The organism is Mesorhizobium sp. M0601 (assembly GCF_040320845.1).
Lineage (GTDB): Bacteria > Pseudomonadota > Alphaproteobacteria > Rhizobiales > Rhizobiaceae > Mesorhizobium.
In genome coordinates this window covers 167427-222925 of record NZ_JAMYQK010000003.1, presented here as the reverse complement: position 1 = coordinate 222925, position 55499 = coordinate 167427, and the positions used below count along the sequence as shown (strand labels likewise).

55 protein-coding genes, 1 other RNA gene and 1 pseudogene (2 of these 57 cut by a window edge) are annotated in these 55499 nt (G+C 62.9%); 39 read left to right on the top strand and 18 right to left on the bottom strand.

Features of this window, described 5'->3' with window-relative positions:
• The 5 genes from NKI41_RS05205 to NKI41_RS05185 form a co-directional block, all read left to right on the top strand.
• Positions 1-998 carry the 3' portion of a Gfo/Idh/MocA family protein gene (locus NKI41_RS05205; protein WP_352681765.1) on the top strand. The gene continues 37 nt to the left of window position 1, outside the view, so 998 of the gene's 1035 nt are visible here — the last part of the coding sequence; the start codon falls outside the window, past its left edge; the stop codon is at positions 996-998.
• Positions 998-1903 carry a sugar phosphate isomerase/epimerase family protein gene (locus NKI41_RS05200; RefSeq protein ID WP_352505670.1) on the top strand — a complete coding sequence of 302 codons (906 nt, stop codon included), beginning with the start codon at positions 998-1000 and terminating at the stop codon, positions 1901-1903. Before NKI41_RS05205 ends, NKI41_RS05200 begins: the two co-directional genes overlap by 1 nt.
• A 165-nt stretch (positions 1904-2068) precedes the next feature.
• The gene (locus NKI41_RS05195; RefSeq protein ID WP_023676725.1) at positions 2069-3082 is read left to right on the top strand and encodes a substrate-binding domain-containing protein; all 1014 of its coding nucleotides are present in this window, start codon (positions 2069-2071) and stop codon (positions 3080-3082) included.
• Between the two features lie 86 nt (positions 3083-3168).
• Positions 3169-3966, top strand: a complete 798-nt coding sequence (locus NKI41_RS05190; RefSeq protein WP_352505623.1) for an ATP-binding cassette domain-containing protein — start codon at positions 3169-3171, stop codon at positions 3964-3966.
• On the top strand, positions 3963-5012 hold the full coding sequence (locus tag NKI41_RS05185; RefSeq protein WP_352505624.1) for an ABC transporter permease: 1050 nt from the start codon (positions 3963-3965) through the stop codon (positions 5010-5012). The genes NKI41_RS05190 and NKI41_RS05185 overlap by 4 nt, the downstream gene beginning before the upstream one ends.
• Positions 5013-5024: 12 nt before the next feature.
• On the opposite strand, the gene NKI41_RS05180 is transcribed toward NKI41_RS05185, so the two are convergent.
• On the bottom strand, positions 5025-7748 hold the full coding sequence (locus tag NKI41_RS05180; RefSeq protein ID WP_352681763.1) for an ATP-dependent helicase: 2724 nt from the start codon (positions 7746-7748) through the stop codon (positions 5025-5027).
• Between the two features lie 252 nt (positions 7749-8000).
• On the opposite strand from NKI41_RS05180, the gene NKI41_RS05175 reads away from it, so the two are divergent.
• Entirely contained in the window at positions 8001-10313 is a 2313-nt protein-coding gene (locus tag NKI41_RS05175; protein ID WP_352681762.1) for a glucose/quinate/shikimate family membrane-bound PQQ-dependent dehydrogenase, read from the top strand.
• A 10-nt stretch (positions 10314-10323) separates the two neighbouring features.
• Here NKI41_RS05175 and NKI41_RS05170 read toward each other — a convergent pair whose 3' ends face one another.
• Positions 10324-10755, bottom strand: coding sequence for a hypothetical protein (locus NKI41_RS05170; protein ID WP_023676720.1), 432 nt, complete (start codon positions 10753-10755; stop codon positions 10324-10326).
• Positions 10756-10764: 9 nt separating this feature from the next.
• Positions 10765-10914, bottom strand: coding sequence for a hypothetical protein (locus NKI41_RS05165; RefSeq protein WP_023676719.1), 150 nt, complete (start codon positions 10912-10914; stop codon positions 10765-10767).
• A 272-nt stretch (positions 10915-11186) separates the two neighbouring features.
• Here NKI41_RS05165 and NKI41_RS05160 point away from each other — a divergent pair, with 272 nt between their 5' ends.
• On the top strand, positions 11187-12086 hold the full coding sequence (locus tag NKI41_RS05160) for a dienelactone hydrolase family protein (protein WP_352681760.1): 900 nt from the start codon (positions 11187-11189) through the stop codon (positions 12084-12086).
• Here the strand turns inward: NKI41_RS05160 and NKI41_RS05155 are convergent, their stop codons facing one another.
• Positions 12087-12989, bottom strand: a complete 903-nt coding sequence (locus tag NKI41_RS05155; protein WP_352681758.1) for an EamA family transporter — start codon at positions 12987-12989, stop codon at positions 12087-12089. It lies immediately after the preceding gene.
• Between the two features lie 90 nt (positions 12990-13079).
• Here NKI41_RS05155 and NKI41_RS05150 point away from each other — a divergent pair, with 90 nt between their 5' ends.
• Positions 13080-13559: an Lrp/AsnC family transcriptional regulator gene (locus NKI41_RS05150; protein WP_352681877.1), complete on the top strand. Its 480-nt coding sequence runs from the start codon at positions 13080-13082 to the stop codon at positions 13557-13559.
• A gap of 72 nt (positions 13560-13631) precedes the next feature.
• On the opposite strand, the gene NKI41_RS05145 is transcribed toward NKI41_RS05150, so the two are convergent.
• Entirely contained in the window at positions 13632-13829 is a 198-nt protein-coding gene (locus tag NKI41_RS05145; protein ID WP_023676715.1) for a hypothetical protein, read from the bottom strand.
• 147 nt (positions 13830-13976) lie between these two features.
• Positions 13977-14462, bottom strand: coding sequence for a thioesterase family protein (locus NKI41_RS05140; protein WP_352471602.1), 486 nt, complete (start codon positions 14460-14462; stop codon positions 13977-13979).
• A gap of 119 nt (positions 14463-14581) precedes the next feature.
• Here NKI41_RS05140 and NKI41_RS05135 point away from each other — a divergent pair, with 119 nt between their 5' ends.
• Positions 14582-15997 (top strand): FAD-binding oxidoreductase, encoded by a 1416-nt coding sequence (locus NKI41_RS05135; protein ID WP_352681757.1) that lies wholly within the window; start codon positions 14582-14584, stop codon positions 15995-15997.
• A gap of 94 nt (positions 15998-16091) precedes the next feature.
• Complete coding sequence (locus tag NKI41_RS05130) at positions 16092-20147, top strand: AsmA family protein (RefSeq protein WP_352681756.1); 4056 nt, start codon at positions 16092-16094, stop codon at positions 20145-20147.
• Positions 20148-20158: 11 nt separating this feature from the next.
• Here NKI41_RS05130 and NKI41_RS05125 read toward each other — a convergent pair.
• A pseudogene (locus NKI41_RS05125) lies at positions 20159-20464 on the bottom strand (MarR family winged helix-turn-helix transcriptional regulator); the annotation flags it as partial.
• 86 nt (positions 20465-20550) lie between these two features.
• On the opposite strand from NKI41_RS05125, the gene NKI41_RS05120 reads away from it, so the two are divergent.
• Positions 20551-20793, top strand: a complete 243-nt coding sequence (locus NKI41_RS05120) for a hypothetical protein (protein WP_352681754.1) — start codon at positions 20551-20553, stop codon at positions 20791-20793.
• Positions 20794-20837: 44 nt separating this feature from the next.
• Here the strand turns inward: NKI41_RS05120 and NKI41_RS05115 are convergent, their stop codons facing one another.
• From NKI41_RS05115 to NKI41_RS05100, 4 genes are all read right to left on the bottom strand, one after another.
• A complete protein-coding gene (locus NKI41_RS05115) occupies positions 20838-21059 on the bottom strand; it encodes a ribbon-helix-helix domain-containing protein (RefSeq protein WP_352681753.1) in 222 nt (73 codons plus the stop codon).
• A gap of 20 nt (positions 21060-21079) precedes the next feature.
• A complete protein-coding gene (locus NKI41_RS05110) occupies positions 21080-21283 on the bottom strand; it encodes a DUF4169 family protein (protein ID WP_352681752.1) in 204 nt (67 codons plus the stop codon).
• An 18-nt stretch (positions 21284-21301) separates the two neighbouring features.
• Positions 21302-21838: an SspB family protein gene (locus NKI41_RS05105; RefSeq protein ID WP_023676707.1), complete on the bottom strand. Its 537-nt coding sequence runs from the start codon at positions 21836-21838 to the stop codon at positions 21302-21304.
• A gap of 134 nt (positions 21839-21972) precedes the next feature.
• Positions 21973-22662 (bottom strand): TetR/AcrR family transcriptional regulator, encoded by a 690-nt coding sequence (locus NKI41_RS05100; RefSeq protein ID WP_352681751.1) that lies wholly within the window; start codon positions 22660-22662, stop codon positions 21973-21975.
• 168 nt (positions 22663-22830) lie between these two features.
• Here NKI41_RS05100 and NKI41_RS05095 point away from each other — a divergent pair, with 168 nt between their 5' ends.
• Together NKI41_RS05095 and NKI41_RS05090 are read left to right on the top strand one after the other, a co-directional pair.
• Positions 22831-24036: a multidrug effflux MFS transporter gene (locus NKI41_RS05095; RefSeq protein ID WP_352681749.1), complete on the top strand. Its 1206-nt coding sequence runs from the start codon at positions 22831-22833 to the stop codon at positions 24034-24036.
• Positions 24037-24137: 101 nt separating this feature from the next.
• The gene (locus tag NKI41_RS05090) at positions 24138-25073 is read left to right on the top strand and encodes a LysR family transcriptional regulator (protein ID WP_352681748.1); all 936 of its coding nucleotides are present in this window, start codon (positions 24138-24140) and stop codon (positions 25071-25073) included.
• Here the strand turns inward: NKI41_RS05090 and NKI41_RS05085 are convergent.
• On the bottom strand, positions 25027-25767 hold the full coding sequence (locus tag NKI41_RS05085; protein WP_352681747.1) for an SDR family oxidoreductase: 741 nt from the start codon (positions 25765-25767) through the stop codon (positions 25027-25029). The two genes, NKI41_RS05090 and NKI41_RS05085, sit on opposite strands and share 47 nt — an antisense overlap.
• Positions 25768-26172: 405 nt before the next feature.
• On the opposite strand from NKI41_RS05085, the gene NKI41_RS05080 reads away from it, so the two are divergent.
• Complete coding sequence (locus NKI41_RS05080; RefSeq protein ID WP_352681746.1) at positions 26173-27963, top strand: acetolactate synthase 3 large subunit; 1791 nt, start codon at positions 26173-26175, stop codon at positions 27961-27963.
• A 98-nt stretch (positions 27964-28061) separates the two neighbouring features.
• On the opposite strand, the gene ssrA is transcribed toward NKI41_RS05080, so the two are convergent.
• Positions 28062-28417, bottom strand: a transfer-messenger RNA (tmRNA) gene (ssrA, locus tag NKI41_RS05075).
• Positions 28418-28578: 161 nt separating this feature from the next.
• Between ssrA and NKI41_RS05070 the strand changes: the two genes are divergently transcribed.
• The 6 genes from NKI41_RS05070 to NKI41_RS05045 all read left to right on the top strand — a co-directional run bounded on the left by NKI41_RS05070 (position 28579) and on the right by NKI41_RS05045 (position 33128).
• The gene (locus NKI41_RS05070) at positions 28579-28890 is read left to right on the top strand and encodes a DUF2853 family protein (protein ID WP_023676702.1); all 312 of its coding nucleotides are present in this window, start codon (positions 28579-28581) and stop codon (positions 28888-28890) included.
• 113 nt (positions 28891-29003) lie between these two features.
• Positions 29004-29798 (top strand): thymidylate synthase, encoded by a 795-nt coding sequence (locus NKI41_RS05065; RefSeq protein ID WP_023676701.1) that lies wholly within the window; start codon positions 29004-29006, stop codon positions 29796-29798.
• Positions 29799-30084: 286 nt separating this feature from the next.
• Positions 30085-30876 carry a molybdate ABC transporter substrate-binding protein gene (modA, locus tag NKI41_RS05060; protein ID WP_352539560.1) on the top strand — a complete coding sequence of 264 codons (792 nt, stop codon included), beginning with the start codon at positions 30085-30087 and terminating at the stop codon, positions 30874-30876.
• 15 nt (positions 30877-30891) lie between these two features.
• Positions 30892-31596: a molybdate ABC transporter permease subunit gene (gene modB / locus NKI41_RS05055; protein ID WP_352539561.1), complete on the top strand. Its 705-nt coding sequence runs from the start codon at positions 30892-30894 to the stop codon at positions 31594-31596.
• On the top strand, positions 31593-32705 hold the full coding sequence (modC, locus tag NKI41_RS05050; protein ID WP_352681744.1) for a molybdenum ABC transporter ATP-binding protein: 1113 nt from the start codon (positions 31593-31595) through the stop codon (positions 32703-32705). Before modB ends, modC begins: the two co-directional genes overlap by 4 nt.
• Positions 32706-32786: 81 nt before the next feature.
• Positions 32787-33128, top strand: coding sequence for a winged helix-turn-helix domain-containing protein (locus NKI41_RS05045; RefSeq protein ID WP_023676697.1), 342 nt, complete (start codon positions 32787-32789; stop codon positions 33126-33128).
• Between the two features lie 32 nt (positions 33129-33160).
• Here NKI41_RS05045 and cobF read toward each other — a convergent pair whose 3' ends face one another.
• On the bottom strand, positions 33161-33934 hold the full coding sequence (gene cobF, locus NKI41_RS05040; RefSeq protein WP_352501022.1) for a precorrin-6A synthase (deacetylating): 774 nt from the start codon (positions 33932-33934) through the stop codon (positions 33161-33163).
• 141 nt (positions 33935-34075) lie between these two features.
• On the opposite strand from cobF, the gene NKI41_RS05035 reads away from it, so the two are divergent.
• The 5 genes from NKI41_RS05035 to NKI41_RS05015 all read left to right on the top strand — a co-directional run bounded on the left by NKI41_RS05035 (position 34076) and on the right by NKI41_RS05015 (position 39484).
• On the top strand, positions 34076-35086 hold the full coding sequence (locus NKI41_RS05035; RefSeq protein WP_352681743.1) for a DUF4424 domain-containing protein: 1011 nt from the start codon (positions 34076-34078) through the stop codon (positions 35084-35086).
• On the top strand, positions 35086-35604 hold the full coding sequence (locus NKI41_RS05030; protein WP_352681742.1) for a dihydrofolate reductase: 519 nt from the start codon (positions 35086-35088) through the stop codon (positions 35602-35604). The genes NKI41_RS05035 and NKI41_RS05030 overlap by 1 nt, the downstream gene beginning before the upstream one ends.
• 161 nt (positions 35605-35765) lie before the next feature.
• Positions 35766-36860 carry an FtsH protease activity modulator HflK gene (gene hflK / locus NKI41_RS05025; RefSeq protein ID WP_352471619.1) on the top strand — a complete coding sequence of 365 codons (1095 nt, stop codon included), beginning with the start codon at positions 35766-35768 and terminating at the stop codon, positions 36858-36860.
• Positions 36860-37822, top strand: coding sequence for a protease modulator HflC (gene hflC, locus NKI41_RS05020; protein WP_352471620.1), 963 nt, complete (start codon positions 36860-36862; stop codon positions 37820-37822). Before hflK ends, hflC begins: the two co-directional genes overlap by 1 nt.
• Before the next feature lie 144 nt (positions 37823-37966).
• Positions 37967-39484 carry a DegQ family serine endoprotease gene (locus tag NKI41_RS05015; RefSeq protein WP_352539566.1) on the top strand — a complete coding sequence of 506 codons (1518 nt, stop codon included), beginning with the start codon at positions 37967-37969 and terminating at the stop codon, positions 39482-39484.
• A 47-nt stretch (positions 39485-39531) separates the two neighbouring features.
• Here NKI41_RS05015 and NKI41_RS05010 read toward each other — a convergent pair whose 3' ends face one another.
• A complete protein-coding gene (locus NKI41_RS05010) occupies positions 39532-40104 on the bottom strand; it encodes a GNAT family N-acetyltransferase (protein WP_352681741.1) in 573 nt (190 codons plus the stop codon).
• Positions 40101-40988 carry a phosphoserine phosphatase SerB gene (serB, locus tag NKI41_RS05005; protein WP_352681740.1) on the bottom strand — a complete coding sequence of 296 codons (888 nt, stop codon included), beginning with the start codon at positions 40986-40988 and terminating at the stop codon, positions 40101-40103. The genes NKI41_RS05010 and serB overlap by 4 nt, the downstream gene beginning before the upstream one ends.
• Here serB and miaA point away from each other — a divergent pair.
• The 3 genes from miaA (at position 40978) to NKI41_RS04990 (ending at position 43363) form a co-directional block, all read left to right on the top strand.
• Positions 40978-41946 carry a tRNA (adenosine(37)-N6)-dimethylallyltransferase MiaA gene (gene miaA, locus NKI41_RS05000; protein ID WP_352681875.1) on the top strand — a complete coding sequence of 323 codons (969 nt, stop codon included), beginning with the start codon at positions 40978-40980 and terminating at the stop codon, positions 41944-41946. The two genes, serB and miaA, sit on opposite strands and share 11 nt — an antisense overlap.
• 104 nt (positions 41947-42050) lie before the next feature.
• On the top strand, positions 42051-42845 hold the full coding sequence (locus tag NKI41_RS04995; RefSeq protein WP_352501016.1) for a GGDEF domain-containing protein: 795 nt from the start codon (positions 42051-42053) through the stop codon (positions 42843-42845).
• Between the two features lie 131 nt (positions 42846-42976).
• On the top strand, positions 42977-43363 hold the full coding sequence (locus tag NKI41_RS04990; protein WP_352681739.1) for an ester cyclase: 387 nt from the start codon (positions 42977-42979) through the stop codon (positions 43361-43363).
• A 36-nt stretch (positions 43364-43399) separates the two neighbouring features.
• On the opposite strand, the gene NKI41_RS04985 is transcribed toward NKI41_RS04990, so the two are convergent.
• On the bottom strand, positions 43400-45226 hold the full coding sequence (locus NKI41_RS04985) for an ATP-binding protein (RefSeq protein WP_352681737.1): 1827 nt from the start codon (positions 45224-45226) through the stop codon (positions 43400-43402).
• A 151-nt stretch (positions 45227-45377) separates the two neighbouring features.
• Between NKI41_RS04985 and NKI41_RS04980 the strand changes: the two genes are divergently transcribed.
• The 7 genes from NKI41_RS04980 (at position 45378) to NKI41_RS04950 (ending at position 51619) form a co-directional block, all read left to right on the top strand.
• The gene (locus NKI41_RS04980) at positions 45378-45944 is read left to right on the top strand and encodes a helix-turn-helix domain-containing protein (RefSeq protein WP_352681735.1); all 567 of its coding nucleotides are present in this window, start codon (positions 45378-45380) and stop codon (positions 45942-45944) included.
• 1 nt (position 45945) lies between these two features.
• On the top strand, positions 45946-46257 hold the full coding sequence (locus NKI41_RS04975; protein ID WP_352471626.1) for a hypothetical protein: 312 nt from the start codon (positions 45946-45948) through the stop codon (positions 46255-46257).
• Between the two features lie 22 nt (positions 46258-46279).
• Positions 46280-46807: a GNAT family N-acetyltransferase gene (locus NKI41_RS04970; RefSeq protein WP_352471627.1), complete on the top strand. Its 528-nt coding sequence runs from the start codon at positions 46280-46282 to the stop codon at positions 46805-46807.
• A 219-nt stretch (positions 46808-47026) separates the two neighbouring features.
• On the top strand, positions 47027-48187 hold the full coding sequence (locus NKI41_RS04965; RefSeq protein ID WP_352681734.1) for a PcfJ domain-containing protein: 1161 nt from the start codon (positions 47027-47029) through the stop codon (positions 48185-48187).
• Positions 48188-48539: 352 nt separating this feature from the next.
• Positions 48540-50291, top strand: coding sequence for an acetolactate synthase 3 large subunit (locus NKI41_RS04960; protein ID WP_352471629.1), 1752 nt, complete (start codon positions 48540-48542; stop codon positions 50289-50291).
• 66 nt (positions 50292-50357) lie between these two features.
• Positions 50358-50930 carry an acetolactate synthase small subunit gene (gene ilvN, locus NKI41_RS04955; RefSeq protein ID WP_023676680.1) on the top strand — a complete coding sequence of 191 codons (573 nt, stop codon included), beginning with the start codon at positions 50358-50360 and terminating at the stop codon, positions 50928-50930.
• Between the two features lie 2 nt (positions 50931-50932).
• Positions 50933-51619, top strand: coding sequence for an SEL1-like repeat protein (locus NKI41_RS04950; protein WP_352681733.1), 687 nt, complete (start codon positions 50933-50935; stop codon positions 51617-51619).
• Here the strand turns inward: NKI41_RS04950 and NKI41_RS04945 are convergent.
• A complete protein-coding gene (locus NKI41_RS04945; protein WP_352681732.1) occupies positions 51616-52020 on the bottom strand; it encodes a metalloregulator ArsR/SmtB family transcription factor in 405 nt (134 codons plus the stop codon). The two genes, NKI41_RS04950 and NKI41_RS04945, sit on opposite strands and share 4 nt — an antisense overlap.
• 186 nt (positions 52021-52206) lie before the next feature.
• On the opposite strand from NKI41_RS04945, the gene NKI41_RS04940 reads away from it, so the two are divergent.
• From NKI41_RS04940 to NKI41_RS04925, 4 genes are all read left to right on the top strand, one after another.
• Positions 52207-53163 (top strand): acyl-CoA desaturase, encoded by a 957-nt coding sequence (locus tag NKI41_RS04940; RefSeq protein WP_352681731.1) that lies wholly within the window; start codon positions 52207-52209, stop codon positions 53161-53163.
• Between the two features lie 131 nt (positions 53164-53294).
• A complete protein-coding gene (locus tag NKI41_RS04935; RefSeq protein ID WP_352681730.1) occupies positions 53295-53891 on the top strand; it encodes a LysE family translocator in 597 nt (198 codons plus the stop codon).
• Between the two features lie 168 nt (positions 53892-54059).
• Positions 54060-55307 (top strand): efflux RND transporter periplasmic adaptor subunit, encoded by a 1248-nt coding sequence (locus NKI41_RS04930; RefSeq protein ID WP_352681729.1) that lies wholly within the window; start codon positions 54060-54062, stop codon positions 55305-55307.
• Positions 55304-55499, top strand: the beginning of a protein-coding gene (locus NKI41_RS04925; RefSeq protein ID WP_352681728.1) for an efflux RND transporter permease subunit. The gene runs 2963 nt beyond the window's last position; the window shows 196 of its 3159 coding nt (coding positions 1-196); the start codon lies at positions 55304-55306; its stop codon lies off the right edge, out of view. Before NKI41_RS04930 ends, NKI41_RS04925 begins: the two co-directional genes overlap by 4 nt.

Below are 55499 nucleotides of genomic sequence, written 5' to 3'. Positions count from 1 at the left end.
GCAAGGCCTGGCTCGATGCGGCCAAGCAGATCGACGGGCTCGCCATTGTCGGCCTGGTCGATATCGACGCCGAAAGGGCGCGGGCAAGGGCGCGCGAATACGAGCTTTCCGGCGCCGTCATCGGAACCGACCTCGACGCCGTGCTCGACCAGACCAGGCCCGACGCGATATTCGACGTCGTGGTTCCCGCCGCCCGCCGCGAGGTCGCGCTTTCCGCCTTTGCCCACCATTGCCATCTCTTGACCGAAAAGCCGCTCGCCGACAGCCCGGACAATGCGCGTGCCATTGTCGAGGCGGCCCGCAGCGCCGGCCGCATCCATGCCGTCGTGCAGAACCGCCGCTATGTCGCCAACGTCAGGCGCATCCGGCGCTTTCTCGATTCCGGCGCCATTGGTGCGCCAACCAGCATCCACGCCGATTTCTTCGTTGCGCCGCATTTCGGCGGTTTTCGCGAAGAGATGCGCCATGTGCTGCTGCTCGATATGGCGATCCACACATTCGATGCGGCCCGCTACATGGTGGCCGGCGAACCGGCCGGCGTCTATTGCCAGGAGTGGGAGCCGGCCAACTCCTGGTATCGGCAAGGGTCGTCGGCAACCGCAAGCTTCAACCTCGGCGGCGGCAAGCTGTTCACCTATGCCGGCAGCTGGTGCGCGGCCGGCTTCCGTACAAGCTGGGACAGTACATGGCGGATCGTCGCCGAGCGCGGCAGCATTGTCTGGGACGGCGCGGACGGATTGAAGGCGGAAGTCGTGCGGCCGGTCCGTGAAGGCCTGTTCGACCGCACCGAACCGATAGCCGTGCCGCCGCTCGACCCGGCAGATCGCGTCGGCGGCCATCTCGGCATCATCCAGGATTTCGTCCGCGCCGTCGAAACCGGCACCGAGCCGGAGACGCGCGGCGCCGACAACATCAAGAGCCTGGCCATGGTTTTCGCTGCGATCGAGAGCGCCGAAACCGGGCGCCGGGTCGCTATCGCTCAACAGGAGGGGTCATGATGCCAAACCCGCTGCTCGACATCAGGATCGGCACCATGGTGCGTGCGAACCTCGACGACCCGGCCGCCTATGTCAGGCAGATCCTGCCGCTCGGCTTCGAGAGCATCCAGCCGTTCTTCTGGCAGACGCTGGGCGGCAAGGACATTCCGCGGCTGGCGGGCGAGATCCGCGAGGCGATCGGCGATGCCGATGTCATCGTCTCGTCGATCGGCGTGTTCGGCAATCCGCTGGAGAGCGGCGAGATCGATCGCGGCGTGCTCGAGGCGTGGGAAACGATCATCGACAACGCGCATCGGTTCGGCACCAACATGGTCAGCGGCTTCACCGGCCGCATCCGCGGCAAGCCGCTGCCCGACAGCCTGCCGCGCTTCCGCGAGGTCTGGGGGCCGCTCGCCAAGCGGGCCGCCGACAAGGGCGTGCGCATCGCCTTCGAGAACTGCGCCATGGACGGCAACTGGGCCAGCGGCGACTGGAACATCGCCCACAATCCGGACGCCTGGGAGCTGATATTCAACGAATTGCCAAACGACAATCTCGGCCTGGAGTGGGAGCCCTGCCACCAGCTGGTCTATCTGATCGATCCGATCCCGCAGATCCGCAAATGGGCGCAGCGTATCTTCCACGTCCACGGCAAGGACGCGACGGTGCGCTGGGACGTGATCCGCGAACATGGCGTGTTCGGCCGCCTGCCGTTCGTGCAGATGCGCACCCCTGGCTTCGGCGACAGCGACTGGACGCGGGTGATCAGCGAGCTGCGGCTGGCCGGCTACAAGGGCGCCATCGACATCGAGGGCTGGCACGACCCGGTCTATCGCGGCGATCTCGAGATCACCGGCCAGGCGCGGGCACTGGATTATCTCCAACAATGCCGGGGAGGCGCGAGCTACCTGCCGAACCCGGTGTGAGGCTAATGCATGTCGCGCAAAAGTGCCCAGCGGTTTTGCGATAACGACATGCATAAAAACAGGACAAGCCGGCGGGAGGTGCCGGCCAGCGAAAGATTGCGGCGCAATGCCGAAGCGATCGTCAAAACCCCTCGGCTAGCGAGGGAACAAAGGGAGGATAAGTGCATGAGCATTACGATGAGAAGGACAGTTCTGCGCTCGACCGTCGCGGCGGCCGCGATGGCGCTCGCCGCCGCACTCTCGACCTTGCCGGCGCAGGCGCTCGATGCCCAGTGGTGTAAGGATGTCCATATCCGTTTCTTCGTCGGCGGCGCCGAGGGCGATGCCTTCGGCACGATCGTCTATAATGGCGCGAAGCAGGCGGCGGCCGATCTCGGGCCGAAGGTCGACTACATCTTTTCCCAGTGGGATGTCGAGAAGATGGTGCAGCAATTGCGCGAGGCTGTCGCGGTCAAGCCCCAAGGCATCGCCATGATGGGCCACCCGGGCGACGCCGCGATCATGCCGCTGGCCGAACAGGCGCACAAGGACGGCATCAAGATGATGTACCAGAACGTGCCGGTGCCGACGGTCACGGCGGCGTTCGGCGGCGGCTATGTCGGTGCCCAGCAGGAGCAGCAGGGCCGCGCGCTTGGTGCCGAGGCGGTCAAGCTGGCCGGGCTCAAGGCCGGCGACAAGGCAATCATGATCGGCCCGTTCGAGAACGAGAGCCGCGGCGCGCGCGAACGCGGCACTGTCGCTGCCCTCAAGGAAGCGGGCGTCGAGGTCATACAGCTCTCCTCGCCGCCAAGCGGCGAATGGGCTTCCGACCCCAATCTGGCCCTTCCGGTGATCACCGCGGCACTGCTCAACAATCCCGACGTCAAGGCGGTTGGCTATCCCGGCGGACAGATGCTGGGCAACGTCCCGACTTACATGCAGGCGGCGGGCAGGAAGCCGGGCGATATCTTCAACTTCGGCTTCGACACCAGCCCGCAGATCGTCGAGGGCTTCAAGGGCGGCTGGGTGCAGCTGACGGCCGACCAGCAGCCGTTCCTGCAGGGCTATCTGCCGATCCTCAGCCTCTGCCAGCAGGTTGTGCTGGGTCTCGCACCGATGAATGTCGATACCGGCGCCGGCTTCGTCACGCCGCAGAATTACGAGATCGTCGCCGAGCTCGCCAAGCAGGCGCTGCGCTGACCTCCCAAGCCGTCGGCCGGGATCGCGCCCGGCCGGCGGGACCGCCGGCGAAAAGGCCGGCACGCGACAATCAAGCGAGGATCGCCATGGCCGAACGCATCATCGAACTGCGCGACATCACCAAGTCCTACGGCCAGGTCTATGCGCTGGGCGGGGTCAATCTCAGCGTCGATCGCGGCGAGGTGGTCGGCCTGATCGGCGACAATGGCGCCGGCAAGTCGACGCTGATCAAGATCCTGTCCGGCGTGGTCAAACCGACCAGCGGCGAGATTCTCGTCCGCGGCAAGCCGGTGACCGGATGGAGCCCTGCGCGCTCGCGCGACGCCGGTATCGAAACGGTGTTCCAGGACCGGGCGCTCGCCGTGCAGCAGACGATCGTACGCAATATCTTCATGGGCCGCGAACTCACCGGCTGGCTTGGCTGGCTGAAGGTCAACAAGGAGATCGCGGAGGCGAGCCGGCTGATGCGCGAGATCGGCTTCACCTCGAAAGTGTTCACGCCACAGTCGATCGTCGGCCAGCTCTCGGGCGGCGAACGGCAGGGCGTGGCGATCGCGCGGGCCATCTATAAGAAGGCGGAGCTGATAGTCCTCGACGAACCGACGACCGCGCTATCGCTGACCGAGACCGCCAAGGTCTTCCACTTCGTGCGCCAGGTGCGGGCGAGCGGTCGCTCGATCCTGTTCATCGGCCACAACATCCACCACGTCTTCGATATCGCCGATCGCTTCGTGGTGCTGGACCGCGGCAAGGTCGCGCTCACCGCCGACCGCAGCGAGGTCAAATCGGCCGAGGATCTGATCAATTTCATGGAAGACGTCGCCCACCCCAGCGGATTGCCGGGGTTGCACGACGCGGGCGATGCAGGGAGGGCGGCACGATGAGCAAGACCATGGAACCCGATCTGCAGAGCCCCCTCGGCGGCACGCATAATGAGGCCGCCGGGAAAGAGTGGAGACACCCGTCCGACAATTGGCTGCGCGGGTTCATCCTCGACAACCGCGCCGCGCTCGGCACGCTTGCCGTGTTCATCGTCATGATGGCGGTGTTCATGATCGCCAACCCGATCGTGTTCACCACCTGGAATCTCTACAGTTCCGTGCTGACCACGCTGCCGGTGGCGTTGTTCGTGGTGGTGCCGCTGGTCTTCGTCGTCACTTGCGGCGAGATCGACCTGTCGTTTCCGGCGACAATGGGCTTTGCCTCATGGGTCTTCGCGCTGGTCGTGCAGGCCGGCTACGACCCGTTCCTCGGCATCGCCGCCGCAATCGTCACCGGCATGCTGCTCGGCTTCCTGGTCGGCTCGCTGGTCGTCTATGGCGGGCTGTCGTCGCTGATCGCCACGCTCGGCATGAATTTCCTGCTGCGCGGCCTGATCCAGATCATCAACGAGGGCAGGTCGACGGCGCTGACCGGCCTTGCCGACAGCTGGGCCTACAAGATCTTCTCCAGCCAGCTTTACGGCATTCCGGTGCAGATCTTCTGGGCCATCGGCTTCGTCGTGCTGTCGGCGCTGCTTTACAACCGCCATCGCTTCGGCGCGCAGGTCAAGGTGGTCGGCGACAATCCCGACAGCGCCCAGCAGATGGGTATCGACGTCAAGCGCGTGCGGGTGAAAGTGTTCGTCTTCGTCGGTATCGGCGCGGCGATCGCCGGCACGTTCTCGGTGATGATCAACTTCACCTGGTGGCCGACGGCGGGCGACGGATACCTGCTGCCGGTGCTGGCATCGGTGTTCGTCGGCGGCACCCCGACCTGGGGCGGCATCGGCACTGTTGTCGGCGGCGCGATCGGCGCGGTCACGGTCTCGTTCATCCAGACCGGCGTCGTCGCGGCAGGCCTGAGCGGCTTCTATGTCCAGTTCTTCAACGGCCTGATCATCATCCTGTCGCTGCTCGGCCATAAGTGGAACCAGGCGCGGTATCGCTAGCGCCCGGCGGCCTCACACCCCGGTGACAAACCCGTCCAGCACGCGTTTCTGGCCGGCTTTGTCGAAGTCGATGGTCAGCTTGTTGCCTTCGATGGCCGAGATGTTGCCGTTGCCGAATTTCTGGTGGAAGACGCGGTCGCCGACGCTGAAGGGGGACGGCGTGTCGGCGACGGATTTGGCGACCAGCTCGCCGTCGATGGTGCGCCCCTTGACCGAGGTGCGACCGGCGCCGTAGCCGGAGTCGGTTTCGCCATAGCCGATGCGCTCGACCTGGTGGCCGGAGCGCGTGCCCCAATTGCGGTCGGTCGCCTCGGTGCGGTTGGCTTGAGCGCGCTGCCAGCCCGGCGTCGCATAGGTGCTGGAGAAAGCGCCGGATTTTTCAGCACCGTTATTGCCGCCAATGTTGTCGAAGCGCGATGCCCCATAAGGGTTCTGCCTGCCTGCACTTTGGCCTCCACGACCGGAGGCGAACGAGCCGCCGCCATAGGCATTGCCGTAGCCGCCGTAGGAGTTGCCGCTCTCGGAAACTTCGACATGGGCTTCCGGCAGCTCGTCGAGGAAGCGCGACGGGATGGTCGATTGCCAGAGGCCGTGGATGCGGCGGTTGGAGACGAACCAGATGTGCAGGTTCTTCTTGGCGCGGGTCAGGCCGACATAGGCGAGGCGGCGTTCCTCCTCCAGCCCTGAGCGGCCGCCCTCGTCGAGGGAACGTTGGTGCGGGAACAGCCCTTCTTCCCAGCCGGGCAGGAACACGGTTTCGAATTCGAGGCCCTTGGCCGAATGCAGCGTCATGATGTTGACGGCGTCGAGCTCGGCGTTCTGCTCGGCGTCCATCACCAGCGCGACATGTTCGAGGAAAGAGCGCAGCGATTCATACTCCTCCATGGAGCGGATCAGTTCTTTTAAGTTCTCGAGCCGACCGGGCGCTTCGACCGAGCGGTCGTTCTTCCACATGTCGGTGTAGCCGCTCTCCTCCAGAATGGTCTCGGCGAGCTCGGTGTGCGGCGTGGTTTCGAGAGCCTTTTGCCAGCGTTCGAAATTGGCCGATACCTCGCGCAGTGCGGCGCGCGGCTTCGGCTTCAGCTCGTCGCTTTCGGCGAGTTTTGCCGCCGCCTCCAGCATCGGAATGCGCAGCGCCCGTGCGGTGTCGTGGATCTGGCGGATGGTGGCCTCGCCAAGGCCGCGCTTCGGCACGTTGACGATGCGCTCGAAGGCGAGGTCGTCGGCGCCTTGCGCGACGACGCGAAAGAAAGCCAGCGCATCGCGGATTTCGAGGCGCTCGTAGAAGCGCGGGCCGCCGATGACGCGGTAGTTGAGGCCGAGCGTGACGAAGCGGTCCTCGAATTCGCGCATCTGGAAGGACGCGCGGACGAGGATCGCCATGTCGTTGAGATTGTGCTTCTGGCGCTGATAGGCCTCGATGGTCTCGCCGACGGCGCGGGCCTCCTCCTCGGAATCCCAGGCGGCGTGGACATGCACCTTCTCGTCGTCCTCGGCGATCTTTTCGGTGAACAGCGTCTTGCCGAAACGGCCCTCATTGTGGGCGATGAGGTGGGAGGCGGTGCCGAGGATGTGCGCGGTCGAGCGATAGTTGCGCTCCAGCCGGATGATGGTGGCGCCGGGGAAATCCTTGTCGAAGCGCAGGATGTTGTCGACCTCGGCGCCGCGCCAGCCATAGATCGACTGGTCGTCGTCGCCGACGCAGCAGATATTTACGGTGGACAGGCGCGGGCTTCCCTCCCCCTCGAGGGGAGGGTGGCCGGGCGAAGCCCGGTCGGGTGGGGTCCGTGCGGCAGTGCTCGACCTACCGGCGGCAGTGCTCGACGCTCTAGCGGTGCCTTCTGCGGCAACCCCCTCCCCCCGCTTCGCGGGCACCTCCCCCTCAAGGGGGGAGGATTGCGGCCGTTGTGCCAACAGCCGCAGCCACATGTACTGGGCGGTGTTGGTGTCCTGATATTCGTCGACGAGGATGTAGCGGAAGCGCTTATGGTATTCCTTCAGCACGTCCGGATTGGCGCGGAAGATGCGGATCGGGTGGCATAGGAGATCGCCGAAGTCGCAAGCGTTCAGCGTTTTCAGCCGCTCCTGATAGGCCTTATAGAGCTCGCGGCCCTTGCCGTTGGCGAAGGCACGGGCATCGCCCTCGGGGATGTCGGCGGGACCGAGGCCCTTGTTCTTCCAGCCGTCGATCATCTGGGCGAACTGCTTGGCCGGCCAGCGCTTGTCGTCCAGCCCTTCGGCCTGGATAAGCTGCTTGATCAGGCGCACGACATCGTCGGTGTCGAGAATGGTGAAGTCGGATTTGAGCCCGGCCAGCTCGGCATGTCTGCGCAGCAGCTTCACTCCAATCGAGTGGAAGGTGCCGAGCCACGGCATGCCCTCGACATTGCCTTCGCCGATCAACAGGCCGATGCGCTGCTTCATCTCGCGCGCCGCCTTGTTGGTGAAGGTGACGGCGAGGATCTGCGAGGGGAAAGCCTTGCCGGTGGCAAGGATGTGGGCGATGCGGGTGGTCAGGACGCGCGTTTTGCCGGTGCCGGCGCCGGCCAGCACCAGCACCGGGCCTTCGGTGGTTTCCACCGCCAGCCGCTGCTCGGGGTTGAGGCCGTTGAGATAATCGGGCGCGTTGTTCTGGTTGCTGCGGGCAGCCATGGCGCGCGCGGCAATGCCCGACGGGGCCACGGGCCGCGCGTTCGGTTCGTCAAAAAAGGGCATGTCTTCCGAAAAGCCGGACATCTCCCCCCGAATGTAGTGATTCGGCAGCGAAAGGCCAGAAGTGTCTCCGTTTTGTTCTCTGTCCAGTCGGTAGACTCACAATCTGAATGGGTCTGCTAACCAAAACGCCGGGCTTGCGATGGGCCGGCACCGTAAAACGCCGAGCTTGCTTGACAGGGGAAGCGGGCCGGAGAAAGTTGCGTGGGGGCAGGAACGCAATGCGGGGTTGCCCATGGACGCGTCGCGGAGCGCACCAGTCGAAGGAGCACCGTCTTGGCTGTGGTCATCACCTCCCTGATCCTTTTCCTCATCGGCCTGGCGATTGGCGGCGGCGGCATCTGGCTCGTGACGCTGGGCGGCAGCTGGTACTACGTCATCGTCGGTCTAGCTTTCCTTGTCGCGGCCTGGCTGCTCTACAGGCGCAGATCCACGGCGCTGTGGCTCTACGCGGCGATCGTGCTCGGCACGCTCGCCTGGGCGGTCTGGGAGATCGGCTTCGACTGGTGGGAGCTCGGCCCGCGCGGCGGCATCATCGTGCTTGTCGCGCTATGGCTGTTGACGCCATGGGCGCGGCGCGGGCTTACCGGTCCCGACGGACGCGCGCCGCTGATCCTCGCCGTGCTGGCTTCGCTTGCCGTCGCCGGCTATTCGATGACGACCGATCCAAAGGATATTGCGGGTGAACTCAACACCGACAAGGTGACGCCGACGGCCGATCTCGGCGGCAACGTGCCGGCTGGCGAATGGCACTATTACGGTCGCACGCAATATGGCCAGCGCTATTCGCCGCTCGACCAGATCACCGCCGAAAACGTTGCCAATCTGCAGCCGGCCTGGACCTATCGCACCGGCGACGTGAAAGGGCCCGGCGACATCGCCGAGACGACCTATCAGGTGACGCCGCTAAAAATCGCCGACACGCTCTACATCTGCACGCCGCATAATTTCGCCATCGCCATCGATGCCGCGAGCGGTAAGGAGAAATGGCGCTTCGATCCGCAGGTCAAGCTCAACAAGGACCGCCAGCACCAGACCTGCCGCGGCGTGTCCTATTATGCCGATGCCAAGGTCGCCGCCGGCCAGCCCTGTGCCACACGCATCTACCTGCCGACATCCGACGCCCGGCTGATCGCGCTCGATGCGGCGAATGGCCAGGTCTGCCCGACTTTCGCCGAAGGCGGCACGCTGAACCTGCTCGCCAACATGCCATATCCGAAGCCGGGCTATTATTATTCGACCTCGGCGCCGCTGATCGTCGCCAACAAGATCATCGTCGGCGGCGCGGTCAACGACAATTATTCGACGCAGGAGCCGTCCGGGGTCATCCGTGCCTACGATGCCGACACCGGCGCGCTGTTGTGGAATTGGGATTCCGGCAATCCGGACCAGACGACGCCGCTGCCGCCGGACCAGACCTACACCAACAACTCGCCCAACATGTGGTCGACGGCAAGCGCCGACGAGAAGCTCGGCCTGCTTTATGTGCCGCTCGGCAACAAGACGCCGGACCAGCTCGGCGCCGGGCGCAGCGCCAATGACGAGAAATTCTCCTCGTCGATCACCGCGCTCGATCTCAACAGCGGACAATTGCGCTGGGTGCGGCAGACCGTGCACCACGATCTCTGGGACATGGACGTGCCGGCGCAGCCGACGCTGGTCGACATCACCACGGAAAGTGGCGTGGTGCCGGCGCTGGTCGGGCCGACCAAGCAGGGCGACCTCTATGTGCTCGACCGGCGCAGCGGCGAGCCGATCGTTCCGGTCAAGGAAGTGCCGGCACCGGGCGGCGCGATCGAGGGCGACCATACCTCGCCGACGCAGCCGGTCTCGGATCTCAGCTTCAGTCCGAAACCGCTGACCGGTGCCGACATGTGGGGCATTACCATGTTCGACCAGCTGGCCTGCCGGATCGAGCTCCGGAAGTTGCGCTATGAGGGCCGCTACACGCCGCCGTCGCTGCAAGGCTCACTGATCTATCCCGGCAATTTCGGCACCTTCAACTGGGGCGGCGTGGCAGTCGATCCGGTCCGGCAGGTGATGTTCGGCATGCCGACATACCTGGCGTTCATCTCCAAGCTGGTGCCGCGCGCCGACGTGCCGCCGCCCGGTGACACCAAGGGCAGCGAACAAGGCCTGAACCGCAATGACGGTGCGCCTTACGCAGTGATATTGAAGCCGTTCCTGTCGCCGCTCGGCATTCCCTGCCAGGCGCCGCCCTGGGGCTATGTGGCGGGTGCCGACCTTCGGACCGGAAAGATCGTCTACAAGCATCGCAACGGCACCGTCTACGACATGACGCCATTGCCGCTGCCGTTCAAGGTCGGCGTGCCCGGCATTGGCGGGCCGATGATCACTGCCGGCGGCGTCGCCTTCCTCGGTGCGGCGGTCGATGACTATGTGCGCGCTTATGACCTGACGACCGGCAAACAGCTCTGGCAGGCGCGGCTGCCGGCGGGCGGGCAGTCGACACCGATGACCTACACGGTAGCCGACGGACGCCAGTTCGTCGTCATCGTTGCCGGCGGCCACGGCTCGGTCGGTACCAAGCCGGGCGACTATGTGATGGCTTATACGCTGCCGAAATAGAGAAGTTCCTTCAGAGCCCGAGATGCCCTTTCAGGTCGGGTACCGATGCAAGTACCTCACTGGTCAGCTGCGGGCCGGCGGCTGTCTCGGCCTGCTGGACCAGCATCGTGCCGGCCTGGCTGATCTGTGCCAGCGTAAGACCTGATGCCTTGAGTATGGCGACGCCGTTGATCAGCGCGCCGGTCTTTTCGCCGAGAGCGCCGCCGAGCGCGCCCTCCAGCGAGGACAGGAGGCCACCACCGGAAGCCGCGCCGGGAGCCATGACATCATATTGCTTGGCCAGGGCGTCGGCTCCCGGGATCTTGGCGAAGAAGCTGGACAGAGTCGTGCCTTCCGCCTCGTGTTCGAGCACCGAGAAAATCGTGCCGGCGATCTTTTCCGTCAAAGCCTGGTTGAGACCGGATTTCTGGGAGACGGTGTTGATGATGTCCTGAACGTCCATGACCTTTCCTCAGGCTTTGGTGTTTGCGGGCGGGTGCCGGTTGGCGCGGATCTTGATCAACGATCGTTTGAAGGCGGTGAAGGCAGTGAACCGCAGCGCCAGCAAAGCCATAGCGGCGAGGGCGAACCCACTTGCCAGAAGCGGGGAGGGAAAGGTCATGGGCGTGTTCCTTCGTCAATCAGGCATTCTTTTCCCGCCAAATGGCCATTGTCGTTCGCCAAATGGCCCGAGTGAGGCATAGCCCGGTAACTTCTTTTTACATTGTGGTGCGTGCATTTAGCATTGCCACAAAGGACCAAAATTTAACGACAGTGGGGCCAGCGGCATCACGGCCCTCGTGCAGGGACTTATGGCAGCCTCACTCAGCCGTGACTGGACCAGGCAAGCTTCGGCTCTATGTTGCCGCGGGGGGCGCCGACGAGGAGCGCGCCATGACAACACCTGCCGGACCCACTGCCGCCGAGCCTGTCATTACCCAGGCGATGATCGACGCCTATGACGAATACACGCATCTGACGCTCGACCGGCGGCGCTTCATGGAGCAATTGACCAGGCTTGCCGGATCGGGTGCGGCAGCTGCCGCGATCGCGCCGCTGCTGGCGGCGAACTCGGCCCAGGCGGCAATCGTGGCGGAAGACGATCCGCGTGTGAAAGGCGAGGACATCAGCTATCCCGGCAGCGCCGGCGAGATGAAGGGCTATCTGGTCAGGCCGGCGGAGCAGACCGGCAAGCTTGGCACGGTCATCGTGGTGCACGAGAACAGGGGTCTCAACCCGCATATTCGCGATGTGGCGCGGCGCGTGGCGCTGGAAGGGTTCGTGGCGCTTGCGCCGGACTTCATGACATCGCTCGGCGGCACGCCGGACGATGAAAACAGGGCACGTGACCTGTTTTCCCAGCTCGATCCAGCACAGGTCGCCGCCAATGCCGTGGCAACGGTCGCCTACCTCAAAGGCTACAAGGACGGCAACGGCAAAGTCGGCGCCGTCGGCTTCTGCTGGGGCGGCGGCACGGTGAACATGCTGGCCGTCAACGCGCCGGACCTCGCCGCCGCCGTCGCCTATTACGGCATGCAGCCACAGGCCGAGGACGTGCCGAAGATTAAGGCCGCGCTCATGCTGCATTATGCCGGGCTCGACACCCGCACCAATGCCGGTATCGATGCCTTCAAGAAGGCACTCGACGCGGCTCATGTCGAATACTCGGTCTATGTCTATGAAGGCGCCAACCATGCCTTCAATAACGACACGTCGGCGGCCCGCTATGACAAGAAGGCGGCCGACCTCGCCTGGGGCCGGACGATCGCTTTCCTCAAGGAGAAGCTGGCCTGATCAGTCCGGCGCCGGCTTATGGAACGCCACGCCGGCCACCACCAGGGCGATGCCAAGGCAGTCGGTGAGGCTCGGCACCTGCCGCAGCACGATGACGCCGATCAACGTTGCGGTGACCGGCAGCAATGACAGCATCAGCGCGAAGCTGGAGCGCGGCAGCCGCGACATGGCAAGCTGGTCGCAAATATAGGGAATGACCGACGAGCAGATGCCGACGCCGACCGCCGCAAGCAGCAGCGGCGGCGCCGAGAAAGCCGGCAGAGCATCGGCGAAACCGATCGGCAGAACGACGAGAAGGGCGACCGCCATGGCGGCACCCAGCCCGGCGATGCCGTCACCAGCGCCGGCGCGCGCGACGCGGTGGCCAAGAACGATGTAGCCAACGAACAGCGTGCCGTTGAGGAAGGCCCAGAACAGGCCGACGGGATCGCTCGACCATTTGACGTCGATCAGCAGCAGGGTGCCGGCGACAGCGATTGCGAGGGCGGCGAGATTGCGCGGGCTTCTGAGGCCAACAAGCGCGACGCCGATCGTGCCGACGAATTCGATCGCTGCCACCAGGGAGATCGGCAGCCGATCGAGCGCCAGGTAGAAAGAACAGTTCATCACGCCAAGGCAGGCGCCGAAGGCCAGAAGCAGCATCTGCGTCGAGCGATCGGCGCGGGCGAAGACCGCCCACGGTCGGGTCAGCGGCGCAAAGACGAGCGCTGCCGTGGCAATGCGCAGCCACGCCATGCCGAGCACGCCGACATGCGGGAAAAGCAGCACCGCGAAGGCCGGTCCAAGATAGTGGAACACGGCGCTGACGCCGAACCAGAGATGCGGCGGGACCGCGTTTGCCAAGATAAAGGCGGGGCCGGCGAGTGCCGGACTTGCTGCGGGGGCTTGCGTCCGATCTTGCATGGGATCAGTATCGCAGGCGATTTTTGCCATTGATATGGATAATGGCCGGGCATTTCGGCCATTTCCTTTCCGAAAGCAAGGAGCATTGCGCTGAAACGCCTTCGAAATGAAAATAGCGATCTGGATCCGGCGGACCTGAAAATCCTGCGCCTGCTGGAAAAGGATGCGCGCACCAGCACCGCCGAACTGGCGCGGTCGGTCGGCCTGTCGGCGCCGAGCGTTGCCGAGCGCATCAAGCGGCTGCAGGAGAGCGGCGTGATCGAGGCCTACACTGTGCGCATCAATCCGGCCGCGCTCGGCATGAAATTGTCGGCGTGGCTGCGGATAAGGCCGGTGCCGGGGCAACTCGCTGTCGTGGCCGAAATCATCCGCGACCTACCGGAAATCGCCCAATGCGACCGGGTCACCGGTGAAGACTGCTTCATCGCGCTGGCGCATGTCGGCTCGGTCGCGGAACTTGAGCGGGTGATCGACCGGATCATTCCGTTCGCGATGACCAACACGGCGATCATCCAGTCGTCGCCGGTGGTGCCGCGATCGCCGCTGGGTGCGGTGAAGCGCCAGCCTTGACACTTGGGATCGTTCGTCAGCACATCATCAGAAATGCAAACCGGACGGCCGGTCTGTTTTTTCCCCCACCGTTCAGGCGTGGCCGCGTTTCATCCGCGCCTGCTTCAGGATGGCGCGCCAGCGGATCATGGCGAAGGGGATCGGCTCGTTGTTGTTGGCGATGTGGAAGATCTCGTTGTTGAGGTTCTTCAGCGAGCGCCAGAAATCATAGTCGGTGATGCGTGGATCAGCCGCCAGCCTGTCCGCCTCGACCTTGATGTCGGTTTTCATGCACGTTCCCCGAACCGCTGCTGCTCCGCCGCCCGTATCGCAATTCGATGCGGACGGTTTTCCAACGCCGCGCTGAGTCGTTCAACGTCTCAATTCGGCTTGTTCACGTTAAAACCTCGGTAAGGTTAACGGCGGTTGGGTTGCGGTTCAAGCCGGCTTACGACGAATACCGATCGAGCGGCCGGCGCGCTCCGGCATCGGCAGGGCGGCATGGGCGGCGCGCATCGCTTCCACCCTGGCCAGGACGTCGGCGGGGAAGGGCGCTACCTTCGGGCCAGCCATGTCGACGTGCAGCGACAATGTTTCTGAAGTGGCGGCGAGCCAACCGTCGACATGACGGATTTCCTGATAGGCCCTCAGCCGCTTCTCGTCATGGTCCAGCAGCTGGAACGAAACGGTGACCTTGTGGTCGAGATGCAACTCCTGGACGTAGCAGACATGGACTTCCGCCGTGTAGATGGTCAGCCGTCGTTCTTTCACGTAATCCGGCCCCATCCCCATCATCTCGAAGGCTTCGTCGGAGCAACGATCGAAAAGCACGTTGTAGTAGGCCATGTTGAGATGGCCGTTGTAGTCGATCCAGGCCTCCTCGATGTCCATGGCGCGGGAGACGAAAGGGGCGGGGATGGGCATCGGAAACTTCCTTCTCGTCATGCCGGGATGAGCGTGGACTGGACAGAGCGTGGTTGGTGAGACTACGCATCCGTAGATGCAGAACAAGGGTGGACGCTGGTCCATTCGCGGAGGAATCGATGGCTCTAAGCGACCTCAATCCGGTCGAGCGCAACGAAGAAGGCATTGCCGCCGTACTCGGCATCCTCAAGCAGCGGCTCGGCAAGCGATTCCAGACCGGCCAGGCGATCCGGGCCCAGCACGCGCACACCACGACCTATATTCCGACGCAGGCGCCGGACGGCGTCGCCTTTGCCGAGACGACGGAGGAGGTGCAGGAGATCGTGCGCGCATGCGCGGCGCATCGCGTGCCGGTGATCGCCTTTGGCGTCGGTTCCTCGCTGGAAGGCCACACCAATGCGCCGGGCGGCGGCATCTCGCTCGATACGTCACGCATGAACCGCATCATTGCGGTCAATCCGCAGGACCTCGACTGCACCGTCGAGCCCGGCGTGACGCGCGAGGATCTCAACCGGCACCTGCGCGACACCGGCCTGTTCTTTCCGATCGACCCGGGTGCCAATGCCTCGCTCGGCGGCATGGCGGCGACGCGTGCGTCGGGCACCAACGCGGTGCGCTACGGCACGATGCGCGAGAACGTCCTGTCGCTGACGGCGGTGATGGCCGACGGGGAAGCAGTGACGACCGGCAAGCGCGCCAAGAAGAGCTCGGCCGGCTATGATCTGACGCGGCTGCTGATCGGTTCGGAAGGCACGCTTGGCATCATCACCCAGCTGACCTTGAAGCTGCAGGGCATTCCACAGGCGATTTCAGGCGGCGTCTGCCCGTTTCCCAGCCTCGAGGCGGCGTGCAACGCGGTGATCGCGACCATCCAGATGGGCATTCCGGTGGCGCGCATAGAATTGGTCAACGCGCTGCAGATGCGGGCGATGAAGACCTATTCGAAGGTCGACTATCCGGAGAGCCCCTGCCTGTTCGTCGAGTTCCACGGCAGCGATGCCGGCGTCGCCGAACAGGCCGAGACCTTCGGCATGATCGCCGAGGAAAATGGCGGCGGTCCGTTCCTGTGGACCAGCGTCGCCGAAGAGCGGACAAAATTGTGGAAAGCCCGGCACGATGCCTACTGGTCGTCGCTGACGCTGCGGCCGGGCGCCAAGGGCCTGTCGACCGATGTCTGCGTGCCGATCTCGCGCTTTGCCGAATGCGTCACGGAGACCGAGGCGGATATCGCCGAGATGGGCCTGATCGCCCCGATCGTCGGCCATGCCGGCGACGGCAATTTCCATGTGCTGGTGCTGATGGACGTGGACGACCCGAAGGAGATCGCATTGGCGGAAAAATTCGTGGCGCGGCTCAATATGCGCGCCATCGCCATGGACGGCACCTGCACTGGCGAGCATGGCATAGGGCAAGGCAAGATCGGCTTCCTGCGGCATGAGCTCGGCCATGGCGTCGACATCATGCGCACGATCAAGCAGGCGCTCGATCCGCTGAACATCATGAACCCGGGGAAGATACTGCCGGGAAAGGACTGACATCAGGCCGCTGCCGCGCCCCGATTTGCCTCTTTATCGACACGCTGATGCGGGTAGAGTGCCACTGACTTTACTATCAACTGTCTAGGAGTTCATGCTCGCACGCCTGTTCGTGATCTTCGGTGGGCTTCTTGTGCTGGTGCTGTGTGCGGCGCTGGTGGTGCCGTACTTTGTCGACTGGACAGGTTACCGTGCCGATTTCGAGCGCGAGGCCAGTGCCGTCCTGGGCCGCAAGGTGACCGTGCGAGGCGATGCGACGGCAAGGCTGTTGCCGTTCCCCTCGGTGACCTTTTCCAACGTCGCCGTTGCCGGTGGCCCTAACGGCCAGCCGGCGATGACCGTCGAACCGTTTTCGATGGATGCAGAACTGGGGCCATTCCTGCGCGGCGAGTGCAGTATCTTCCACATGCGCCTGGTGCGGCGGGCGGCTACTATCGACATCCCGCCCTACGGCACGGTCGACTGGACGATACGGCCGTCCTCGCCCTTCGATCCCGGCCAGATCTCCATCGAGAAGCTGACGGTGACGGAAGGACAGATCGCGCTCAGCCACGCCGCCGGCGGGCGCAGCCATCTTATTTCCGAGATCAACTCGACGATCTCGGCCAAGTCGCTGGCCGGCCCCTGGCGGCTGGACGGCTCGCTGTTGCTGGACGGGTTGCGGACGACGATCGCCGCTTCCACCGGCAAGGCCGAACCGGACGGGCAAATGCGGCTCAGGCTCAAGGCCGATCCGGACGCCTATCCGCTGGTCATCGAGACCGACGGCAATGTGGGCCTCGTCGAGGGCGCCGCCGTCTATTCGGGCCAGTTCAAGATATCGGGCGCAGACCAGACTGCGGCGCGGCAGCTGGGCACCGGCGGCGAGGCGCTGAAAGTCAGCGCCGGCAAACCGGACCCGGGCTTCAGGCTGAACGGCAAGTTTTCGCTCGACCACCAGAAGCTCGGCGTCGACGAATTCCGCTTCGAGACCGGGCCGCGCGACAATCCCTACACTGCCGACGGCAAGGCTGCGGTCGACCTTGGGCTGAAGCCGCATTTCTCGATCGAGGCCAATGGCGCGCAGGTGCAGTTCGACGAGGCCGTGGGGGCGGCGGCCGGTGCCGGATTGACGCTGTCCGAGCGGGTGGCGGCGCTGGAGCAGGCGCTGCTCGACCTGCCGAAGCCGACCATACCGGGCACGGTCGAGGTGAAACTGCCGGCGGTGGTGGCAGGCGATACCACCGTTCGCGACGTGCACCTGTCCGCCGAGCCAGCCGAGGGCGGCTGGGCGGTAAAATCGCTGGCCGCCACGCTGCCCGGCCGCGCCAAGCTGGAAGCCAACGGCATGGTCAGCGTCGAGGACCATTTCGGTTTCACCGGATCGCTGCTTCTGGCGGTGGCGCAGCCCTCCGGCTTCGCCGCATGGCTGTCGAAGGACGTCGACGAGGCGATCCGCCGCTTGCCGGCCGCCGGCTTCAAGGCCAAGGTGGATTTGAGCGAGAAGCACCAGGCCTTCAGCGATCTCGAACTCATCCTCGGCAAGGCGAAGTTCTCCGGCCGCATCGATTCCAGCCAGCCCGACGACACAAGGCCATCGGTGCTGATGCAACTGGAAGGTGGCGAACTCGATGTCGACGGGCTCGCCGCCTTCGCCTCGATCTTCGTCAGCGACAAGGGCGCCAACCGCTTTTCCGACCGCGACCTCGATTTCCAGATCAAGGCCGGGCCGGTCAGCGCCGGCGGGTTGACCGCCGATAGCGTCGACACCGCGCTTAGATTGCGCGATGGGCTGCTTGAGATCGATCGCCTGTCGGTCGGCGGACTTGCCGGCGCCTCGATCAGCGCTACCGGTCGAATCAAGGATTTCCCGGCGAGCCCGACTGGCAAGCTCGACGCCTCGGTGGTCGCCGTCGACCTCAAGCCGCTGATCGACGTCGCCGTCCAGCATTATCCCGACAATGCAGTGCTGAAGGGCCTGGCGGAGCGTGCTGCTGCCTATCCCGAGCTGTTCCAGGATGCGCGTATCGATGCGGTCACGAGTGCCGCAGACAATGGCGACGGTACGACTGGACTGGCAATGAGCGCACAGGGCAAGGCCGGTGGCGCGGCCTTTTCGGCGTCGTTGTCCGGCAAAGGGGCGCTCGACCGGCCTCTCGAAGCGCCGGTGACGCTGACCTTCAACGCAAGGAACGCCGACGCCACCGCGCTTCTGGCGCTTTACGGTCTGCCGGCGCTGCCACTCGGCATGCTCGGCGAGGCGACCACCGAGGTCTCGGCCAAAGGCACGCTTGGCGGCGGCCTGGCGACACGATTCAGCCTGGCCGGCAATGACTTCAAAGCTGGTTTCGACGGGACAATTGCCGACACGCCTCAAGGCGCGGCCGCCAAGGGCAAGGTCAGACTTGAAACGGCCGACATCGAGCCATGGCTGATGACGACCGGGGTCGGCCTGCCCGGCATGGGCACCGGCATGTCGACGTCGCTTGCAGCCGATGCCGATTACGGCAATGGTCTCCTGGTGCTGAGCGGCCTCAGCGGCGCCGTCAACGAAGCGGCGGTTTCCGGTGACGTAAATATCGACATCAACGAGGGGCTGCCGCATCTTGCCGGCGCGCTGTCGCTGGACGAGCTGGACCTCGATCCGATGGCGGTGATGCTGTTCGGCGACCAGGCCTTCCTTGTCAATGACAGGACCTGGCCGACGGCACCGTTCAGCCAGAAATCCAGTCTGCCATTTACCGCCGATCTCGATCTGACGGCGGCGTCGCTTGCCGCCGGTCCGCTTGCCACCGCCTATGACGCTGCGCTGTCGCTGCAGCTCGACCAGGAGGGCATCCGCGTTTCCGACCTCAAGGCAAAGTTCCTCGGCGGCGCGTTGAGTGGCCTGTTCGAGCTCAAGAACAATGACGGCACCGGGCTTTTCTCCGGTCAGATGAAACTCGCCGGCGCCGATCTGGCAGCCGTGCTGCCGGAGGCCGGCATCAGCGGAAGCGGCGAGTTCTCGACGGCGCTTTCGACCAGCGGCAAATCGGTCGACGCGATGGTCGCGGCGCTGTCCGGTTCCGGCACGGCGACGCTGAAGGGCATGACTATTGCCGGCTTCAATCCCGATGCCTTTGGCGCATTCATTGCCAAGGCCGACGCGATAGGGCGCGATATCGACGCGTCGAAGACCGCCGGCTTTGTGCCGCAGATCGCCGCGGCGGGCAGTTTTCCGGCGCAGGACACCGATATTGCCTTCACCATCGCCGGCGGCACGCTAAGGGCGCCGCCGGTCAAATTCGAAAGCCCGGGCGCGACGCTGTCCGCCGACATCACCGCCGATCTGAACACCAGCACCGTCGATGCCAAGGGCGAGATCGCCTACCGGCCCGGCGATGAGGCGCTGGTCGGCTCCGAACCGATTTTGAATTTCAGCGTCGACGGGCCGTTTGGCGCCACCAAACGGCAGTTCGACAGCGAGCCGCTGGCACAGTTCCTGACCCAGCGTGCGCTGGAAAAGGAGCAGCAGCGGGTCGAAGCCATGCAAGCCGCACTGCTCGAGAAACAAAGGCTGCGGCGTGAGGTGCGCTACTACGCTGCGCTGCAAACCGAGCGTGAAAGAGCGGCGGAGGAACTGCGCAGGCAACAGGAAGCAGCGCGGCTGAAGGCCGAGGCCGACGCCAAGGCAAAGGCCGAAGCCGAGGCTCAGGCCCAGGCCGAAGCCGAGGCGAGGGCGCAGGCTGGAGCCAAGGCGAAGGCTGAAGCGGACGCCAAGGCAAAGGCCGAAGCTGAGGCGCAGGCCCAAGCCGAAGCGGAGGCCAGGGCGCAGGCTGAAGCCAAGGCAAAGGCGGATGCAGCGGCGAAAGCCGAAGCCGAGGCCAGGGCGAAAGCCGAGGCGGCTGCAAAGGCCGCAGCGGATGCCGAAGCCAAAGCCAAGGCGGCGCAACAGGCTGCCGAGGAAGCAGCGCAGGCCGAAGAACAGCAACGCCAGAGGGCGGAAGAGGCGTTGCGGATCGCCTCGGAAGAGAAGGCAAGGCTCGACGCCGAACGCAAGGCCGCGGCGGAGCGCGCGGAACGGGAGCCACCGGCCGCAAACAACGTGCCACCGCCAGTGCAGCCCCCGCCAAAGCTCAAGCTCGATCCCTCGTCGATCGACGATCTGCTGAAATCGCTGAATGGCGGGTGACGGCGCATCCCTTATGTGTCGCGTCCAGCAAGCAAGCGCTTCAGCATCGGCTCGATCCGCCCGAGTTCGTCGAGATGAGCGGCTGACAGATCGGCGAGACTGTCGTCGGCGCGCTCGGTCAGCCGCAGCAGCACGCGGCGGTGGTCCTCCTCGTCGTGGTTCCTCGCGACGAGCCCGGCTTCGCAAAGACGGTTGACCAATTCCACTGCGCTGTGATGGCGGATGCGCGGGCGCTCCGCGAGGTCGCCAATGGTCACCGGCCCTCCGCCGGGGAACCCTTTGATTGCAAGCAGGGCCTGATGCTGGCGTGGTGTCACCAACATCGCTCGTGCCCGCCATCTTCGGTGGCCCGGCCGGCGACCCATCCGCAAGTCGGCACGCCGCCAGAAAGCAAGGTCTGCAAATGAAGTCCGATCACGCCAACCCCGGCCATCTGCGCGATTTTACCACCGATGCCCGGGTGCTGCTCATTGCCGGCATAGCGGTGGTGGTTGCGACGGCGGGGTTGTTTGCTGGCATTGCCCTCTTGAAGCTGATCCGGCTTGCCACGAACATCGCCTATTTTGGCCAGTTCACGCTCGCCGACCTGAAACTGCAGGATACGCTGCTTGGCAGGCCGAAGAACGCGACCGCTCGGCTTTGCTGAGCTTCCGTATCCGGCGCAGGAAACAGGATAGCGTTGCCTGAAGGCTACAACTTGCTGCGCTTGGCCCAATCCAGCACATAGAGCCGGAGCGCCGAGGAGAGATTGGCATCCCGCGGACGGCTCTCGTCGATTTCGGCGACAAGGGCGGCGAGCGTCAGTTTTCGCACGGCCGCGATGGCGACCAGGTCGTCGTAAAAAGGCCTTTCGAGCGAATAGCTGGTGCGGTGGCCGCGAATGGTGACCGAGCGCTTTTTCACCGGGCTCACGAGACGATCCTACTCACACTTCAAGCATCGGATTTGTCCGAATCGCCCGAATTTTCGCGGCGATGGCCGGCGACGAATTTATCGGCCTTGTCGGCGATCAGGCGGTCGCGATCCCGGCTGGGTTTGGAACGGCCATGCAGCGCCTGGTTCTGTTCGGCCAGACGCTCCTTCTCGGCTCGCGCCTTCTGCTTGCGTGCCTGACGGAGATTGACGATCTCGGCCATGTCACGCCGCCCGTCGGGTCACTTCTTGCGGAAGGCGTCAAGCGACACCACGTCGGCGCCCTTGGCGCCGGCGTCGGCCGCGGCAGGCTTCTTTTCCGCCTCGGCGGTTTTCTTCTTCGTCTCGGGCTTTTTCTCGGCGACGATGGCCAGCGGTTCGGGAGCAGGCTTGGCCTTTGTCTCCTGTTCCGCCGGGGTATCGGTCTTGACGTCGAATTCGAGCTCGAAGTTGACGGACGGGTCGTAAAAACCGCGTACGGCCGAGAACGGGATTTCCAGTTTCTCCGGCACGTCGGAAAACGACAGCCCGACCTCAAAGCCGGTGTCGCTCACCTTCAGGTCCCAATACTGGAACTGGATGACGATGGTCATCTGTTCGGGATAGCGCTCGCGCAGCCGCGACGACACGCGCACGCCCGGCGCGCCGGTGAGAAAGGTGATGAAGAAATGATGGTTGCCCGGGAGACCGGTGCGCGCGACTTCGGCCAGGACCTTGCGCATGACGCCGCGCAACGCCTCCTGGGCCAGAATGTCGTAGCGGATGTGGTCGTCGGCCATGTGGCTGTCGGGTTCCGTTGAATCGTCCTGATAGCTGTAATCAAGCTTGAGCGCGGCGTAAACCGGATATAGATCGCCGGCGTGCGGAAGCGAAGCCCAGTGGCGACGATTTGATCGTCAAACGGCTTTGATCTTCAAGCGCTGGCGAGCGCGCCCTGTTTGCTCGCCCGGGCCATAGGCTGCCGCTTGCCGAAGGCGCGCAGGAAGGTGCGCACGCCATTTGTCGCCGATTGCACCACCTCGTCCTCAGTCGGTGTACCGCCGAGCATGAACGTCGTCTGCAACTCGGCATTGGCAAGCGCCATGAACTGGCGCGCTGCGACATCGGGATCGTCGATATCAAGGAAGCCCGCATGAGCGAGGCGGGCGAAGCGGGCGGCGATCGCCGGCCATGTCCTGCCCGGTCCCTCTTCGCGCCATTCGGCGAACAACTCGGGATAGCGCCCGCCCTCGGTCTGGATCAGCTTGCGCAGGAATTTGCCGTCGCGGTTGCAGATGCAGTTGTGGTTCATCCGCACAGCAAAGGCGATGAGGTCCGCCTCGAGATCCTTCGGCTGATCGGGAAAAGTGGAAATCGTGGCAAAGATGCCGGCATTGCAACGTTCGGTGAGGTCGCGGACGATGGCAATGAAGAGTTTTTCCTTGTCGCCGTGATGATTGTAGATGGTCTGGCGGGAGACGCCGGCCTCGGCGGCAATCATGTCGATATTGGCACCGGCAAAGCTTTCGCGGCAGAAGACCGAGGCGGCGGCATCGACAATCGACATCCGCTTGGCCTCGTGGCCTCGCGGCGGGAAAATGTCAGGAGAAACGTTGGCCTTCATGCAAAACTATATAGAGGTGGTTGACGAATTAGACAAGCCTGTCTAAATTTGTGGACTTGCACGAAGGGGGTTTCGTTCCGCAGAAGAGTCGGAACTCCACGGGATGGAACGTCCTAGGGTTACACGTCGGTCCTCGGCGGCAACCAGAATTCGAAAGAGTCTGCTATCATGAACGCCAAATTCCTCCGCATTGCGGTCGTGCTCGGCCTATTGTCCGCGATCGGCCCGTTTGCCATCGACATGTATCTTCCGGCCCTGCCTTCAATCGGTGAGGATCTGCATGCCGGCACTGCCGCGGTGCAGATGAGCCTGCTGATCTTCTTTCTTTCCATGGGCTTCGGCCAGATCGTCGTCGGACCGATCTCCGACATGGTCGGCCGCAAGCTGCCACTCTACGGCGGCCTGGCGCTGTTCATGGTCGGCGGCGTCGGCTCGGCGCTGGCTCCCTCGATCGAATTGCTGATCGCCTTCCGCTTCCTGCAAGGGCTCGGCGCCAGCGCCGGCATGGCCGTGCCGCGCGCGATCGTGCGCGATCTGCATACCGGCACCGAGGCCGCCAAGCTGATGTCGCTGCTGATGCTTGTGTTTTCGGTGTCGCCGATCCTGGCACCGCTGACCGGTAGCCAGATCATCGAGAATTTCGGCTGGCGCGCCGTGTTCTGGACGGTGACGGGCGCGGCCGTGCTCGCCACCATCCTGCTGGCGACCTCGCTCAAGGAGACACGGCCGGTCGAGGAGCGCGCCGGGTCGTCCTTCGGGACGGCACTTTCCGGCTACCGCTTCCTGATGGGCGACCGCAACTTCCTTGGCCTGACGGCCATCGCCGGCTTCGGCATTGCGAGCTTCTTCGTCTATCTGTCGAGCTCGTCCTTCATCCTGATCGACCATTATGGCCTGTCGCCTTCGGTCTACAGCGTGTTCTTCTCGATCAATGCGGTTGCCTTTATCGGCATGTCGCAGCTGACCGGGTTGCTGTCGGAGCGGTTCGGGCTGCAGCGCGTGGTGCGCGTCGCGGTGACCGGCTATGCGACGACGATGGTGGTGCTGTTCGCGGTGATGGCATCGGGTGTCGACCGGCTCGACGTGATGGCGGCGCTGCTGTTCATCGGCTACGGCTTTCTCGGCCTGGTCATCCCGACGACGTCGGTGCTGGCCATGGAAGAGCATGGCGAGATCGCCGGTACCGCGTCGGCGCTGATGGGCACGCTGCACTTCGCCATCGGCGCGGTCGCCATGGGCGTCGCCGGCGTGTTTTTCGACGGCACGCCGCTGCCGATGGTGGCGGGCATCACGCTCTGCGCGGCGATCTCCTTCACACTGGCCAAAATAACGCTCGGCCGCAGCCGGGACATCGCGGAAGCGCCGGCGGAGTAAACTTCGCCTATCGAGACAAAAAGGCCGGGCGATGTTCCCGGCCTTTTCACGTTTGCGGTCCCGGTTCAAAGCAGCCTATGCCTATATGACGGGTTCAGGACATGCAGCTTCGACATCTCAAAACCTTCGTGGCGGTCGCCACCACCTTGAACATCACACGCGCCTCCGAGCGGGTTCATCTTGCCCAATCGAGCGTGACCGAACAGATCCAGGCGCTGGAAAGCGATCTAGGCACGTCGCTGTTCGACAGATCACGGCGTGGCTTGAAGCTGACGGCGGCGGGACAACGCCTGCTGGACTATGCAAACGATCTCCTCGACCTCGCGGACGAAGCCCGTTCCGCTGTCGCCGACGCGAGCGGCACGGTTGCCGGTCGCCTGACTGTCGGCGGCCTGGAGACGCTTTGCTCGACACGCTTGCCAGCTCTGCTGGGTGAATTCCATCGGCGCCATCCCGATGTGGAACTGAACCTCAGGGCGGACGATAGCAGTGGGTTGCGTGCCGGCGTGACAAGCGGGGCGCTGGACGTATCTTTCCATTTCGGAGCCGTCCCGGCGGCGGCGCCGGAGCTGCGAAGCGAGCAAGTGGCATTAGAAGAGCTCGTCACCATAATGCCGGCAAATCACCGGTTGGCCGGATATTCTGCCATAACGCCCGACGATCTGGCCGACGAGGCCTTCCTCGTCACCCAGCCCGGTTGCGTCTATAGGCGGATGTTCGACGAAACGTTTGCCGCAACATTGTCTGACCGTCCAAAACTCGTCGGCGAGTTCGCCAGCATGGGCGCGATACGGAGCCTTGTTGAAGGCGGTCTTGGATGCGCGCTGGTCCCGCGTCTGGTGGCTTCCGCGGCTGACGCCAATATCGTCGTGCTGCCCTGGGTCGGAAGCAGCCCGGTGACGCCGGTCACCATGGTATGGCGCCACCGGCGCATTCAAGCGCCGGTGCTGCGGCTGTTCCTTGCAATGGTCCGCGAAATTTTGGCCATCGCTAGACCAGTCGCTGGCCACCATCGACATGAAGCACGGTTCCGGTGATGAAGCCGTTGTGCATGAGGGACGTGATGGCTTGGGCAATGTCGGCTGCCTGGCCGATCCGGCCAACGAGCAGACGCTTTGCCATGGCGTCCAACGCGGCTGTCTTTCCGCTGCCGACGACGGCATCCCAAATCGGCGTGTCAACCCAGCCGGGCGAAACGACGTTGACGCGGATCGGCGCCAGTTCGACGGCAAGCGCGTAGGCGAGTGAGCCAAGTGCCCCATTAACGGCTGCCACCACCGAGCCTTTCGCCGCCGGACGATAGGCGGCGATGCCCGAGGTCAGCGTGATCGATCCCCCGGGCGTCAGACGAGGCGCGCCATGCTTGGCAAGAAGAAGCGGTCCGACGACTTTGGAATCCATCACTTTCCGCGCCACCGAGATATCCATCTCGGGAAGCAACACATAGACGCCGGTAACGTCGGCGGCGGTCGAGACGATGTGGTGGAGCGTGCCGACATCCTGGAACAGGCGCTGGACCTCGTCCTCGCTTGTGACGTCGGCTGCGATCGTCCTCAGCCTTTCCGGGTGAGGCAACCGCTGCCGTGCGGCCGACAACCGGTCCTCGGAGCGGCCGACGATCGTAACCTCGGCGCCGGCGGCAAGCTGCTGTTCGGCCAGCGACAGCCCCATGCCGGAACTGCCGCCAACGATCAGGATGCGTTCGTGTTTTGGTGTGGTTTCCTGGTTCATCTTATCTCTCCATGAGGCAGCTCGCCGGGCATGACCACACGCGGCGAGAAACTGAGGCCTTGTCCCGCAAAGGCGTGGAAGAAGGGAAACGGGAAGAAACGAATGCTGCCATCGGAGGTTCCGATGATGGGAGGCCCTTGGGCTTTCGCCTCAGCCTGAGACGCCTCAGCCTGAGACGTTGACGATGCGCGATTTTCTGTGTAGCAGCGATCATCATGAAGATCGTAATGGTTCTTGCAGTGGTAGGAAAGCGCACGGGCAGGATGGTGTAACCATCCGGCGACAGCCACCCGTGCGCGACGAACAGGCTCCCGACGGGGCCTTTTTTTATGCCCGAAATTCTTCTTACGCCCGATTTCGGCGATGCCCCGTCAACCCATCCTCATCACGCTACGGGACAGAACCATGACAGGCGATAATTCCATTCAGCATACGAGCAACCGCATGACAGGAGCGGAGATCGTTCTCCGCGCACTCAAGGACAATGGTGTGGAGCATATTTTCGGCTATCCCGGCGCGGCCATATTGCCGATCTACGACGAGATATTCCAGCAGGACGACATCAAGCATATCCTCGTGCGCCACGAACAGGGCGCCGGCCATGCCGCGGAGGGTTATGCCCGGTCCACGGGCAAGGTCGGCGTGATGCTGGTCACATCAGGCCCAGGCACAACGAATGCCGTGACGCCCCTGCAGGACGCGCTGATGGATTCAGTGCCGATCGTCTGTCTGTCCGGACAAGTGCCGACAACATTGATCGGCTCCGATGCCTTTCAGGAATGTGACACGATTGGCATCACGCGATCCTGCACCAAGCACAACTCTTTGGTCAAAGACGTCAATGACCTGGCGTCAGCAATCCATAGGGCGTTTCACATCGCCCGGTCGGGGCGACCGGGGCCTGTTCTCGTCGACATGCCAAAGGACGTTCTGTTTGCGTCCGGCGTGTACACGCCGCCATCAGACGTTGTCGCGCTGAAGAACCATCGACCGAAGCTGCAGGGCGATATCGGCAAGATCGGCCAGGCGATAGAATTGATGGCCAATGCCAGCCGTCCCGTTATTTATGCCGGCGGCGGCATCGTCAATTCCGGCCCGGAAGCATCGAGATTGCTGCGGGAGTTGGTTCAACTGACCGACTTTCCGATCACCTCGACGCTTATGGGCCTTGGGGCTTACCCCGCCTCCGGCAAGAACTGGCTCAAAATGGTCGGTCTGCATGGTTCCTATGAGGCGAACATGGCGATGCACGATTGCGACGTCATGATCTGTGTCGGCGCGCGCTTCGATGACCGCGTGACCTCGCGTGTGGACGCTTTTTCGCCGAACTCCAGCAAGATCCATATCGATATAGATCCGTCCTCGATCAACAAGAACGTCCACGTCGATATCGGCATACAAGGCGATGTCGGCAATGTTCTGGATGACATGGTTCGTCTATGGCGCGCATTGTCTCAGAAACCGGATGGAGGCCGCCTCCAGGACTGGTGGAGAAGGATCGCCGGCTGGCGAGCACGCAATTCATTCTCATATGAGATGAACAAGGATGTGATCATGCCGCAATACGCGGTGGAGCGTCTCTACGCGCTGACGAAGGATCGCGACACATACATCACCACTGAAGTGGGCCAGCATCAGATGTGGGCGGCCCAATTCTACGGCTTGGAAAAGCCGAACCGCTGGATGAGTTCGGGCGGCCTCGGGACGATGGGCTACGGCCTGCCGGCGGCGCTGGGCGTGCAGATCGCACATCCGGACAGCCTCGTCATCGATATCGCCGGCGACGCATCGGTTCAGATGACCATGAAAGAGATGTCGACGGCAGTCCAGTACGACGCGCCGATCAAGGTCTTCATCCTGAACAACGGATATATGGGCATGGTTCGCCAGTGGCAGCAAATTCTCCACGGCAACCGCCTCGCGCATTCCTATTCCGAGGCTTTGCCCGATTTTGTCAAATTGGCCGAGGCGTTCGGAGCGGTCGGCCTGCGCTGCGACAAACCAGCCGACCTTGATGATGCGATCCAGGAAATGATCGATGTGGACCGGCCGGTGCTCCTTGACTGTCGTGTTGCCAAGCTCGCCAATTGTTTTCCGATGATCAGGACGGGCAGGGCGCACAATGAGATGTCACATGAGGCTGCCGACGAGATCTTTGGCAGCGCGATCGAAACGATCAGCCAGGGACTGGTATGAACGCAGCGGCGCCAGGGCGTATCAGGGCGTAAAAAGCCCAGGCCCGCAGCTGCACATATCGGGCGAGCCTGCGGCTGCGCATATCAAAAAGGGGGAGAAATGGAGGTTTCTGTTGCCAGGTACCTCCGAACCCCGCCTAGAAGTGCGAACCACTAGGGCTTGAATTGAAGCTATCGCACCGCTTACGCGGCGAGACGTGCTTCCGCATAGTTGTCGTTGGCAACTATAAGTTTAGCCCGATAACGGTGGTACAATGCCGGGCAAAAGTACGATCTTTACACCTTCGTCGATCCTATTTCGCCCCCAGCAAAAGCCGCTCCTGAGCAGCGGTTTTTGGTGGAGGCGCCGGGTACCGCCCCCGGGTCCGAACGGCTTATTTCATCGCCTGTTTATCGCCATAGTCGGTCGAGCCGACGAAGCGAATATAGGGACTGGCGGTGGAAAATGAAAGGCCGGAATGCCACTTTCGTCCGTGCCAAAGTGGATCATGAAGGGTTGACTTGCAGCCGGTCTCAACCGAAGCTTTGTGGCGGTGAGGAGACCTAGCGCATACTTGCGGCAGCGCGCCACAATCCTCATCGACCGGATCCCGTGGCGCCGACGAGGGGAAATTCGATGGCCGATTATCTCGCAGACGTAAAGAAGTATGATGCGGCGGCGGATGCCGACGCGGTCGCCAAGATCGTCAAGCATCTGGGCATCGCGCTCAGGAACCGCGATTCCTCGCTGGTGTCCTGCACCGACCCGGAGGAACTGAAGCGCGTCAGGAACAGCTGGGTCGCCGGCAAGCTCGGCGTCACCGACGGTGCCAAGGCGGATGCGGCTATCGAAAAGACCTGCAAGGCTATGGCGGCCGACAATAGCAAGAGCCGGGTGACATTCTATTACCTCGTCGCCAAGGATCTGGGCATGCTCGGCTCGCTCTGAGCAACCTCGCCGCCGGTGCTGGTGAGGCTTCTGCTGGAATCGTCTCGCTTTGCTGTGTTCGGCCGACGGTCATTCGGCTATGATGGCTGACAACCCGAATCGGACCGGAGCCGATGCGCCAGTATCTCGACCTTCTGAAGCATGTGCTGGAAAACGGCGCTGATCGCGGCGACCGCACGGGCACCGGAACGCGCTCGGTATTCGGCTACCAGATGCGCTTCGACCTGGCCCGCGGCTTTCCGGTCACCACCACCAAGAAGCTGCACCTGAAGTCGATCATCCACGAACTTTTGTGGTTCCTGGCCGGCGACACCAACATCAAATATCTCAACGATCACGGCGTCTCGATCTGGGATGAGTGGGCCGACGAGAACGGCGATCTCGGCCCGGTCTATGGCAAACAATGGCGGTCGTGGCCGGACGGCCATGGCGGCGCTATCGACCAGATCGCGAATCTTCTGAAGGAGATACGCAAAAATCCTAATTCGCGGCGGCTGATCGTTTCGGCGTGGAACCCGGCCGAGGTGGAGGCCATGGCCTTGCCGCCCTGCCACTGCCTGTTCCAGTTCTATGTATCGGAAGGCAAGCTTTCCTGCCAGCTCTACCAGCGTTCGGGCGATATCTTTCTCGGTGTGCCGTTCAACATCGCTTCCTATGCGTTGCTGACGCTTATGGTGGCGCAGGTGACCGGATTGAAACCCGGCGATTTCATCCACACGCTCGGCGACGCGCATCTTTACTCGAACCATTTCGAGCAGGCGCGCGAACAATTGCGGCGCACGCCCAAGGCGTTGCCGACGCTGTGGATCAATCCCGAGGTGAAGGATCTCTTTGCCTTCCGCTTCGAGGATTTCCGGCTCGAGAACTATTTCGCCGACGCGACGATCAAGGCACCGATCGCAGTCTAGCACCATAGCCGACCGTGCATATCGACATTGCCTATTGCGGCTGCGCCCTCGGGCGTTGTCAGCATCCATCTCGATCGGCCGACGTCGACTTGACGCGCAATCCCTGGTCGCTGATTTTCATATGAATATTTCCTTCGGCCTCGGTGCCGCTGTATCCAACGAAGATTATCGCAGGCCGGGAAAACCTCAGCTCAGAATGCCGTAGGCGGTAAAGAGCCTTTCCTTGTTATGTTCACATGGATATATCGATGGACGGCTTCGGGCGTTCCGAGACGAGGAGAGTTTCATGCTGGCGCGCAAAGGTTCGACGACGATTGCCATCGCGGGTCTCGCCGCCATCCTGATGGCCGCGGTGCCGGCGGCCCATGCCGATGACAAGGTGGTCGTGTTTGCCGCGGCGAGCCTGAAGGATGGGCTCGATGCCGTCAACAAGGCCTGCGAGGCCGATGTCGGCGAGCCGGCGACCATTTCCTACGCGGCGAGCTCGGCGCTGGCCAGGCAGATTGAAAGCGGCGCGCCAGCAGACCTGTTCATCTCGGCCGATCTCGACTGGATGAAATATCTTGCTGACAGGAAGCTGACCAAGCCCGAAACCGAAGTGAAACTGCTCGGTAACCAGATCGTTCTGGTTGCGCCACGGGATTCCAAGGTTGAAACCAGGATCGAAAAGGGTTTCGATCTTGCCAAGCTCGTCGGTGACGGCAAACTTGCCATGGGCGATGTCAAAGCTGTGCCGGCAGGCAAATACGGCAAGGCAGCCCTCGAATCGCTCGGTGCCTGGTCTTCGGTCGAAGGCAAGGTGGCGCAGGCCGAGAATGTCCGCGCCGCCCTAAAGCTGGTGTCGACCGGCGAGGCAGCACTCGGCATCGTCTACGCCACGGATGCGCATGCGGAGCCTGGCGTGAAGGTGGTCGGCACTTTCCCCGCGGGTACCCATCCGCCGATCATCTATCCAGTCGCCCAGCTTGCGGATTCGAAGAGCAGGGATACGCCGGCATTCCTGAAATGCCTGCAATCCGCCAAGGCTGGCGAACTCTTCAAGGCGCAAGGTTTTACAATCCTCGCGCCGAGCAACTGACGTACGGCACCGCACATGAACTGGCTGCTGGATCTCGCTCCCGACGAATGGAATGCGGTCCGGCTGTCGATCAAGGTGGCGACCGTGGCGATGATTGCCAGCCTGCCGCCGGGCATCCTGATCGCTCTTGTGCTTGCCCGCGGCCAGTTCTGGGGCAAGACGCTGCTCAATGGTCTGGTGCATCTGCCGCTGATCGTGCCGCCGGTGGTGACCGGCTATTTGCTGCTGTTGACTTTCGGCAAGCGTGGTCCGGCCGGCGCTTTCCTGGCCGAACATTTCGGGATCGTTTTTTCCTTCCGCTGGACTGGCGCCGCGCTCGCCTGCGGCGTGATGGGCTTTCCGCTGATGGTGCGGGCCATCCGGCTGTCGATCGAGGCCGTCGACCGCAAAATCGAGGCGGCCGCCGGCACGCTCGGCGCCAATCCGCTATGGGTATTCGGCACGATCACGCTGCCGCTGATCCTGCCCGGGCTGATCGCCGGTGCGATCCTCTCCTTCGCCAAGGCGATGGGCGAATTCGGCGCGACGATCACCTTTGTCTCCAACATCCCGAACGAGACGCAGACGCTACCGTCGGCGATCTACACTTTCACGCAGGTTCCCGGCGGCGACGCCGGCGCGCTCAGGCTGACGCTGATCTCGATCGTCATCTCGATGGCGGCACTTGTTGCCTCGGAAGTGCTGGCGCGGCGTGTCGGCCGGCGGATGGACATCGAATGACGGTTCAGGTCGACATCAGCCACCGGCTTGGCGATTTCATCGTCAATGCCCGTTTCGAAAGCGCCGGGCGGCTGACTGCGCTGTTCGGGCCTTCCGGCTCCGGAAAGACGACGCTGATCAATTTGATTGCCGGGCTGATCCGCCCCGACAAAGGTCGCATCGCGGCCGAGGGCCGCGTGCTGGTCGATAGCGATGCCGGTCTGTTCGTGCCGAAGCACAAACGGCGGATCGGCATGGTGTTCCAGGATGCGCGGCTGTTTCCGCATATGAGCGTGGCGAGCAATCTGCGCTATGGCCGCTGGTTCACGCCGGCTGCCGAGCGTTACGCCGATATCAATGGCGTGGTCGAACTGCTCGGGATCGGCCATTTGCTCGACCGGCGGCCGGCAAAACTCTCCGGTGGCGAGAAGCAGCGTGTGGCAATCGGCAGGGCGCTGCTTGCCAGTCCGAAATTGCTGCTGATGGACGAGCCGCTGGCTTCGCTCGATGAGCGGCGCAAGGCCGAGATCTTGCCTTATATCGAGCGGCTGCGCGACGAGACGAAAATCCCGATCGTCTATGTCAGCCACTCGATCGCCGAAGTGGCGCGGCTGGCGAGCGACGTCGTGGTGCTGATGCAAGGAAAGGTCGCCGCTTCCGGTCCGACCGGAGCGATCATGCAGCGTCTGGATCTATTGCCGGCCGAAGAGCGCAGCGAGGGCGGTGCCGTGCTGGATACCGCGGTTCTGCGCCACGACGAAGCCTTCGGCATGACGGTGCTCGGCTCATTGGCGGGCGAGATCCGGGTGCCGCTTCTGGCAACGCCAGTCGGTGCGCCGGTGCGTGTCCGCATCCGTGCCCGCGACGTGATGATCGCCACCGAGCAGCCGGTTGGCCTCAGCGCGCTCAACATATTGCCGGGCACGATCGTGGCGATAGAGCCGGGCGAAGGGCCCACGGTCGAGATCGGCATCGACTGCAATGGCGCAACCGTGCTTGCCCGCATCACCGAACAGTCGCGGCAGACACTGGAGCTTCGGCTTGGTCGACAGGTCTTCGCCGTGGTCAAGACGGTGAGTTTCGACCGGGCGAATACCGGCGCCGGCCTGCCCGCCGAGGCGGATGAGTGAACGGCCGATGATTCGCTATATCGTTTTGGAATAGCGGTATCGGCGCGGAACTTGTAGAATAGCGTGACCGCGGAGGAGCAAATGCCGTCGCTGAGTTTGCGGATAAATCTCGATCCAGATGGCCGCATCGGACCGGGCAAGATCGAGCTTCTGGAACAGATCGCCGCCTTCGGCTCGATTTCGGCCGCGGCACGCGGCATGGAGATGTCCTACAAGCACGCCTGGGATCTGGTCGAAGACATGAACCGCGTGTTCGGCAAACCGCTGGTTGCGGCGCAGACAGGCGGCAAGAAAGGCGGTGGCGCCCAGTTGACGTCGGTCGGGCTTGCTGTGGTCAGCCGCTTCCGCGCGATCGAGCGGGCTGCGTCTTCAGCAGCGGCGGCGCATATGGAGGCGCTGCAAGCCGAGATCGACGCAGCGTGACGGCGGCGGAATTCTGCCGCGTGTGATCCCTGTTACTTCTTAGGCTCGCCCGGCTTGCGCAGCAGATAGGTGTCCATGATCCAGCCTTTTTTCCGGCGGGCCTGCTCACGGGTGCTCACGATCTTGTCGCCGACGTCGCCAATCCGGCCCGAGATGACGATCTCGTCGGGCGTCCCGAGATAGGCGCCCCAGTGAACGGTGACGTCGTTGTCGTCCAGCGTGTTGAAGGCGCATTTGCCGTCCAGCATGACGATGGTGCTGCCGGCGTTTTCGGGCAGACCTTCCTCGGCGAGCCGGCGGCCGGTGGTGATCAAAATGGCGTCGCCGATCCGGTTCAATGCCATTTTGTGGCTGGCTGCGAGTGCCTGGATGGCGGTGATGCCAGGGACGACCTCCAGCTCGAACGCTACATTGCCTCTGAGGCGCACGCGCTCGAGGATGCGCAGCGCACTGTCGTAGAGCGACGGATCGCCCCAGATCAGGAAGGCGCCGCAGCCATCTTCAGGGAGTTCGTCGCGGATCAGGCCTTCGTAGATCGCGGCGATCGCCTCGTGCCAGTCGTCGACGGTCGAGCGGTAGGAAGGCGCCGGCTCGGCGCGCACCGGCACGTCGAATTCGACACGGCGCGAGTCCGGATTAATGACGAAGCGGTCGCAGATCTGGCGGCGCAATTCGGCGAGATCGTTCTTCTTGGCGCCCTTGTCGGGAATGAACAGCACGTCGGCCCGATTGAGACCGTTAATGGCCTGGACCGTCATGTGCTCCGGATTGCCGGCGCCGATGCCGATGACGAGAAGCTTGCGCATGGGCGAACTCCTGCCCGATCGGGACCGGCGTGTCTAGACCGACACGACATGCCGGCAGGCGCTGGCGCATTTGCCGAAAGGCTTTGAAACGCCACATTGAACAGCTAGAGTCATGTTGGCATTCTCGCCGGGGGAGTTTCCATGTTCCGTTACGTCCTGACCGCAGCCTTGGCGCTCTCGGCTACGCCTGCGCTCGCCAATGATTCGGTCGCCGAACTCGGCACCGGTGGGCTGATTCTTTCGCGCAGCGATGCGGTGGCGATGGAAAGCGAGGATCTCTACATCTCGCCGGAAAAAGTGATGGTCGATTACGTCTTCCGCAACAATACCGACAAGGATGTCGATGCGATCGTCGCCTTTCCGATGCCCGACATCGAAGGCGACCCCGAAGAAATACCAGCGATTCCGGAGGCGCAGAGCGACAATTTCCTCGGCTTCGAAGTGACGATCGACGGGGAGCCGGCAAAGCCGCAGCTCGAGCAGAAGGTGTTCGCGCTCGGCATCGACATCGGCGCTGACCTGAAGGCGCAGGGCGTGCCGTTCTATCCGTTCGGCGATGCGGCCAAGGCAGCGCTGGCAAAGCTGCCGCAAGCGGTCGCCGACGACTGGGTCAACCGCGGCATCATCATCGAGGACACTGCTGACGACGGTTCGGGCATGAAGACCGTCTATACGCCGTTCTGGCAATTGCGCTCGACCTATTGGTGGCGCTCGACGTTTCCGGCCAACAAGGCGGTCCATGTCTCGCATCGCTACAAGCCGAGCGTCGGCGGCACCTCCTCGGTCAGCTTCTTCTATGACGGCCAGTTCCAGGGTCAGTATGCCGCCTACAAGACACGCTACTGCATGGACGATGCCTTCGAGAATGCCGTGCGCAAGGCAGCCAAGGACGATCCCGACGGCTATCCCAAATATTTCGAGAACCGCATCGCCTATATCCTGACCACGGGCGGCAACTGGGCGTCGGGAAACATCGGCAGTTTCAAGCTGACCGTCGACAAGGGCGATGCGAAGAACCTGGTCTCGTTTTGCGGCGAAAACGTCAGGAAGATCGGACCGACGACGTTCGAGATGAAGGCGCAGAACTTCTACCCCGAGCACGACATCGACATATTGCTGCTGAAGCCATCGGATGGCGGAAACGGCGGCTGATGAACCTCGCGATTTATGTCGCCATCGCCGAGAACGGCGTGATCGGGCGCGAGGGTGGGTTGCCGTGGCGGCTGTCCACCGATCTCAAGCGGTTCAAAGCCGATACGATGGGCAAGCCCATCATCATGGGCCGCAAGACCTATGAAGGCATCGGCCGCCCATTGCCGGGCAGGCTCAACATCGTGGTGACACGAGACAAGGCATGGCGCGCCGAGGGCGTCGAAGTCGCGCACTCGATCGAGGACGCAATCGCGCTGGCGACGGTGCGCGGGCGCTGCATGGCCGGCGCCGACGAGATCTGCGTCATCGGCGGCGGCGAAATCTACGCTCAGGCGCTGCCGTTGGCCGATCGGCTGCACGTGACCCATGTTCTGGCCGCGGTCGACGGCGATGCCCATTTCCCGCCGATCGATCCGGCGCTGTGGCGGATCGTCCGCTCGCAGGAGGTGGAGGCTGGCGAAAAGGACAGCCATGCGACACGCTATTCGGTTTACGAGCGGCGCCGCGACGTGCATTGAAGGCGACAAAGGGGTCGCGACAGGTCTAGATGGACCCAAAGGCGGACAGTGGCGGCAGCCGATCGCGTTGAAAGCGTGCCGTCGCATCCCTATAGAAGAATAATATTGGATTTTGCGCCGGTGAGCCGGCGCTTGAGGGAATTCCAAGCGAAAGGACATTCATGCCCTGGAACGACAAGAGCGGCGGCGGCGGCCCGTGGGGCGGCGGCAACAATCAGGGGCCTTGGGGTCAGGGACCAAAAGGACCCAGCGGCCCGCAGGGCTCGCCTCCCGATCTCGAGGATATTATCCGGCGCGGGCAGGACCGGTTGCGGCGCGCGCTGCCGGGCGGCGGTGGCGCGAGCCCTGCCGTGTTCGGGCTGATTGCCGCGGCGCTGGTGGTGCTATGGGCGTTCAAGGCAGTGTACACCGTCCAGCCAGATGAAGTTGCGGTGGAGCTCAGGTTCGGCAAGCCGAAGGCGGAGCTGTCGCAGCCGGGCCTGCATTTCCATTGGTGGCCCATCGAAACGGTCGAGACCGCTAACATCGCCGAGCAGCTTGTCAGCATCGGCGGCGGCAGCACCAGCGGCGATGGCCTGATGCTTTCCGGCGACCAGAACATCGTCAACGTGCAATTCTCGGTGGCCTATCAGGTTTCCGACCCGAAGGCCTATCTGTTCGACGTGTCCGACCCGGGCGGCATGCTGCAGCAGGTCGCCGAAAGCGCGATGCGCGAAGCGGTCGGCCGGCGCCCGGCGCAGGACATTTTCCGCGACGACCGGCAAGGCATTGCGGCGTCGGTGCGTGAGATCATCCAGACGACGCTGGACGGCTACAAGGCCGGCCTCAACGTCAACGCAATTTCCATCGAGGACGCCGCGCCGCCGCGCGAGGTGGCAGACGCGTTCGACGAGGTGCAGCGGGCCGAACAGGACGAGGACAAGTTCGTCGAGCAGGCCAATCAGTATTCCAATCAGAAGCTCGGCCAGGCGCGCGGTGCGGCCGCACAGATCCGCGAAGACGCGGCCGCCTACAAGAACCGGGTCGTGCAGGAGGCCGAAGGCGAGGCGCAGCGCTTCATCTCGGTCTATGACGAATATGCAAAGGCGCCGGAAGTGACGCGCAAGCGGCTCTACCTGGAGACGATGGAGAGGGTGCTGAAGGATTCGAGCAAGGTCATCGTCGAGCAAGGCAACGGGCAAGGGGTGGTTCCCTACCTGCCGCTGCCGGCATTGCAGCAGAAGGCGCCGGCACCGGCCACCGGAGGAAACCAGTGATGGCCAACCGTCTTCCCGTCATTGCGGTCATCGCCGCGGTCATCCTGTTCCTGCTCTATTCGTCGGTCTTCGTCGTCAATGCGCGCCAGCAGGCGCTGGTGCTCAGGTTCGGCGAAATCGTCGACGTCAAGAACCAGCCGGGCATCTATTTCAAGGCGCCATTCTCCTTCTTCGATGCCGACACCGTCCAGCTGATCGAAAACAGGGTCCTGCGCTTCGACCTCGACAACATCCGTGTCCAGGTTTCGGGCGGCAAATTCTATGAGGTCGATGCCTTTATCGCCTATCGTATCTCGGACCCGCGTGTGTTCCGCGCCGCGGTTTCCGGCCAGATCGAACTGGCCGAGGCCCGGCTGAGGACGCGTCTCGACGCTGCCTTGCGCCGCGTCTACGGCCTGCGCGACTTCGAGGCGGCACTCTCGGAAGAGCGCGCCGTGATGATGCGCGAGGTGCGCGATCAGCTGAGGCCTGATGCCACCTCGCTTGGCCTGCAGATCGAGGATGTCCGCATCCGCCGCACCGATCTCACGGCCGAAGTCTCGCAGCAGACCTTCGACCGCATGAAGGCCGAACGTCTCGCCGAAGCCGAGCGGCTGAGGGCGCGCGGCAACGAGGCAGCGCAGCGGATCAGGGCTCGCGCCGACCGCGAAGTGGTCGAAATCGTCGCCGAAGCGCAGAAAGAGTCTGAAATCCTGCGCGGTGAAGGTGAAGCCCAGCGCAGCGCGACGTTTGCCGGGGCCTATCAGCGCGATCCGGCCTTCTTCGATTTCTACCGGTCGATGAATGCCTATGGCACGGCGCTGAACAGCGCAGGAACGACGATGGTGCTGTCGCCGAATTCCGAGTTCTTCCGCTTCTTCCGCGACCCGGACAGCAAGGAAACGCCTGCGGCACCGGCGGCACCACCGCCAGCACCTGCCGCTCCCGCGCCACCGGCGGCTCAGCCAAGCACCGGCCAGTAGGGCCGGTGCAGGGATAGCCGGCGTAACAGAGGATTTATTCTCTGGCGGTAGCCATAGCCGCAAACGTGCCTTATTTCTTGCCAACATGACGCGACGCGGCGTTTTTGCCGAAGCGCTTTTTTCAGAACACCCGGAGGCCTTTCGATGACATCCACCACCCTTCTGCGTGCAGCGAGGCGGACGTTCATCGCCGGGGCCGCTGCGCTTCTGGTCGGCGCCATTGCCGTTCCGTCGTTCGTGGCGCCGACGATGGCAGCCGACGGGCCGCCCTCGGTTGCCGATCTCGCCGCCGGCCTGCTTGGCGCCGTGGTCAACATCTCGACGTCGCAGACTGTTAAAGGCACTGAGGGGCCGGGCGCAGTGCCGATGCCGCAGCTGCCGGAGGGCTCGCCCTTCCAGGACTTCTTCGACGATTTCTTCAAGAACCGTGGCGGCGACAAGGGCGGCGGCGGGCAAAAGGTGCAGTCGCTGGGCTCCGGCTTCGTGGTCGACGCCGAGCAGGGCATCGTGGTGACCAACAACCACGTCATTGCCGATGCCGACGACATCGAGGTGAATTTCTCCGATGGGGTGACGCTCAAGGCGACGCTGGTCGGCACCGACACCAAGACCGATGTCGCGGTGCTGAAGGTCGATCCGAAAGGGCACAAGCTGACGGCGGTGAAGTTCGGCGATTCCAACACGATGCGTGTCGGCGACTGGGTGATGGCGATCGGCAATCCGTTCGGTCTCGGCGGCACGGTGACGGTCGGCATCGTCTCGGCACGCAATCGCGACATCAATTCCGGCCCGTATGACGACTTCATCCAGACCGATGCCGCGATCAACCGCGGCAATTCCGGCGGACCGCTGTTCAACAGCAGCGGCGAGGTCATCGGCATCAACACGGCAATCATCTCGCCATCGGGCGGCTCGATCGGCATCGGCTTCTCGATCCCGTCGCAGCTTGCCTCGGGCGTCGTCGACCAGCTTCGCCAGTTCGGCGAGACGCGGCGCGGCTGGCTCGGCGTGCGCATCCAGCCGGTGACCGACGACATTGCCGAAAGCCTAGGCATGGCGACCGCCAAGGGCGCGCTGGTCGCCGGCGTCATCAAGGGCGGGCCGGTCGACAACGGCACAATCCAGGCCGGCGACGTCATCATCAAATTCGACGGCAAGGACATCCATGAAATGCGCGACCTGCCGCGCGTCGTGGCGGAGAGCCCGGTCGGCAAGGCGGTCGACGTGATCATCGTGCGCAAAGGGGTCGAGCAGACCGTCAAGGTGACGCTCGGCCGGCTCGAGGACGGCGAAAAGCTTGCCAGCGGCGGTGAAAACGGCAACGCCGACCAGGACGATGCCGACAAGGCGCCTGCGGTTTCGACGGCTGCCGTGCTCGGCATGACGATCGGCGAGCTCAATGAGGAGACGCGCACGAAATTCGGCATCGCCGCCGACGTCTCCGGCGTCGTCGTGACCGACGTCTCCAAGGATTCGGCGGCTGCCGAACGCGGCATCCAGCCGGGCGAGGTGATCACCGAGATCGCGCAGGAATCGGTCGCAACGCCCAAGGACGTCATGGACCGGATCGGCGCGCTGAAGGAGCAGGGGCGCAAGAACGCGCTGTTGATGCTGGCGTCGAAGACCGGCGAGCTGAGGTTTGTGACAATCCGGATGGATTGAGTCCGGAAGAGCCTGCAATGCTCTGATCTTGAAACGAAAAAGGGCGGCTAGCGGGCCGCTCTTTTTCTTGCCTGCCAGTCTGTGCGTGACAGCCTGTAGAAGACATGTCGCCTGAGTGCGGTGTGGCTGTCCGGAACACCGGGATGGTCGAAATCGGAGGCGGGGTCGGCGATCATGCCCAGGCGCTCCATAACGGCAGTGGACCGGCTGTTATCCTTGACTGCGAAGGACACGATTTCGTCGGGGCCAAGTCTTTCAAAGCCATAGGTGAGCCAGGCTTCGGCTGCTTCGGTGACATAGCCGCGGCCCCAGAATTCGGGTGCCAGCCGCCAGCCGATCTCGATCGTGCCGGGCGGCAGGAATGGCAAATGATCAGTTCGGGTTATGCCGACGAAGCCGATGCATTCGCCTGTGGCTGCGATCTCAGCGGCCGCGAAGCCGAAGCCGTCGCGATCGATAGCCGCGCGCAACTCCTCCATCTTGGTGTCCGACTGGGCACGGTCGCGGCGAAACGGAAAGAATTCCATGACCAACTCGTCGGAATTGATGCGATGGAAGAGCTCGCGGTCACGATCTTCCCAGTTGCGCAGGATCAGGCGCTCGGTGCGGATCGGCGTCATTCGACAAATTCCTCCCGGCGATAACCCTGCAGATAAAGCAAGGCGGTGAGGTCGCCGTGGTCGATGCGGATCTTTGCCTCGGCTGCGACGGCCGGCTTGGCATGCAAGGCGACGCCGATGCCGGCAAGACGGATCATGTCGAGATCGTTGGCGCCGTCGCCGACGGCAATGGCATCGGCAGGCGTGAGGCCGAGGCGGGCGGAAATCTCGATAAGGGCTTCGGCCTTGGCGGCGCGGCCGAGGATCGGTTCGGCGACCAGGCCGGTGAAGCGGCGATCCTGCTCGATCAGGCGGTTGGCGCGATTTTCGTGAAAGCCGAGCAATGCTGCGATGCGGGTGGTGAAGATGTCGAAACCACCGGAGATCAGCGCCGTCCAGGCGCCATTGGCCGCCATTGTCTGGACGAGCGTGCGGCCGCCGGAGGCTAGCGTCAGGCGATTGTCGATGATGCGGTCGATGATTGCGGCATCGAGACCCTTGAGCAGCGCCACGCGCTCGCGCAAGGCCGGCTCGAATGCGATCTCGCCGTTCATCGATCGCGCCGTGATGGCGGCGACGCGATCCTTGACGCCGATCTCGTCGGCAAGCTCGTCGATGCATTCCTGGTCGATCATCGTCGAATCCATGTCGGCGATCAGGATCTTCTTGCGCCTGTTCTCGGCCGGCTGGACGGCCACGTCGATCGGTTCGGAAGCAAGCGCGGCCTGCAGGCGCGCCGTTATTTCGGAAGCGTCGGCGGTCTCCGGCAAGTCGAGTTCGCAGGCGATGCCTTCGGCCAGCCAGCGAACAGCGCTTGCGCCGACCGACCGCGAGGCCATATTCGCTAGCGTCGGCGTCAATGCGCGGCCGGCGGGATGGGATAGAAGCGTGGCGATCAGCGGCATCGAAAATTCCAGCGGACAGGCGGGCGAAGGCCGCGTGAAGAACGCGATCCTGATAGCCGGGCCGACCGCCAGCGGCAAGTCGGCGCTCGCACTCGACCTCGCCGAGCGCAATGGCGGTGTCATCGTCAACACCGATTCCATGCAAGGCTATTCGGTGCTCGACGTGCTGACGGCGCGGCCTGGTCCTGCCGAACTCGCCCGCGTTCCCCACTTTCTTTATGGACACGTCGATCCGTCCACCGCCTATTCAACCGGCGCCTGGTTGCGTGATGTCATAAAGCTGATCGACGACGGCACGCTTTCGGAGCGGCCAGTGATTTTCGTCGGCGGAACCGGGCTTTATTTCCGGGCGCTCACGGAAGGTATCTCGGAGATGCCCGACATTCCGAAGTCGATCCGCGACCGCTGGCGCTACGAGCTCCAGGAACAGGGCGCAGTGAGATTGCACCGCATCCTGTTGCGCGAGGATTCTGCGGCCGGCATGATGCTGAAGCCGACGGATGGCCAGCGCATCGTGCGGGCGCTGGAGGTGCTCGACGCGTCGGGCCGTTCCATCCTGGACTGGCAGGCCGCGCGTGGCCGGCCGTTGATCGACGGCAGCAGCGCGCGTTTTTTCGTCATCGAGCCGGAGCGAGCGGCGCTGGTGGAGCGGATCGATGCCCGCTTCGACCGCATGCTGGATGAGGGGGCACTGGACGAGGTGAAACAACTTTCAGCGCTCGGCCTCGATCCCGACCTGCCGGCGATGAAAGCAATCGGTGTTCGCGAGCTTCAGGCCGCGCTGGCCGGCGCCTTCAGTTTTCCCGAGGCCATCGAGCGCGCGAAAATCGCGACGCGGCAATATGCCAAACGGCAGGCGACCTGGTTCAGGCACCAATTGGGCCCGGAATGGCAGAGATTGCGTCCTGATGGGGGGATCGACTCGATGCTCTCACTCCCTCCTTCGAGCGCAACCTGAAAAGTCGACACCGAGGGGACATTTCGCGTTGAAGTTGTCCAGGTTAACTGTCCGTAAGTTCCCGCATGCCATAAGATCGCTACGAACTTTCCAACGGGGAGCAGATGCGTTTCCACAAGGCGGAATCAGCCTTTTTCGTCTTTATTTTTGTGATCCTGGCCGCCGGCCTGGTGACGCTTTACGCCTATGGGCTCCTGCAAACCCTGGCCGCCGACATTAGCAATACGCCTTCAAAACTCGATGAAATCGTCTATCTCAACAAGCTGCTGTTTGCGACGGGCGTGCTGTTGGCGACTGCGCTGTTCTTCGGCATTTTCTTCATCTACCCGCTGATCCGAAAGCAGGCGACGGAAGAAGGCAAGCTGCGCGCCATGACCGTTTCGCTCAGCGCGCGTTCGGAGACGCTGGAGCATGCGGCGCTCACCGACAGCCTCACCGGCATGCAGAACCGGCGTTATTTCGACGATGCGCTGAAGGAATATCTCGAAGAGTTCCGCCGCATCGAGAAACCAGTAGGGCTGATGATCCTCGACCTCGACCATTTCAAGCAGGTCAACGACAGCCACGGCCACGATGTCGGCGACGAGGTGTTGCGGGCGGTCGCCAACTGTCTCAAGGACATGACACGCTATCACGACGTGGTGGCGCGCCTGGGCGGCGAGGAGTTCGCGGTGGTCACGCCCAATATGGACGCCGAGCTGCTATCCAAATTCGCCGAGCGCATCCGCAAGGCGATCGCCAACATGTCGGTGCTGACGGGCAATGTCCGACTGAAAATCACCACCAGCGTCGGGCTTGCCGTCTGGGATCGCAAGGAAACCGCCGAGGAGTTCTATCGCCGCGCCGATCGCCAGCTCTATGAGGCGAAGAGGCAAGGGCGCAACCGCGTCTGTGCCTGAATTCCGTCATTGAATTCGTGATTCCGGCCGTCTGGTATCGTTTTCTTCGTTTCCGGTGCACGCAGACCGACATCACCCCGTCAAGCTGAGATGCTGCCTTTGCGGGGCTTGCCGGAAATAGAGGTGTTGCCGTGACTAAATCCGATCTCTCCGGTCTTTACCGAGGCTATATTGCATGCCTGAACAAGCAGCATTGGCCAAATCTGGGGAGGTTTGTTCATGATGAAGTGACCCACAACGGTCGCAAGCTCGGATTGTCCGGCTATCTCGAGATGTTGGTGAGAGACTTCGACGAAATTCCGGACCTTTATTTCAACATTCAGCTATTGGTTGCCGATCCGCCTTATGTAGCGAGCCGGCTAAGCTTCGACTGCGCGCCAAGGGGAACGTTCCTTGGGCTCGATGTAAGCGGGAAGAGAATTTCGTTTGCCGAGAACGTATTTTATGAGCTTCAGAGAGGGAAAATTCGCCAGGTGTGGTCAGTTATAGACAAGACAGCCATCGAAACTCAGCTTTGATATCTGCGAGCGCTGCCTAAAAGTCGCTCGGCTCAATCATTCTGGGGGACGCAGGCCGAAGGTCGCCGGCTTGAGGCCGTAGCGCAAGTCGAAATCGTCGTTTCGCTGGGTGCGTGCGGCCGACGGCTTGCGATAGTCCGAATCGCCGGCCTGCCGGCCCGGATCGACGACTTCCGCGAAAGGCATTGCCTGTTGTGATTTCGGCACATTGCGCAGCCGTTCGACGATCGCCACGAGGTCGACCTCGTCGCCGGTTTCGGACGGCAAGGCATTCTCGCGTTTGGCGGTGCCGGGGATCAAATCCTCGGAGAGCTTTTCGAACTTCATCCGCATCGTCGTCGCCACGCCTTCCCCGAAGGCGATAGCCTCGCGCTGGCCCATGGAAGACAGGAACGCGAGCGTCGAAGCCGAGGAATCGGCGATCGCCGAGCGGATGATCGCCTGGTCCTGCTCGTTGGCGAGCCGCATGGCAAAGAACGTCGAGCACTGCGACAGGATGGTCGGGTCGAGTTCGCCCGGGCGCTGGGTGACGACGCCGAGATAACAGCCATATTTGCGGCCTTCCTTGGCGATGCGCGACAGCGCGTGCCGCGTCGGCGCGAAACCGAGGCGCGGATCGGCCGGCATATAGCGATGCGCTTCCTCGCACAGGAAGAGCAGCCGCAGGCGGCCTTCGCTCCACAACGCCAGGTCGAAGGCCAGCCGCGCCAGGACCGAGCAAACGGAATTGACCACCTCGGACGGCATGCCGGCCATTTCGAAGCAGGTCACCGGGCGGCCGTGATGCGGCACGCGGAAGATGTTGCCGATCGTCTCGTGGATGGTGTCCTCGATCAGGCGCGAGTTGAACATGAAACGGTAGCGCGGATCGGATGCCGCCGATTCGATACGTGTCTTCAGTGACCTGAGGGTCGGGCGATCGTTCTTGCTTTCCAGCAGCCCCATGCGCTCGTCGACCAGCTTGATGAGGTCGGCAATGCGATAGGGCACCGGCGCGTCTGCGGTCAGCGCATCGGTGCTGCGCCGCAGATAGTTGCCGGAGTTCGGATTGCGGTAGAGGTTCTTGGCCGCGGGGATGAGATCGCGCAAGGCGTCGACCTCTTCCGGGACCGTCTCGCGGCCGCGAAACAGCACCTCGGCAAATTCCTCTAGCTTGAACATCCAGAAGGGCAGGTCGAGCGTCGTCGAATCGACCCTGACGCAATATTCGGGCAACGACGCGGCGAACTCGTTGTGTGGATCGAGGATGAGCACGCGCAGGTCGGGCCGGGCGGCGATCGACTTGCGCAAGAGCAGCGACACGGCGGTCGATTTGCCGACCCCGGTGGTGCCGACAATGGCGAAATGCCGCGCCAGCGTATCGTCGATGGCGATATTGGCGTCGATCGCCTCGTCCTGCGACAGCGTGCCGATGGTGATCGAATGACGACCTGCGAGATCGTAGACGGCCTGCAGGTCGCGGCTGCGGATACGATGGGCAATGGCGCCGATATGCGGGTAGGTTGTGATGCCACGGTCGAAGATCGGCTTCGCGCCGGGTTCGGCCCCGTCGCGCACCTCGCCGATCAATTCGATGCTGACCTCGATCGGATTCTGGCCCTCGCTGCTCCACGCACGATCCGACTTGCCGATTTCATAGACCAGGCCGACGGTTCGTGATGTACCGAGATTGATCGAGATCATCTTGCCGACGCTCCACAGGCCGGTGACCGTGCCTTCGATATCGTCGGCATAGGCGCTGATGGTGGCGCGCGCGCCGTCGCATTGTACGACATTGCCCAGAATGCGCTTGTCGTTCTGCTCCGCCCTGCGGCGCTCCAGCAAAGTCGGTTCCCCAATGGAGGCTTCGCGTTCAACGAGCATGGATACGCCGGTCCCCTTTTCCCAAGCGATGAGCCTAGGCGAACGGGGTTAAGGTGGGATGAGGCCGGATGGTTTAGCGGACATTAAGGAGTTTGCGAAAACTGGATGAAACGGCCGTTGCTCTGTAGAAGAATTTCGATATATTGGATTAATGGATGATATAGCGAACGACATCTCCTCGACCATCGGCAGAAGAATACATACCGAAAGAGTGGCTCGAGGCTGGTCCTTGGCAGAACTGGCGGAGCGGTCCGATGTTTCGAAAGCCATGCTGAGCACGGTAGAACGCGGCATGACCAGCCCGACGGCGGCACTCCTTGTGCGTATTGCGGCCGCCTTCGGCATGACGCTGTCCACATTGATCGCAAGGGCGGAATTGCAGGGCGGTGGCCTGCTTCGCGAACGTGACCAGCCGCTCTGGCGCGATCCGGCTACGGGATATGTGCGGCGGCATCTTTCGCCGGTTTCGGACATGCCCCTCGAACTGATCCGGATCCAGTTGCCGGCCGGCGCCAAGGTAAGTTTCCCGGCGGCGTCTTATGCCTTCATCAGGCAACAGATATGGCTGATCTCCGGGCGGCTGGAATTCACAGAGGGGGACATCGTTCACCGGCTCGAACCGGGCGACTGCCTGGCGCTCGGCGCGCCATCCGATTGCGTCTTTCACGCTCCGGGGCCGGACGCCGCCGACTATCTGGTTGTGTTGGCCAGGAGCTGAGGTGAAGGCGCGCCGTCCAAAACGCTGCGACAATGGCGGTCCGCCGCTCGACGACTATGACGGTCCGCCCTGGGGCAAGGGCGACCCCTATGTGTTTCTTGCCTGGCAGACCGCCCATGCCCAGGCATGGAAAGTGCCGAGCCGCGAGATCATGCTGATGCGGCTGCACAAGGCCGAGCGGCTGGGCCTGACCTATGAGGAATACACGCTCGAACTGCTGGAACGCGGGCGACATCTGCAAGAGGAAGACGCCGATCGCATCGCGGAAATCCGGCGGGCCAGGAAGCGGAAGCGGACCAGTCGTTTCGACTGACGGACGGCGACAGGGGAACGACATGAGTTCGATCGAAATCAGGCCACTCAGCAATGCTGACGGAACGCAAAAAATGCTGACGGAACTGCTGATCGGGACAGTCGCTGCCGGCGGCTCGGTCAGCTTCATGCATCCGTTGGTGCCGGAGATGGCCGCGGCCTTCTGGAACAAGTCGCTTCAGGCGGCCGCCAGAGGCGAAAGGGCGGTGCTTGGGGCCTGGAACGGCGAGGCTCTGGTCGGCACCATCACCTTGCTGCTCGACTGCCCTCCCAACCAGCCGCACCGGGCCGAGATCGCCAAGCTGATGATCCGCCTCGATTACCGCGGCAAGGGCATCGCAACCCGCCTGATGGAGGCGGCGGAAGCCGTTGCTGTGGAGAAAGGCCGCACGCTGTTGGTCCTCGACACGGCAAAAGAGGAGGGGGCTTCCGGGCTCTATGAAAAGCTCGGCTTCACGCTGGCCGGCGAAATACCGGATTATGCGCTGAAGCCGCATGGCGGGCTCACAGGCACCCTCATCTACTGGAAACGCGTCGGCCGGACACGCTGATGGCGACAACGATGCACCTTTGCAACACCCGTCAGACCATCGCGGGCGTGGAAAGAATAGCTCTTGCGTCAAATTGGCGGCGAGCTTAGAGAAGCCGCCCATTCTGATCCGTCGTCCTGAAAGGAGACCTGTCAATGACCCGGCGATCCAGATCGACACATTCCGTGCCGACGCTGGAATTGCGTGCGGCTGACAGGGTTCCAATCAGGAAGAACGGCCATGGCAAAGTCCATGATCCAGCGCAGGCAGGATGCCGAGCGCGAACGCATTGAAGCATATGCCGTAACGCTGCGGCGGGTTTTTCCTGTCCCGCGTCCCGCTCCGGATTTCGAGCGGGCGCTCGACGAGGCACGTCGGGGCTTTGCCGGCATGGCGATCCGCGACGGCGCGCTGTGGCGTCCAAAGCTGAAGACGCGCGACCCCGCGCGGCTGCGGCTGGCCGCGGCGCGCCATCTCTATGCGCGCTACCCGGTTACAGCCGCGCTCGAGGGGATCTGGCTGGACAGCTCGGGGTTGAATGCCGGCGAGATTGCGCTTCGCAAGGCTTGGTATACCGCAGTGGCGCGTGGTGACTCGCTTTACAAGGCGGGCGCCTGTGCGTGGCTGTCTCGCAAGGAGGTGCATTGCTTCTTGAACTTGCCCGGCGATTTCACGTTCGACGAGGCATTTTGGGTGGTGATCGCCCGGTCCTACACGGATGATTCCGGGTTGGCGGCCCGACTTGCCAAGTCGAAAATCGCGCGCACGCCACGTAACGATCTGGCCTTCTGGCGCGAGGTGACACGGTTCTTCTGCGGGCAACCCGCGTCGAAGGAGGAGATCGACGATCTTTGCGACTATATCGGCGCCGTGCACCAGCGCGATGCGGCGTACAGCCTGAAGGGTCGCACGCTCGCCTCGCTGCGTCGGCAGATGCTGGAATGGCATCGAGACATTGCCGCGATCGAACGCATCGAGGCAATGCGCCGCCGCGCTGCCGGGCGGACCACGCGTACTGCCGGGACGCAGTCGCAGGGTCGCGCCTGGGACGGCTCGTGCCTGGACGACTGGGACTGGCAGCCGTCGACCAAGGAGGCAAAGGCGCATGGCGAGCGTTTCTTCGTCCGTCAGTTGAAGACAGCTGAGGATCTGGTCGCCGAGAGCCGGGCGATGCATCATTGCGTCTCGATATACGCGGCCAAATGCATCGCCGGCAATGCCTCGATCTGGGTGCTGCGGCGCTCGGCGCTGGGCAAGATCGAGCGGTTGCTGACGATCGAACTCGACCCGCAAAACCGTGCGGTGCAGGTGCGCGGTTTCGGCAACCGTCTCGCCTCGCTCGAGGAGCGCAAGATCATCGAGCGCTGGGCCAAGGCGAGGTGTGTGGTGCTCTGCGCTTGAAACGGAAGACCCGCGCGGCGGAAAGGCGGCGCGGGTGCATAATGGGCGGATGTGCCGACGTCAGGCCAAGTGCACATTCGCCGTTGACAGCGGCGTCAAACCAATTCTATTGTCCGCCACCATGAAAAAGGCACTCATTCTCGTAGGAAAGCGCGTGGGCAAGGCGGTGTAACCGCCGGGCGGTGACCTCCCATGCGCAAGACACAGGCTCCCTCGGGGGCCTTTTTTATTGCCCGAAACACGACTAAACGACGAGCAATCGCCAGATGGCGAACAGTACGGGACCAGAACGATGAGCAGTGGACAGAATGAGCGGCGCGAAATGCCAAGAACTGAAATGCCAAGGAGCGAAATGACGGGTGCCGAAATGGTGGTGCAGGCGCTGAAGGACAATGGCGTCAAGCATGTTTTCGGCTATCCGGGCGGCGCGGTTCTGCCAATCTACGATGAAATCTTCCAGCAGGACGAGGTCGAGCACATCCTCGTCCGCCACGAGCAGGGCGCGGGCCACGCGGCGGAAGGCTATGCGCGCTCGACTGGCAAGGCCGGCGTCATGCTGGTGACCTCAGGGCCGGGCGCCACCAATGCGGTGACGCCATTGCAGGACGCGCTGATGGACTCGATCCCGCTGGTCTGCCTGACCGGCCAGGTGCCGACTTCGCTGATCGGCTCGGATGCGTTCCAGGAGTGCGACACGGTCGGCATCACGCGGCCCTGCACCAAGCACAACTGGCTGGTGAAGGACGTCAACGAGCTCGCGGCAACGATCCACGAGGCCTTCCATGTGGCAACGACAGGGCGCCCCGGTCCGGTCGTCGTCGACATCCCGAAGGACGTGCAGTTCGCCAGGGGTATCTATGTCCCGCCGCAGACGGCGCCGCGCACCAGCTACCAACCGAAGGTCCAGGGCGATCTGGAAAAGATCAAGGCGGCGGTCGAGCTGATGGGGGCTGCCCGAAAGCCGATCATCTATTCGGGCGGCGGCGTCATCAATTCCGGCCCGGAGGCGAGCCATCTGCTGCGCGAGCTGGTCGACCTCACCGGCTTTCCCATCACCTCGACGCTGATGGGCCTCGGCGCCTATCCGGCGTCGGGCAAGAACTGGATGGGCATGCTCGGCATGCACGGCACGTATGAAGCGAACATGGCGATGCACGATTGCGACGTCATGCTCTGCATCGGCGCGCGCTTCGACGACCGCATCACCGGGCGGCTGACGGCGTTTTCGCCGAATTCGAAGAAGATCCACATCGACATCGACCCGTCGTCGATCAACAAGAACGTCCACACCGACGTGCCGATCATCGGCGATGTCGGGCGTGTGCTGGAGGATCTGGTGCGGCTGTGGCGGGCAACCGCCAAGGCCGACAAGAAAGCGCTTCACCCGTGGTGGGAGCAGATTGCCAAATGGCGCGCGCGCGATTCGCTCGCCTACAAGATGAACCACGAGGTGATCATGCCGCAATACGCCGTCCAGCGGCTCTATGCGCTGACCAAGGACCTCGACACCTACATCACCACCGAGGTCGGCCAGCATCAGATGTGGGCGGCGCAGCACTATCATTTCGAGAAGCCGAACCGCTGGATGACCTCTGGCGGACTGGGCACGATGGGCTACGGCCTGCCGGCGGCACTCGGCGTGCAGATCGCGCACCCGGATGCGCTGGTCATCGATATCGCCGGCGACGCCTCGGTGCAGATGACGATGCAGGAAATGAGCGCGGCGGTGCAGCACGAGGCGCCGATCAAGATCTTCATCCTCAACAACCAATATATGGGCATGGTGCGGCAGTGGCAGCAGCTGCTGCACGGCAACCGGCTGTCGCACTCCTATACCGAGGCGATGCCGGATTTCGTCAAGCTCGCCGAAGCCTATGGCGGCCACGGCATTCGCTGCGACAAGCCGGACGAGCTCGACGACGCCATCAAGGAGATGATAGCGGTCAAGAAGCCCGTCCTGTTCGACTGCCGCGTGGCGACGCTCGCCAACTGCTTCCCGATGATCCCGTCCGGCAAGGCGCATAACGAGATGCTGTTGCCGGACGAGGCGACGGACGAAGCTGTGGCCAACGCGATCGACGCCAAGGGCAGGGAACTGGTGTAGTCTGGTTGGAGGAAGCTGTGCGGAAACAGCAGATTAGCGCAAAAGTTTGAAATCGAGATTTATGTCATGAACGCACAGTTGCAACCGACCGGCTCCGCCTATTTCATCGCCAAGGAGACGGAAAAACCAGAGAACCACACGCTTTCGGTCCTGGTCGACAACGAGCCGGGCGTGCTTGCGCGGGTCATCGGCCTGTTTTCCGGACGTGGCTACAACATCGAGAGCCTGACGGTCTCGGAAACCGAGCACGAAAAGCACCTGTCGCGCATCACCATCGTGACGCGCGGCACGCCGCACGTGCTGGAGCAGATCAAGCACCAGCTCGAGCGCATCGTGCCGGTGCACCGCGTCGTCGATCTCACCGTGCGGTCGCAGGAATTCGGACAAGAGCGGCCACTGGAGCGGGAACTCGCGCTGGTCAAGGTCGCCGGCACCGGCGAAGCCCGCGTCGAGGCGCTCCGGCTCGCCGATGCATTCCGCGCCAGCGTCATCGATGCCAACACCGAGCATTTCATCTTCGAGATCACCGGCAAGGGCTCCAAGCTCGATCAGTTCATCGCCATCATGAAACCGCTCGGGCTAGTTGAAATCTGCCGTACCGGAGTGGCGGCGATGAACCGCGGCCCACAAGGGATGTGATCATGATGCTCGCGGCGGCAATTCTAGCAGGCGCCGGCGCAATCGTTCTTGCGGTCACGACGGCGGCGGCCAGCCAGGAGCCGGTATTCGACAAGTCAGTGCTGCCGAAATTGTTTGAAGAAATCGACCGCAGGGGCACACCGAGCTATTATTTCCAACAATGCCCGGCCGATATTTGGCGCAGGGCGTCGGGCGTCGATGACGCGCTCTTTTCCACGCCGGGAATAGATTACCAAGGTTGTGAGAAAGACGTCTTGGCCTGTGCCAGGCGGTGTTTCGACGGACGCAGGGGCGAAGCCTGTTTCGAGACGGCCAGGGTCATCCAGGAGCACTCGCCAGAAGACAAGCAATGGACCGGGGAGATGTTCGCCCAGGCCTGCGCTACTGGCAGTATCGGCGGCTGCACAAATCGCGGCGCGGGAATTCTCTTGGGTCGGCTTGGGCTAAACAAACTGCTTGCCGCCGGTAGTGCAAACGAATCTTGCCCTTATCGCACATTCAAGCTGAGCTGCAATGAGGGCGATGCCTGGGGTTGCACCATGTATGGCAGCGCCCTTCAGCATGGTGAAGGCGTCTCTGCGGACGAAGCCGAGGCGATGGCCGCTTACAAAAAGTCTTGCGAGATCGCTGTGGAATTTGACGCCTGCCGATACGCCAAGGCGCTCATGAAAACGATGCAAAGCCGCTAGGGCTTTTCAGATTTGCGCAAGTGCGATCTTTGCGTTGCCTCGCCTCGACCAAGTTCTTTGCTTTCTCTCTTGATAGGGCGCGATACCGGGCAGACATCCTGAACAAATCCATTCAGCGTGTTCACAAGATTGTTCTGGACCAGAGAATAGTGGATGAACTGTCCGTGCCGCTCCTTGGCGATGAGCCCGGCCGTCTCCAGAATGCTCAAATGCTGCGAGATCGACGGCTTCGACATCTCGAAGCGCGCCGCGATCTCGCCCGCCGTTAGGGAAGAGTGCGCAAGATAGGCGAGGATCTTGCGCCGGGGCGCTGAAGATAGCGCTTCAAACACGCGCTGTATCGCGCCATTTGCGTGAGCAGCCGTTTCGGCATCCGCTGCGTGCTCTGCATCTTCGATCACTGTCTGCCACCTTGTGATGCCGAGGCGTTGGCTGCGCCTCGGTCCGCTTTTCTTATTTTCATTTAGACTATTGCCTAAATACCTAACTCGTAATAGTAGATGGTTAGCTTACTGCCTAAGTAATGGAAGACGCGCCAGAAGGCAAGGCTGTGGTCCGGAAATGTTCATGCGGGAGGAGGGGTACCGATGAAAACCATATCCACGGGCAGAATGATTTCCCAACAGGACAGTGACGCCGAAGACGGCAAAGTCGTGTGGGTGCCGGCAAAGTCGATCTGGGTCGGGGCGATGACGATCGTCGCCATTGTGTTGGGACCGATGACATTTAGCTGGAGTGCCTTCGCCTTATTCGTTGCGACAACGGCGGCTACAATCTGCGCCGGACACTCGGTGGGGATGCACCGTCTGCTCATCCACCGGTCGTTCAAGGTTCATATCTGGGTCGAGCATGCGCTGGTCTACCTTGGAGTGCTCGTCGGCATGGCCGGTCCTTTTGGGATGATCTATGCTCACGATATTCGTGACTGGGCTCAGCGCCAGACCGCATGTCACGATCTCCATGCCCATCGTCGGCCATTTTTCACCGATGCCTTCTGGCAGATGCATTGCGCGGTCGCTTTGCGCAATCCACCCACCTTCGTCATCGAACCCTCGATCACGAATGACCGGTTCTACAAGTTCGTCGAACGCACCTGGATGCTGCAACAACTGCCCTGGGCGATCCTCTTTTTCGCGCTTGGCGGCTGGGATTGGGTGGTATGGGGAATAGCGGTGCGCGTTTCAGTGTCGTTTACCGGGCATTGGTTGGTTGGGCATTTTGCGCACCGAGATGGGGAGCAAGGATGGCGCGTCGACGACGTTGCCGTGCAAGGATACAATTTGCCGCGTTTCGGGCTGGTAACGTTCGGCGAGAGTTTCCACGGCAACCATCACGCGTTTCCCGAGTCTGCACGGCTTGGTCTGGAACACGGACAGATCGATCTCGGCTGGCTATTCATTCAGGTTCTGGCGATCCTGGGTCTGGCGCACAGCGTCAAGATTCCGGAGAATACGCCGAGACGAAAAGGGCTGCGACGCGTGCGCCGTCAGCGCGAAACTGCCCCGGATTCAGATCTATGGTCGGTGCAGCCCTACCGCAGATAGATGTTCTCAGCGGATATTGGCCTAAGATATGAAGGAACGCTTGGGGCGCGTGGACCAACGAATTGCAATTGCACTCAGCACCTCATCGATTTAAGTCAGTATTTCAGTATTATTGATCTTTGCGATCCTCCATGACCTTCGATGCATTCCTTGCTCTGCTGGTTTATGCCTTCGTGACCTCGATCACGCCGGGTCCGAACAATTTCATGCTTTTGGCCTCGGGCGTGAATTTCGGCTTGGTCAAAACCGTGCCACACATGCTCGGCATCGGCATCGGCTTCCTCGTGCTGTTGCTTGCCGTAGGCTTCGGGCTTGGCGCCGTGTTGACGGCCTTTCCGGTCCTGCATACCGGGTTGAAGATCGCCGGCGGCCTCTACTTGCTTTATCTCGCCTGGAAGATCGCCATGTCGCGCTCGCTCGGCGGCGAAGGCGAGGCGAAGGGCCAGCCGATGCGCTTCATCGAGGCTGCGGTTTTCCAGTGGGTCAATCCCAAGGCCTGGGTGATGGCGATTACAGCCATGGCCGTCTATACCAATCCGGAACGCCCGTTTGTGTCGGTGGTGCTGATCGCAGCCGCTTTCGCCGTCGTCATGCTGCCGAGCATTTCGACCTGGGCCGGTTTCGGCATGGCGCTGCGCGGCTTTCTGGCGGATGCGGTGCGGCTCAAATGGTTCAACATCGTCATGGGTGTGATGCTTGCGGCGACGCTGTGGCCGATGCTGCGTTAGCTGCCGTACTATTGTGCACTGCACATTAAATCTTCGTAATGACGGGTTTTGGCCCTTTTTCGCCTTCGGCATCCTCTATTATCTGGCAAAAGCGCGGCAAGAGGCTGCGAGTTGAGCTAGACTACGGCCACCGGATAGCGGCGTGTCGGATCGAGAGGTCTTTTGTCGATGCGCGGAAAGATCGTATTAGCGGTGATCGCTGCAGCCTGCGTTGCCGCGGCGTGGCTCTATCTTTCGCCCAGCGCAATGAGCGGTCTTCAGCAGATGCTGTCGGCGAAGCAGACGGCGACAGCGGACAAGCCCGCTGCAGCGGCAAATGCCGCGCGTACGACTTCGGTGGTTGCCGCCACCGCTACGACGGCCGATTTCCCGGTCCGGCGCTATGCCATCGGCTTTGTGTCCTCTCCTGCCGTGGTCAGCATCAACGCGCGGATATCGAGTCAGATCGTCGCAATCGCGGTCAAGGACGGACAGATGGTGAAGGCCGGCGACCTTCTGTTCTCGCTGGACGATCGCTCGTTGAAGGCACAACTGGCACGCGATCAGGCGACGCTCGCGAAAGACCAGGCGCTGCTTGCCAGCGCCACGGCCGATCTTCAGCGCGCCAAAAATCTCGTCGCCAGGCAGGCCGGAACACAGCAGACCTACGATCAGGCCGTCGCGGCGCAGAAATCCGCCGCGGCCACCGTCGACGCCGACAAGGCAACGATCGATGCAGACCAAATCCAGCTTGGCTTCGCCACGATCAGGGCGCCGATCTCCGGCAGGCTTGGCGCAGTCAACGTCGCCGTCGGCGATCTCGTCACCACCAGCAACGGCAGCAGCACGTCGACTCCACTGGTGACGATCACGCAGGTCGACCCGCTGCAGGTGAACTTCAATCTCCCCGAAAGCGATCTTGCCTTGCTGCACAAGGCGCTGGCAGCGCCGCAGCAAGGTGCGGTGACGCTGACCAAGGACGGCGACCCGAAGCCGATCGGCAAGGGAACGCTGGATTTCGTCGATTCCAGCGTAGACACGGCGTCCGGCACGATCGCAACGCGGGCCAGTGTGCCCAACGCCGATCTTTCGCTATGGCCGGGCCAATACGTCAACGTCGTGCTCGATGCCGGCATCATGCCACAAATGACGTCCGTTCCGACGGTCGCCGTCCAGCCCAGCCAGAAGGGCCCGTTCGTCTATGTAATCAAGCCGGACAACACCGTTGAAATGCGGCCCGTGCAGGTCGCGCTGACAGAAGGCACCAACACCGCAATCAGCCAAGGATTGAAAAGCGGCGAGCGTGTCGTCGTCGAGGGTCAGACCAAACTGAAGAACGGCGCGGCGGTGCGCGAAGGCAAGGCTTCGACCGGCACAGGCGATCGGGCGGCTCCGAAGGTTGCCGAGGCTGACCGGACGGGCGGAACACAGCCATGATTTCCGAATTCTGCATCCGCAGGCCCGTCGCCACGCTGCTCATGTCGTTCGCCCTGGTTCTGGGCGGACTATTTGCTTACAAATTCCTGCCGGTCGCGGCGCTGCCAAGCGCCGAATTTCCGGTTGTCAACGTCTCGGCCTCGCTGCCCGGGGCTTCGCCGGAAACCATGGCGACCTCGGTGGCAACGCCTC

What these genes read in the sequence shown, in the direction of transcription:
- NKI41_RS05200 (WP_352505670.1), top strand. Translation starts at nt 998, where the DNA reads ATGCCAAACCCGCTGCTCGACATCAGGATCGGCACCATGGTGCGTGCG.
- NKI41_RS05195 (WP_023676725.1), top strand. Translation starts at nt 2,069, where the DNA reads ATGAGCATTACGATGAGAAGGACAGTTCTGCGCTCGACCGTCGCGGCG.
- NKI41_RS05190 (WP_352505623.1), top strand. Translation starts at nt 3,169, where the DNA reads ATGGCCGAACGCATCATCGAACTGCGCGACATCACCAAGTCCTACGGC.
- NKI41_RS05185 (WP_352505624.1), top strand. Translation starts at nt 3,963, where the DNA reads ATGAGCAAGACCATGGAACCCGATCTGCAGAGCCCCCTCGGCGGCACG.
- NKI41_RS05180 (WP_352681763.1), bottom strand. Translation starts at nt 7,748, where the DNA reads ATGTCCGGCTTTTCGGAAGACATGCCCTTTTTTGACGAACCGAACGCG.
- NKI41_RS05170 (WP_023676720.1), bottom strand. Translation starts at nt 10,755, where the DNA reads ATGGACGTTCAGGACATCATCAACACCGTCTCCCAGAAATCCGGTCTC.
- NKI41_RS05165 (WP_023676719.1), bottom strand. Translation starts at nt 10,914, where the DNA reads ATGACCTTTCCCTCCCCGCTTCTGGCAAGTGGGTTCGCCCTCGCCGCT.
- NKI41_RS05160 (WP_352681760.1), top strand. Translation starts at nt 11,187, where the DNA reads ATGACAACACCTGCCGGACCCACTGCCGCCGAGCCTGTCATTACCCAG.
- NKI41_RS05155 (WP_352681758.1), bottom strand. Translation starts at nt 12,989, where the DNA reads ATGCAAGATCGGACGCAAGCCCCCGCAGCAAGTCCGGCACTCGCCGGC.
- NKI41_RS05145 (WP_023676715.1), bottom strand. Translation starts at nt 13,829, where the DNA reads ATGAAAACCGACATCAAGGTCGAGGCGGACAGGCTGGCGGCTGATCCA.
- NKI41_RS05140 (WP_352471602.1), bottom strand. Translation starts at nt 14,462, where the DNA reads ATGCCCATCCCCGCCCCTTTCGTCTCCCGCGCCATGGACATCGAGGAG.
- NKI41_RS05135 (WP_352681757.1), top strand. Translation starts at nt 14,582, where the DNA reads ATGGCTCTAAGCGACCTCAATCCGGTCGAGCGCAACGAAGAAGGCATT.
- NKI41_RS05130 (WP_352681756.1), top strand. Translation starts at nt 16,092, where the DNA reads ATGCTCGCACGCCTGTTCGTGATCTTCGGTGGGCTTCTTGTGCTGGTG.
- NKI41_RS05120 (WP_352681754.1), top strand. Translation starts at nt 20,551, where the DNA reads ATGAAGTCCGATCACGCCAACCCCGGCCATCTGCGCGATTTTACCACC.
- NKI41_RS05110 (WP_352681752.1), bottom strand. Translation starts at nt 21,283, where the DNA reads ATGGCCGAGATCGTCAATCTCCGTCAGGCACGCAAGCAGAAGGCGCGA.
- NKI41_RS05105 (WP_023676707.1), bottom strand. Translation starts at nt 21,838, where the DNA reads ATGGCCGACGACCACATCCGCTACGACATTCTGGCCCAGGAGGCGTTG.
- NKI41_RS05100 (WP_352681751.1), bottom strand. Translation starts at nt 22,662, where the DNA reads ATGAAGGCCAACGTTTCTCCTGACATTTTCCCGCCGCGAGGCCACGAG.
- NKI41_RS05095 (WP_352681749.1), top strand. Translation starts at nt 22,831, where the DNA reads ATGAACGCCAAATTCCTCCGCATTGCGGTCGTGCTCGGCCTATTGTCC.
- NKI41_RS05090 (WP_352681748.1), top strand. Translation starts at nt 24,138, where the DNA reads ATGCAGCTTCGACATCTCAAAACCTTCGTGGCGGTCGCCACCACCTTG.
- NKI41_RS05085 (WP_352681747.1), bottom strand. Translation starts at nt 25,767, where the DNA reads ATGAACCAGGAAACCACACCAAAACACGAACGCATCCTGATCGTTGGC.
- NKI41_RS05080 (WP_352681746.1), top strand. Translation starts at nt 26,173, where the DNA reads ATGACAGGCGATAATTCCATTCAGCATACGAGCAACCGCATGACAGGA.
- NKI41_RS05070 (WP_023676702.1), top strand. Translation starts at nt 28,579, where the DNA reads ATGGCCGATTATCTCGCAGACGTAAAGAAGTATGATGCGGCGGCGGAT.
- NKI41_RS05065 (WP_023676701.1), top strand. Translation starts at nt 29,004, where the DNA reads ATGCGCCAGTATCTCGACCTTCTGAAGCATGTGCTGGAAAACGGCGCT.
- modA (WP_352539560.1), top strand. Translation starts at nt 30,085, where the DNA reads ATGCTGGCGCGCAAAGGTTCGACGACGATTGCCATCGCGGGTCTCGCC.
- modB (WP_352539561.1), top strand. Translation starts at nt 30,892, where the DNA reads ATGAACTGGCTGCTGGATCTCGCTCCCGACGAATGGAATGCGGTCCGG.
- modC (WP_352681744.1), top strand. Translation starts at nt 31,593, where the DNA reads ATGACGGTTCAGGTCGACATCAGCCACCGGCTTGGCGATTTCATCGTC.
- NKI41_RS05045 (WP_023676697.1), top strand. Translation starts at nt 32,787, where the DNA reads ATGCCGTCGCTGAGTTTGCGGATAAATCTCGATCCAGATGGCCGCATC.
- cobF (WP_352501022.1), bottom strand. Translation starts at nt 33,934, where the DNA reads ATGCGCAAGCTTCTCGTCATCGGCATCGGCGCCGGCAATCCGGAGCAC.
- NKI41_RS05035 (WP_352681743.1), top strand. Translation starts at nt 34,076, where the DNA reads ATGTTCCGTTACGTCCTGACCGCAGCCTTGGCGCTCTCGGCTACGCCT.
- NKI41_RS05030 (WP_352681742.1), top strand. Translation starts at nt 35,086, where the DNA reads ATGAACCTCGCGATTTATGTCGCCATCGCCGAGAACGGCGTGATCGGG.
- hflK (WP_352471619.1), top strand. Translation starts at nt 35,766, where the DNA reads ATGCCCTGGAACGACAAGAGCGGCGGCGGCGGCCCGTGGGGCGGCGGC.
- hflC (WP_352471620.1), top strand. Translation starts at nt 36,860, where the DNA reads ATGGCCAACCGTCTTCCCGTCATTGCGGTCATCGCCGCGGTCATCCTG.
- NKI41_RS05015 (WP_352539566.1), top strand. Translation starts at nt 37,967, where the DNA reads ATGACATCCACCACCCTTCTGCGTGCAGCGAGGCGGACGTTCATCGCC.
- NKI41_RS05010 (WP_352681741.1), bottom strand. Translation starts at nt 40,104, where the DNA reads ATGACGCCGATCCGCACCGAGCGCCTGATCCTGCGCAACTGGGAAGAT.
- serB (WP_352681740.1), bottom strand. Translation starts at nt 40,988, where the DNA reads ATGCCGCTGATCGCCACGCTTCTATCCCATCCCGCCGGCCGCGCATTG.
- NKI41_RS04995 (WP_352501016.1), top strand. Translation starts at nt 42,051, where the DNA reads ATGCGTTTCCACAAGGCGGAATCAGCCTTTTTCGTCTTTATTTTTGTG.
- NKI41_RS04985 (WP_352681737.1), bottom strand. Translation starts at nt 45,226, where the DNA reads ATGCTCGTTGAACGCGAAGCCTCCATTGGGGAACCGACTTTGCTGGAG.
- NKI41_RS04980 (WP_352681735.1), top strand. Translation starts at nt 45,378, where the DNA reads ATGGATGATATAGCGAACGACATCTCCTCGACCATCGGCAGAAGAATA.
- NKI41_RS04970 (WP_352471627.1), top strand. Translation starts at nt 46,280, where the DNA reads ATGAGTTCGATCGAAATCAGGCCACTCAGCAATGCTGACGGAACGCAA.
- NKI41_RS04965 (WP_352681734.1), top strand. Translation starts at nt 47,027, where the DNA reads ATGGCAAAGTCCATGATCCAGCGCAGGCAGGATGCCGAGCGCGAACGC.
- NKI41_RS04960 (WP_352471629.1), top strand. Translation starts at nt 48,540, where the DNA reads ATGACGGGTGCCGAAATGGTGGTGCAGGCGCTGAAGGACAATGGCGTC.
- ilvN (WP_023676680.1), top strand. Translation starts at nt 50,358, where the DNA reads ATGAACGCACAGTTGCAACCGACCGGCTCCGCCTATTTCATCGCCAAG.
- NKI41_RS04950 (WP_352681733.1), top strand. Translation starts at nt 50,933, where the DNA reads ATGATGCTCGCGGCGGCAATTCTAGCAGGCGCCGGCGCAATCGTTCTT.
- NKI41_RS04940 (WP_352681731.1), top strand. Translation starts at nt 52,207, where the DNA reads ATGAAAACCATATCCACGGGCAGAATGATTTCCCAACAGGACAGTGAC.
- NKI41_RS04935 (WP_352681730.1), top strand. Translation starts at nt 53,295, where the DNA reads ATGACCTTCGATGCATTCCTTGCTCTGCTGGTTTATGCCTTCGTGACC.
- NKI41_RS04930 (WP_352681729.1), top strand. Translation starts at nt 54,060, where the DNA reads ATGCGCGGAAAGATCGTATTAGCGGTGATCGCTGCAGCCTGCGTTGCC.